The 55,709-nt window shown below is 72.4% G+C and carries 61 protein-coding genes (2 of these 61 cut by a window edge); 41 read left to right on the forward strand and 20 right to left on the reverse strand.

Annotated elements, in window-relative coordinates:
• Positions 1-620, forward strand: partial view of a helix-turn-helix domain-containing protein gene (locus tag JQN83_RS00770; RefSeq protein WP_307798942.1) — the 3' portion only. 580 nt of this gene lie to the left of the window's left edge; 620 of the gene's 1,200 nt are visible here — the last part of the coding sequence; its start codon lies off the left edge, out of view; it ends in the stop codon at positions 618-620.
• Positions 621-622: 2 nt separating this feature from the next.
• Positions 623-829 carry a hypothetical protein gene (locus tag JQN83_RS00775; protein ID WP_208565076.1) on the forward strand — a complete coding sequence of 69 codons (207 nt, stop codon included), beginning with the start codon at positions 623-625 and terminating at the stop codon, positions 827-829.
• Between the two features lie 303 nt (positions 830-1,132).
• Here JQN83_RS00775 and JQN83_RS00780 read toward each other — a convergent pair whose 3' ends face one another.
• Complete coding sequence (locus JQN83_RS00780) at positions 1,133-2,407, reverse strand: glycosyltransferase (protein ID WP_208565077.1); 1,275 nt, start codon at positions 2,405-2,407, stop codon at positions 1,133-1,135.
• A 24-nt stretch (positions 2,408-2,431) separates the two neighbouring features.
• On the opposite strand from JQN83_RS00780, the gene JQN83_RS00785 reads away from it, so the two are divergent.
• The 4 genes from JQN83_RS00785 (at position 2,432) to JQN83_RS00800 (ending at position 7,175) form a co-directional block, all read left to right on the forward strand.
• A complete protein-coding gene (locus JQN83_RS00785) occupies positions 2,432-3,292 on the forward strand; it encodes an Fpg/Nei family DNA glycosylase (protein ID WP_208565078.1) in 861 nt (286 codons plus the stop codon).
• 328 nt (positions 3,293-3,620) lie between these two features.
• Positions 3,621-5,132 carry a sugar transferase gene (locus JQN83_RS00790; protein WP_208565079.1) on the forward strand — a complete coding sequence of 504 codons (1,512 nt, stop codon included), beginning with the start codon at positions 3,621-3,623 and terminating at the stop codon, positions 5,130-5,132.
• A 40-nt stretch (positions 5,133-5,172) separates the two neighbouring features.
• Positions 5,173-6,396, forward strand: coding sequence for a sensor histidine kinase (locus tag JQN83_RS00795; protein ID WP_208565080.1), 1,224 nt, complete (start codon positions 5,173-5,175; stop codon positions 6,394-6,396).
• Positions 6,397-6,413: 17 nt separating this feature from the next.
• Entirely contained in the window at positions 6,414-7,175 is a 762-nt protein-coding gene (locus tag JQN83_RS00800) for a LytR/AlgR family response regulator transcription factor (protein WP_208565787.1), read from the forward strand.
• 172 nt (positions 7,176-7,347) lie between these two features.
• On the opposite strand, the gene JQN83_RS00805 is transcribed toward JQN83_RS00800, so the two are convergent.
• The 3 genes from JQN83_RS00805 to JQN83_RS00815 all read right to left on the reverse strand — a co-directional run bounded on the left by JQN83_RS00805 (position 7,348) and on the right by JQN83_RS00815 (position 12,500).
• A complete protein-coding gene (locus JQN83_RS00805; protein WP_208565081.1) occupies positions 7,348-8,724 on the reverse strand; it encodes a hypothetical protein in 1,377 nt (458 codons plus the stop codon).
• A gap of 76 nt (positions 8,725-8,800) precedes the next feature.
• Positions 8,801-10,885, reverse strand: coding sequence for a choice-of-anchor D domain-containing protein (locus JQN83_RS00810; RefSeq protein WP_208565082.1), 2,085 nt, complete (start codon positions 10,883-10,885; stop codon positions 8,801-8,803).
• Positions 10,886-11,174: 289 nt separating this feature from the next.
• Positions 11,175-12,500: a hypothetical protein gene (locus JQN83_RS00815; protein ID WP_208565083.1), complete on the reverse strand. Its 1,326-nt coding sequence runs from the start codon at positions 12,498-12,500 to the stop codon at positions 11,175-11,177.
• Positions 12,501-12,802: 302 nt separating this feature from the next.
• Here JQN83_RS00815 and JQN83_RS00820 point away from each other — a divergent pair, with 302 nt between their 5' ends.
• The 5 genes from JQN83_RS00820 (at position 12,803) to JQN83_RS00840 (ending at position 18,058) form a co-directional block, all read left to right on the forward strand.
• Positions 12,803-13,231, forward strand: coding sequence for a hypothetical protein (locus JQN83_RS00820; RefSeq protein ID WP_372443945.1), 429 nt, complete (start codon positions 12,803-12,805; stop codon positions 13,229-13,231).
• A gap of 1 nt (position 13,232) precedes the next feature.
• A complete protein-coding gene (locus JQN83_RS00825) occupies positions 13,233-14,873 on the forward strand; it encodes a sodium/solute symporter (protein WP_208565084.1) in 1,641 nt (546 codons plus the stop codon).
• A gap of 157 nt (positions 14,874-15,030) precedes the next feature.
• Positions 15,031-15,795, forward strand: a complete 765-nt coding sequence (locus tag JQN83_RS00830) for an ABC transporter ATP-binding protein (RefSeq protein WP_208565085.1) — start codon at positions 15,031-15,033, stop codon at positions 15,793-15,795.
• Positions 15,780-17,468 carry an ABC transporter permease gene (locus JQN83_RS00835; RefSeq protein WP_208565086.1) on the forward strand — a complete coding sequence of 563 codons (1,689 nt, stop codon included), beginning with the start codon at positions 15,780-15,782 and terminating at the stop codon, positions 17,466-17,468. The genes JQN83_RS00830 and JQN83_RS00835 overlap by 16 nt, the downstream gene beginning before the upstream one ends.
• A complete protein-coding gene (locus JQN83_RS00840) occupies positions 17,468-18,058 on the forward strand; it encodes an SRPBCC family protein (protein WP_208565087.1) in 591 nt (196 codons plus the stop codon). The genes JQN83_RS00835 and JQN83_RS00840 overlap by 1 nt, the downstream gene beginning before the upstream one ends.
• On the opposite strand, the gene JQN83_RS00845 is transcribed toward JQN83_RS00840, so the two are convergent.
• Genes JQN83_RS00845 through JQN83_RS00855 form a run of 3 tightly spaced genes read right to left on the reverse strand, consistent with a single transcriptional unit; the run spans position 17,985 to position 18,861 of the window.
• Positions 17,985-18,455, reverse strand: a complete 471-nt coding sequence (locus JQN83_RS00845; RefSeq protein WP_208565088.1) for a nuclear transport factor 2 family protein — start codon at positions 18,453-18,455, stop codon at positions 17,985-17,987. The two genes, JQN83_RS00840 and JQN83_RS00845, sit on opposite strands and share 74 nt — an antisense overlap.
• The gene (locus JQN83_RS00850; RefSeq protein ID WP_208565089.1) at positions 18,446-18,661 is read right to left on the reverse strand and encodes a DUF397 domain-containing protein; all 216 of its coding nucleotides are present in this window, start codon (positions 18,659-18,661) and stop codon (positions 18,446-18,448) included. The genes JQN83_RS00845 and JQN83_RS00850 overlap by 10 nt, the downstream gene beginning before the upstream one ends.
• A 17-nt stretch (positions 18,662-18,678) precedes the next feature.
• Entirely contained in the window at positions 18,679-18,861 is a 183-nt protein-coding gene (locus JQN83_RS00855) for a hypothetical protein (RefSeq protein ID WP_244251537.1), read from the reverse strand.
• A gap of 64 nt (positions 18,862-18,925) precedes the next feature.
• Between JQN83_RS00855 and JQN83_RS00860 the strand changes: the two genes are divergently transcribed.
• The 12 genes from JQN83_RS00860 to JQN83_RS00915 all read left to right on the forward strand — a co-directional run bounded on the left by JQN83_RS00860 (position 18,926) and on the right by JQN83_RS00915 (position 31,389).
• The gene (locus tag JQN83_RS00860) at positions 18,926-19,456 is read left to right on the forward strand and encodes a flavin reductase family protein (protein ID WP_208565090.1); all 531 of its coding nucleotides are present in this window, start codon (positions 18,926-18,928) and stop codon (positions 19,454-19,456) included.
• A gap of 312 nt (positions 19,457-19,768) precedes the next feature.
• Entirely contained in the window at positions 19,769-20,140 is a 372-nt protein-coding gene (locus tag JQN83_RS00865) for a DUF485 domain-containing protein (RefSeq protein WP_208565091.1), read from the forward strand.
• A complete protein-coding gene (locus tag JQN83_RS00870; protein WP_208565092.1) occupies positions 20,118-21,791 on the forward strand; it encodes a monocarboxylic acid transporter in 1,674 nt (557 codons plus the stop codon). The genes JQN83_RS00865 and JQN83_RS00870 overlap by 23 nt, the downstream gene beginning before the upstream one ends.
• A 186-nt stretch (positions 21,792-21,977) precedes the next feature.
• Entirely contained in the window at positions 21,978-22,955 is a 978-nt protein-coding gene (locus tag JQN83_RS00875) for an NAD-dependent epimerase/dehydratase family protein (RefSeq protein WP_208565093.1), read from the forward strand.
• A gap of 77 nt (positions 22,956-23,032) precedes the next feature.
• Positions 23,033-24,265: an LCP family protein gene (locus tag JQN83_RS00880; RefSeq protein ID WP_208565094.1), complete on the forward strand. Its 1,233-nt coding sequence runs from the start codon at positions 23,033-23,035 to the stop codon at positions 24,263-24,265.
• 250 nt (positions 24,266-24,515) lie between these two features.
• A complete protein-coding gene (locus JQN83_RS00885; protein ID WP_208565095.1) occupies positions 24,516-25,724 on the forward strand; it encodes an LCP family protein in 1,209 nt (402 codons plus the stop codon).
• A 196-nt stretch (positions 25,725-25,920) separates the two neighbouring features.
• Positions 25,921-26,862 (forward strand): LCP family protein, encoded by a 942-nt coding sequence (locus JQN83_RS00890; RefSeq protein ID WP_208565096.1) that lies wholly within the window; start codon positions 25,921-25,923, stop codon positions 26,860-26,862.
• A 193-nt stretch (positions 26,863-27,055) separates the two neighbouring features.
• Positions 27,056-27,391: a rhodanese-like domain-containing protein gene (locus JQN83_RS00895; RefSeq protein ID WP_208565789.1), complete on the forward strand. Its 336-nt coding sequence runs from the start codon at positions 27,056-27,058 to the stop codon at positions 27,389-27,391.
• Positions 27,392-27,401: 10 nt separating this feature from the next.
• Complete coding sequence (locus tag JQN83_RS00900; protein ID WP_208565097.1) at positions 27,402-28,193, forward strand: glycerophosphodiester phosphodiesterase; 792 nt, start codon at positions 27,402-27,404, stop codon at positions 28,191-28,193.
• 193 nt (positions 28,194-28,386) lie between these two features.
• Positions 28,387-29,844 carry a sensor histidine kinase gene (locus JQN83_RS00905; RefSeq protein ID WP_208565098.1) on the forward strand — a complete coding sequence of 486 codons (1,458 nt, stop codon included), beginning with the start codon at positions 28,387-28,389 and terminating at the stop codon, positions 29,842-29,844.
• 94 nt (positions 29,845-29,938) lie between these two features.
• On the forward strand, positions 29,939-30,352 hold the full coding sequence (locus tag JQN83_RS00910; RefSeq protein WP_307799007.1) for an ATP-binding protein: 414 nt from the start codon (positions 29,939-29,941) through the stop codon (positions 30,350-30,352).
• A 155-nt stretch (positions 30,353-30,507) separates the two neighbouring features.
• Complete coding sequence (locus tag JQN83_RS00915) at positions 30,508-31,389, forward strand: DUF5926 family protein (RefSeq protein WP_208565100.1); 882 nt, start codon at positions 30,508-30,510, stop codon at positions 31,387-31,389.
• Between the two features lie 50 nt (positions 31,390-31,439).
• Here JQN83_RS00915 and JQN83_RS00920 read toward each other — a convergent pair whose 3' ends face one another.
• Entirely contained in the window at positions 31,440-32,657 is a 1,218-nt protein-coding gene (locus JQN83_RS00920) for an arginine deiminase (RefSeq protein WP_208565101.1), read from the reverse strand.
• A gap of 164 nt (positions 32,658-32,821) precedes the next feature.
• Between JQN83_RS00920 and JQN83_RS00925 the strand changes: the two genes are divergently transcribed.
• The 4 genes from JQN83_RS00925 (at position 32,822) to pheA (ending at position 35,787) form a co-directional block, all read left to right on the forward strand.
• Positions 32,822-33,559, forward strand: a complete 738-nt coding sequence (locus tag JQN83_RS00925; RefSeq protein WP_208565102.1) for a hypothetical protein — start codon at positions 32,822-32,824, stop codon at positions 33,557-33,559.
• A 177-nt stretch (positions 33,560-33,736) separates the two neighbouring features.
• Positions 33,737-34,198, forward strand: coding sequence for a hypothetical protein (locus JQN83_RS00930; RefSeq protein WP_208565103.1), 462 nt, complete (start codon positions 33,737-33,739; stop codon positions 34,196-34,198).
• A gap of 52 nt (positions 34,199-34,250) precedes the next feature.
• A complete protein-coding gene (locus JQN83_RS00935) occupies positions 34,251-34,820 on the forward strand; it encodes a hypothetical protein (RefSeq protein WP_208565104.1) in 570 nt (189 codons plus the stop codon).
• A gap of 10 nt (positions 34,821-34,830) precedes the next feature.
• Positions 34,831-35,787, forward strand: coding sequence for a prephenate dehydratase (gene pheA, locus JQN83_RS00940; RefSeq protein ID WP_208565105.1), 957 nt, complete (start codon positions 34,831-34,833; stop codon positions 35,785-35,787).
• A gap of 78 nt (positions 35,788-35,865) precedes the next feature.
• On the opposite strand, the gene JQN83_RS00945 is transcribed toward pheA, so the two are convergent.
• The 3 genes from JQN83_RS00945 to JQN83_RS00955 all read right to left on the reverse strand — a co-directional run bounded on the left by JQN83_RS00945 (position 35,866) and on the right by JQN83_RS00955 (position 37,722).
• Entirely contained in the window at positions 35,866-36,585 is a 720-nt protein-coding gene (locus JQN83_RS00945) for an AIM24 family protein (protein ID WP_208565106.1), read from the reverse strand.
• A gap of 150 nt (positions 36,586-36,735) precedes the next feature.
• Complete coding sequence (locus JQN83_RS00950) at positions 36,736-37,080, reverse strand: metallopeptidase family protein (protein WP_208565790.1); 345 nt, start codon at positions 37,078-37,080, stop codon at positions 36,736-36,738.
• 210 nt (positions 37,081-37,290) lie between these two features.
• The gene (locus tag JQN83_RS00955) at positions 37,291-37,722 is read right to left on the reverse strand and encodes an OsmC family protein (RefSeq protein ID WP_208565107.1); all 432 of its coding nucleotides are present in this window, start codon (positions 37,720-37,722) and stop codon (positions 37,291-37,293) included.
• Positions 37,723-37,840: 118 nt separating this feature from the next.
• Between JQN83_RS00955 and JQN83_RS00960 the strand changes: the two genes are divergently transcribed.
• The 3 genes from JQN83_RS00960 (at position 37,841) to JQN83_RS00970 (ending at position 40,476) form a co-directional block, all read left to right on the forward strand.
• Entirely contained in the window at positions 37,841-38,557 is a 717-nt protein-coding gene (locus tag JQN83_RS00960; RefSeq protein WP_208565108.1) for a hypothetical protein, read from the forward strand.
• Positions 38,558-38,842: 285 nt separating this feature from the next.
• A complete protein-coding gene (locus tag JQN83_RS00965; protein WP_208565109.1) occupies positions 38,843-39,664 on the forward strand; it encodes an HAD family hydrolase in 822 nt (273 codons plus the stop codon).
• Complete coding sequence (locus JQN83_RS00970; protein WP_208565110.1) at positions 39,664-40,476, forward strand: HAD family hydrolase; 813 nt, start codon at positions 39,664-39,666, stop codon at positions 40,474-40,476. Before JQN83_RS00965 ends, JQN83_RS00970 begins: the two co-directional genes overlap by 1 nt.
• 143 nt (positions 40,477-40,619) lie before the next feature.
• Here JQN83_RS00970 and JQN83_RS00975 read toward each other — a convergent pair whose 3' ends face one another.
• On the reverse strand, positions 40,620-41,219 hold the full coding sequence (locus JQN83_RS00975) for a bacterial proteasome activator family protein (RefSeq protein WP_208565111.1): 600 nt from the start codon (positions 41,217-41,219) through the stop codon (positions 40,620-40,622).
• A 149-nt stretch (positions 41,220-41,368) separates the two neighbouring features.
• Here JQN83_RS00975 and JQN83_RS00980 point away from each other — a divergent pair, with 149 nt between their 5' ends.
• Both JQN83_RS00980 and JQN83_RS00985 read left to right on the forward strand, forming a co-directional pair.
• A complete protein-coding gene (locus tag JQN83_RS00980) occupies positions 41,369-42,214 on the forward strand; it encodes an alpha/beta hydrolase family protein (RefSeq protein ID WP_208565112.1) in 846 nt (281 codons plus the stop codon).
• 29 nt (positions 42,215-42,243) lie between these two features.
• Complete coding sequence (locus tag JQN83_RS00985; protein ID WP_208565113.1) at positions 42,244-43,458, forward strand: ABC transporter substrate-binding protein; 1,215 nt, start codon at positions 42,244-42,246, stop codon at positions 43,456-43,458.
• A gap of 183 nt (positions 43,459-43,641) precedes the next feature.
• On the opposite strand, the gene ddaH is transcribed toward JQN83_RS00985, so the two are convergent.
• The gene (gene ddaH / locus JQN83_RS00990) at positions 43,642-44,475 is read right to left on the reverse strand and encodes a dimethylargininase (RefSeq protein WP_372443946.1); all 834 of its coding nucleotides are present in this window, start codon (positions 44,473-44,475) and stop codon (positions 43,642-43,644) included.
• A 59-nt stretch (positions 44,476-44,534) separates the two neighbouring features.
• On the opposite strand from ddaH, the gene JQN83_RS00995 reads away from it, so the two are divergent.
• Positions 44,535-44,993, forward strand: coding sequence for an Lrp/AsnC family transcriptional regulator (locus JQN83_RS00995; RefSeq protein ID WP_208565114.1), 459 nt, complete (start codon positions 44,535-44,537; stop codon positions 44,991-44,993).
• A 163-nt stretch (positions 44,994-45,156) separates the two neighbouring features.
• Here JQN83_RS00995 and JQN83_RS01000 read toward each other — a convergent pair whose 3' ends face one another.
• The 3 genes from JQN83_RS01000 to mobA form a co-directional block, all read right to left on the reverse strand.
• Positions 45,157-46,269 carry a T3SS (YopN, CesT) and YbjN peptide-binding chaperone 1 gene (locus JQN83_RS01000; protein ID WP_208565115.1) on the reverse strand — a complete coding sequence of 371 codons (1,113 nt, stop codon included), beginning with the start codon at positions 46,267-46,269 and terminating at the stop codon, positions 45,157-45,159.
• Between the two features lie 170 nt (positions 46,270-46,439).
• Entirely contained in the window at positions 46,440-46,736 is a 297-nt protein-coding gene (locus tag JQN83_RS01005; protein WP_208565116.1) for a DUF6457 domain-containing protein, read from the reverse strand.
• Entirely contained in the window at positions 46,733-47,560 is an 828-nt protein-coding gene (mobA, locus tag JQN83_RS01010; protein WP_208565117.1) for a molybdenum cofactor guanylyltransferase, read from the reverse strand. Before mobA ends, JQN83_RS01005 begins: the two co-directional genes overlap by 4 nt.
• Before the next feature lie 222 nt (positions 47,561-47,782).
• On the opposite strand from mobA, the gene fdhD reads away from it, so the two are divergent.
• Positions 47,783-48,637, forward strand: coding sequence for a formate dehydrogenase accessory sulfurtransferase FdhD (gene fdhD / locus JQN83_RS01015; protein ID WP_208565118.1), 855 nt, complete (start codon positions 47,783-47,785; stop codon positions 48,635-48,637).
• A gap of 312 nt (positions 48,638-48,949) precedes the next feature.
• On the opposite strand, the gene JQN83_RS01020 is transcribed toward fdhD, so the two are convergent.
• Genes JQN83_RS01020 through JQN83_RS01030 form a run of 3 tightly spaced genes read right to left on the reverse strand, consistent with a single transcriptional unit; the run spans position 48,950 to position 49,769 of the window.
• A complete protein-coding gene (locus JQN83_RS01020) occupies positions 48,950-49,204 on the reverse strand; it encodes a flavin reductase (protein ID WP_208565119.1) in 255 nt (84 codons plus the stop codon).
• Positions 49,201-49,569: a hypothetical protein gene (locus JQN83_RS01025; protein WP_208565120.1), complete on the reverse strand. Its 369-nt coding sequence runs from the start codon at positions 49,567-49,569 to the stop codon at positions 49,201-49,203. The genes JQN83_RS01020 and JQN83_RS01025 overlap by 4 nt, the downstream gene beginning before the upstream one ends.
• On the reverse strand, positions 49,566-49,769 hold the full coding sequence (locus tag JQN83_RS01030; RefSeq protein WP_208565121.1) for a hypothetical protein: 204 nt from the start codon (positions 49,767-49,769) through the stop codon (positions 49,566-49,568). The genes JQN83_RS01025 and JQN83_RS01030 overlap by 4 nt, the downstream gene beginning before the upstream one ends.
• Before the next feature lie 199 nt (positions 49,770-49,968).
• On the opposite strand from JQN83_RS01030, the gene JQN83_RS01035 reads away from it, so the two are divergent.
• The 3 genes from JQN83_RS01035 (at position 49,969) to JQN83_RS01045 (ending at position 51,230) form a co-directional block, all read left to right on the forward strand.
• A complete protein-coding gene (locus tag JQN83_RS01035; protein ID WP_208565122.1) occupies positions 49,969-50,715 on the forward strand; it encodes a helix-turn-helix domain-containing protein in 747 nt (248 codons plus the stop codon).
• On the forward strand, positions 50,703-50,897 hold the full coding sequence (locus tag JQN83_RS01040; RefSeq protein ID WP_208565123.1) for a DUF397 domain-containing protein: 195 nt from the start codon (positions 50,703-50,705) through the stop codon (positions 50,895-50,897). Before JQN83_RS01035 ends, JQN83_RS01040 begins: the two co-directional genes overlap by 13 nt.
• 141 nt (positions 50,898-51,038) lie before the next feature.
• On the forward strand, positions 51,039-51,230 hold the full coding sequence (locus JQN83_RS01045) for a DUF397 domain-containing protein (RefSeq protein ID WP_208565124.1): 192 nt from the start codon (positions 51,039-51,041) through the stop codon (positions 51,228-51,230).
• A 429-nt stretch (positions 51,231-51,659) separates the two neighbouring features.
• Here JQN83_RS01045 and JQN83_RS01050 read toward each other — a convergent pair whose 3' ends face one another.
• Positions 51,660-52,706, reverse strand: a complete 1,047-nt coding sequence (locus JQN83_RS01050) for a DUF4192 domain-containing protein (protein WP_208565125.1) — start codon at positions 52,704-52,706, stop codon at positions 51,660-51,662.
• Between the two features lie 153 nt (positions 52,707-52,859).
• Between JQN83_RS01050 and JQN83_RS01055 the strand changes: the two genes are divergently transcribed.
• The 4 genes in view from JQN83_RS01055 to JQN83_RS01070 are tightly spaced (at most 12 nt apart) and all read left to right on the forward strand, a layout consistent with a single transcriptional unit that may run on beyond the window.
• Positions 52,860-53,774 (forward strand): fructosamine kinase family protein, encoded by a 915-nt coding sequence (locus tag JQN83_RS01055; RefSeq protein WP_208565126.1) that lies wholly within the window; start codon positions 52,860-52,862, stop codon positions 53,772-53,774.
• The gene (gene moaA / locus JQN83_RS01060; RefSeq protein WP_208565127.1) at positions 53,771-54,784 is read left to right on the forward strand and encodes a GTP 3',8-cyclase MoaA; all 1,014 of its coding nucleotides are present in this window, start codon (positions 53,771-53,773) and stop codon (positions 54,782-54,784) included. Before JQN83_RS01055 ends, moaA begins: the two co-directional genes overlap by 4 nt.
• 1 nt (position 54,785) lies before the next feature.
• Entirely contained in the window at positions 54,786-55,031 is a 246-nt protein-coding gene (locus tag JQN83_RS01065; protein ID WP_088643614.1) for a MoaD/ThiS family protein, read from the forward strand.
• Positions 55,032-55,043: 12 nt separating this feature from the next.
• Positions 55,044-55,709, forward strand: the 5' portion of a protein-coding gene (locus JQN83_RS01070; protein ID WP_208565129.1) for a metallophosphoesterase. It continues 582 nt past the right edge of the window; the window shows 666 of its 1,248 coding nt (coding positions 1-666); it begins with the start codon at positions 55,044-55,046; its stop codon lies beyond the right edge, outside the window.

Here is a 55,709-nt window from a genome sequence, read left to right on the forward strand (position 1 = left end):
TGCTGGTCGCCGCCGCCACGGTGCAGCTCGGCCAGGTGTTCCGTGCCTCGGGGCGGGCCCGCGCGGCGGTGTCGGCGTCGCTCGCCGCCGCGTACCGGATCGCCCTGCTCGGCCCCGACGACGGTGGCCCCGGTGAGTTGTCGTTGTGCGGGGCGCTGCTGGTGCAGGCCGCGCTGGGGGCGGCCCGCCGGGGCGACGACCGCGCCACCGCCGACCTCCTCGACGAGGCCGCCGGGATGGCCGCGCGGGTCGGCGAGGGCCACGACCACCACCGGACGGCGTTCGGGCCGACGGCCGTCGACCTCGCCCGTACCGCTGCCGCCCTCGACCTGGGCCACGCCGGGGAGGCGGTGGCCTGGCACGAGCAGGCGACCCGGCGGGACGCCTGGCAGTGGCTGCCGCTGGAACACCGGGCGGCGCACCTGGTCGACGCGGCCCGCGCCTACCTCCAGGCCGACGACCCGGCCAACGCCGGCCGGGTGCTCGCCGACGCCGACCGGATGGCCCCCGCCGAGGTACGCCACCGACCCGCCGCCCGGGAGGTGCTCGCCCAGGTGGCCCGCACCCCGCACGCCCCGGCCACGATCGTCACGCTCGCCGCCGCCCTCGGGGTGACCTGACCATGACCGCGCCGCACCTGTCGCTGGCGCAGATCCGCAACCGGTTGATCCTCACCGCCCGCGCGGTCCTCCGCGCCCACCGGCCCGACCCGGACGGCTGCTGCCGGGTCTGCCGGGTCGCGGACTGCCGGGTGTCAGCCGCCGCCCGCGACGTCCTCGCCGCCGCCGCTGCCTGCCAGCCGCTCGGCGGACCCCACCACCCGGCATGAAGCGCCGCTTGACCGCAGCAGCTCACCGCCCACGACCGGCGGCAGGGCACCGTCGCCCACCACGCTCAGCCCCGGGTCATCCTCGCGGGCGGACAAGCAGGGGCACGGCCCACGGAGTTGGTTCGGCCAGAAGTGATATGCCCAGCAGGCATAAATATGACTGCTGGGCATACCACTTCACGCAGACATGTCGGCCGCCCCGCGACACGCCCGGCCACCGCAGAGATCTTGGAGGGGAACGGCCCCAGAGGGGCCACTTTCCGCCAAGATCTCGCGGAGGTCCGCCGCGAGGACGGCAGCAGCTCAGTTGGCGTGGGTGAGGGAGGCGTAGATGGCGAGGTGCCGCTTGAGGACCACGTCCGGGTGGAACGTCTGCTCGTACCGCAGCCGGGCCGGGGCGGACAGCGCGGCGGCACCGGCCCGCGCGACCGGGAGCGCGGCGGCCAGCGCGGCCGGGTCCGGCGGGACCACCCAGCCGGCGGTGCCGCCGAGCAGGCCGGCCGGGACCGCCGGCGGACCGGCAGGCGGCGGGGCGTGACCGGCGACCGCCGAGGCGACGGCGGCCGGACCGGTGCCGGCGGGCTCGTGCGGGGCGTCCGCACCCACCAGGTACGGGATGCCGCCGAGCGCGGTACCGAGGACCGGCCGCCCACTGGCCAACGCCTCGATGATCACCGTGGGCAGCACGTCGTGCCACATCGACGCGGCGATCACCACGGCACTCGCCTCGACGGCGGCGCGCACCCCGGCCCGGTCGAGCTGACCCAGATAGACGACGTCGGCGCGCTCGGCGGCGGCAGCCTCGACCAGCGGGCGCAACTCGCCGTCACCGGCCACCCGCAGCGTGCCGAGGCTGCCCACCGGGTGCCGCCGCCACGCGTCCAACAGCAGGTCGACACCCTTCTCCGGGGTCAGCCGGGCCAGGTAGAGGAAACCGTCGCCGAGCGGGGTAGGGGCACCCGGGTCGGGCACCGCGTTCGGCTTGACCACGATCCGCTCGGCCGGGATGCCGTAGTCGGTCAGGTGGTCGGCGATGGCCGAGGTGAGCGCGATGAACCGGTCCACCGAACGCCAGGTGCCCCGGTGCACGGCCAGGGTGGCCGCCATCAGCGCGCTCTGCGCCCGCGAGTCCCGGTAGCAGCGGTGCACGATCGACGGCACCGCCAGCGCCCGGCCCTTGCAGTCCTGGCAGATGACGCCGTCGCGGAAATAGATCCCCGACGAGCAGACCTGCCGGTAGTTGTGCACCGTCTGCACCACCGGCACCCCGTGTTTGTGCGCGGTCCGCACCACCCAGGGCGACAGCAGGGGGTACGGGTTGTGCAGGTGCAACACGTCCGGCCGATGCTCGGTGAGCAGCCGCGACAGGTCCTGCTGGGCGCGCGGGGCGTAGATCGGTGAGATCGGCAGCAGCGCCTTGGCCGACTTCGGCATCGACGGGATCTCGTCCGAGCTGCGGATGAACGGCAACACCTCGACCCCGGCGGCGGTGAGCTGCCCGATCTCCGAGTCCACCATCGTGTTCTCACCCGACGGCTGGGCTTCCCGGTACCGGTTGTGCGCCACCACGATTCTCACGGGAAGGAAGGCTACCGTGAGGTGATGCCCGAACTACCGGAGGTGGAAGCGCTCGCCGGCTACCTACGTGAGCGAGCCGTGGGGCGACGTGTCGACCGGGTCGAGGTCTCCGCGATCAGCGCCCTGAAGACGTACGACCCGGCGCCCACGGCGGTGTCGGGCCGGGCGGTGGTGGACGCCCGGCGACACGGCAAGTTCCTCGACGTGATCTTCGACGGTGACCTGCACCTGGTGGTGCACCTGGCCCGCGCCGGCTGGCTGCACTACCGGGAGGCGTTCCCGGCCACCACTCCGCTGCGCCCCGGCAAAGGCCCGATCGCCCTGCGGGTACGCCTCGACGACGGCTCCGGGTTCGACCTCACCGAGGCGGGCACCCAGAAGAAGCTCGCCGCCTACCTGGTGACCGACCCGGCGCAGGTCCCCGGGGTCGCCAAGCTCGGGCCGGACGCGCTCGACGCCGACCTGGTCACCTTCACCGAACGGCTACGCAGCCGACGGGGCCAGGTCAAGGGGGTGCTGACCGACCAGGCGGTGCTGGCCGGGGTCGGCAACGCGTACTCCGACGAGATCCTGCACGCGGCGAAGCTGTCCCCGTTCGCGATCACCGACCGGCTCACCGACGACCAGCTCAGCACCCTGCACGCGGCCACCCGGGCGGTGCTCGGCGAGGCGGTACGCCGCTCGGCCGGGCACCGGGCGGCGGAGCTGAAGGGCGAGAAACGCTCCGGGCTGAAGGTGCACGCCCGCACCGGACTGCCCTGCCCGGTCTGTGGCGACACGGTACGGGAAGTGTCGTTCGCCGACTCCAGCCTCCAGTACTGCCCGACGTGCCAGACCGGGGGCAAACCACTCGCTGACCGTCGGTTGTCCCGCCTCGTACGCTGAGTCACAACCCGCCATTGTTACGGAGAGGTATCGCCCACGGCGCGTGGAACCTCCCCGTCCGCGCTCTACCCCGGTGGCCGTCCATCGGTATAGTGGCTCGGTCCCCGGCTTCGAAAACTGACGTGAAGTCGGCCGGTTCCTCGTTGGCGACCCCAGACGCAAAGCCCCCCGGCTCCGCGTTTGACCCGCCGCCAGCGTGGGAGACTGGAACGGTGGGCGACCCGGGCCCCTCACGGCGAGTGAGCGGCGCGTGTCATGCGGGAGGACATGGGTTGAGGTGACGACAAGCCTCCAGCGCCCGGTAACCAACACAGGCCGGAGCAGACTCGTGCGGCACGTGGACAGCTTCGAGATCCAGCCGCCGACACCGCCGTCACACAACGGGGTGCCCCGGTCGGCCTGGGCTCGCGCCCGACGCCGGGTGTCCCGCTGGCACCGCCCGTACATCGTCGCGCTGCTGCTGCTCGACTTCGCCGCAGCGGCGCTGGCGAGTTTCCTCGCCATCCAGATCTTCGACCAGGCGGCCTCCGGCTTCTACGGCGTCAAGGAGAACCCGACCTGGTTCCACACGGTCGCGTTCGGTCTGCTGCCGCTCGGCTGGGTGGTCATCCTCTGGGGAAACCGGGCATACGACCGGCGTTACCTGGGACTGGGCCCGGACGAGTACAAGCGGGTCATCCGGGCCGGGGTCGCGGTCGCCGCGACAGTCTCCTTCCTCGCCTTCGCCACCGTCACGCAGCTCTCCCGGTGGACGGTGGGCTTCGCGCTCCTCGGTGCGCTGGTGCTGGTGCTGGTCGGGCGCATCACCGCCCGGTTCGTGCTGCACCGCATCCGGGGGCGGGCCGGGCACGCCGGGCACCGGATGGTGCTGGTGGGCACCCTGCCGGAGTGCCTGGAGGTCTACGTCGCGGTCACCCGCAACCCGAGCGCCGGCCTGGTGCCGGTGGCCATCCACATCACCGACGGGTACGCCGCCGCCCGGGGCATCCAGACCCCCGTCCCGGTGTACGCCGGCCGGGACGTGCTGGCCCTGGTCCGGGAGGTCGGCGGGGACACCATCGCGGTCTGCGGCTCGGCCAGCGCCGAGCCGGGTGAGCTGCGCCGGCTGGCCTGGCAGCTGGAAGGATCCGGTGTCGACCTGGTGGTCGCCCCGCAGCTCACCGACATCGCCGGCCCCCGGGTGCACATCCGCCCCATCGAGGGCCTGCCGCTGCTGCACGTGGAGGAACCGACCCTGTCCGGGCCGGCCCTGCTGGCCAAGAACCTGATGGACCGGGTCGCCGCCGGGCTGGGCCTGCTGCTGCTGGTGCCGGTCTTCCTCGCCATCGGGCTGGCCATCCGGCTCTCCGACCCCGGGCCGGTCTTCTTCCGCCAGCCCCGGGTCGGCCACGAGGGGCGGACCTTCCGGGTCTGGAAGTTCCGCACCATGTACGTCAACGCCGAGGAACGGCTGGCCGGCCTGGTCGACCAGAACGAGACCGACGGCATGTTGTTCAAGATGAAGCAGGACCCCCGGGTGTTCCCGGTGGGCCGATTCCTGCGAGCCTCCTCGCTGGACGAGCTGCCCCAGCTGATCAACGTGCTGTGGGGGGAGATGTCGCTGGTGGGGCCGCGTCCGCTGCCCGCCGACGACGGCGACTTCCTCGGCGACGTACGGCGTCGGCTGCTGGTCCGCCCCGGGATGACCGGGCTGTGGCAGGTGTCCGGCCGCTCCGACCTGTCCTGGGACGAGGCGGTCCGGCTCGACCTCTACTACGTCGACAACTGGTCGTTGGCGTACGACCTGAGCATCCTGTGGCGCACGGTCGGTGTGGTGCTGGCCCGCAAGGGCGCGTACTGAACCCCTTGGCGTGGCGGCCCGGACAGGTCAGGATCGCGGGGTGGGTGGCAACCTCTCCGCCGTGGTCGGCGTCGTCTCGCTGGTGACCGCGCTCGCCGCCGCGCTCTGGGCGGCGCTGCGGCTACGCGGTCGACGGGGCATCGCCACCGCCACCCAACGGGCCACCTACGAGGTGCTGCACACCGCCGGGCTGGCCGCCGAACCACTGCGTACCGGGCTGCACCCGGCGGGCGCGGCGAAGGCCGTACGCCATCTGCGGGCCCTGGTGGGGGCGGCCGGGCTGGCGTTGACGGACGCCGACACGCTGCTCGCCCTCGACGGGCGCGGCGGGCACCACGGCGACCAACTGCTCGCGGCGGCCCGGCGGGTGGCCGAGACCGGGCGGTCGACGGTGCTGGGCGAGTCGGAGCTGCACTGCGACCGGGTGGACTGCCTGGTCCGGGGGGCGGTGGTGGCTCCACTGTCAGCCGACGGCCGGGTGGTCGGGGCACTCGTCGCCGTGGCCGACGGGCCACCCGAGCCGGGCCTGGTGCAGGCCACCCTGGAGACCGCGCACTGGGCCGGTAACCAGCTCTCGCTGGCCGAGCTGGACTCGTCGCGGGAGCGGCTGGCCCGCGCCGAGATCCGGGCGTTGCGGGCACAGATCAGCCCGCACTTCATCTACAACGCGCTGACCGCGATCGGGTCGTTCGTGCGCACCGACCCGGAGCGGGCCCGGGAGTTGATCCTGGAGTTCGCCGAGTTCACCAGGTACTCCTTCCGGGCGCACGGGGAGTTCACCACCCTTGCCGAGGAGTTGCGCTCCATCGACCGCTATCTGACCATCGAACGGGCCCGGTTCGGTGACCGGTTGCAGGTGCGGTTGCAGATCGCCCCGGAGGTGCTGCCGGTGACCCTGCCGTTCCTCTGCCTGCAACCGCTTGTGGAGAACGCGGTGCGGCACGGGTTGTCGCGCAAGCCCGGTACCGGCATGGTGAGCATCGAGGCCCGGGACGCGGGTGCCGAGTGTCACATCACGGTGGAGGACGACGGAGTGGGGATGGACCCGGCCACGCTGACCGCGGGGATCGCCGAGCTGACCCGGGCCGGCAGCGACCCGACCGACGACCCCGGACAGCACGTCGGCCTGTCCAACGTCGACGAGCGGCTCCGCTCCGTCTTCGGCGACGGGTTCGGCCTGGTCGTCGAGACGGGCCCCGGCTCGGGTACGAAGGTGAGCCTGCGGATTCCGAAGTTCCACCCGGGCGTACGGGCCGGCGCGTGAACGAGCGGGCCGGCACGGTGAACGCGTCCGGGTTCCTGCGGGTGCTGGCCGTCGACGACGAGCCACCGGCGCTCGACGAGTTGGTGTACCACCTGCGGGCCGATCCCCGGGTGGCCCGGCTGCACACGGCCGGGGACGCCACCGAGGCGCTGCGGGTGCTGCGGGACACCGACGTGGACGTGGTCTTCCTCGACATCCGGATGCCCGGACTCGACGGGATGGAGCTGGCCCGGGTGCTGCGCCGGTTCGCCCGGCCCCCCGCGATCGTCTTCGTCACCGCGTACGACGACGGGGCGGTCGACGCGTTCGACCTGGGCGCCACCGACTACGTCCGCAAGCCGGTACGCGCCGAACGGCTCGCCGAGTCGTTGCGCCGGGTGATGGGCTCCCGGGTGGTGCCGTCGCACCCGGCGGCGCTGGCCCGCGCCGAGGAGGACCCGACGATCCCGGTGGAGTTGGCCGGGACGACCCGGATGCTGCCCCGCTCGGCGGTGCGGTGGGTGGAGGCGCAGGGCGACTACGCCCGGCTGCACACCGCCGACGGGTCGCACCTGGTCCGGGTGTCGCTGGCCACCCTCGCCGAACGTTGGGCGGACGCTGGTTTCGTGCGCATCCACCGGTCGTACCTGGTGCAGTTGCGGCTGATCGCGGAGCTGCGCCTGGTCAACTCGGGGTACGTGGTACTGATCGACGCCGCCGAGTTGCCGGTGAGCCGCCGGCACACCCGGGAGCTGAAGGACAAGCTGGTCCGCGCCGCCAAACAGGACTGGAACCGCTGAGCAGGCTGCGGCCATGATCGTCGCGGTCCCGGCGCGATCACGGCCGTGATCGTCGCAGTATCGGCGACAGAACGGTGACTGGGCGCCCGGATGCCGCAACATCGGCCCCTGGCGCAGGAACGGCGAAGGGCGCCCCGGCCGAGGCCGGGGCGCCCTTCGCGCGGTGGCGTGACTAGGAGGTGCTCGGCGTCCAGCCGCTGCCGGCCACCGTCGGCTTCACGGTGGCCCGGCGCGTCCCGGCCGCCGTGCCCGGGTACACCTGGAAGGTGCCGACCACGTCGGCCACCAGGTTGGTGCTGCCCGACAGGTTGCTCACGTGGAACGCGTCCTGGGGGCCGAGCACCCCCAGCACCCCGTTGGAGACGACCTGACCCGGTGCGGGGTTCAGGTTGCTCGCCGTCGGCTTCGGCCTACCGGTGTCGGCGGGCCAGACCGTGACGACGGTGTTGGCGGTGGGGGCGACCGCGGTGACGTTCATCGCCAGCACCTGGGTCGCGTCGGTCAGCATCGCGGCCGGCGCGGTGACCCGCCCCGTCGCGTTCGGCCCCAGCGCCGCCGGCAGGCCCTGCCCGATCCGGCTGTCCACGATCCGGGTCGGGCTCATCGGGGTGAACCGCATGCCGTCGACCTCGGTGCCGTCGTCGACCACCCCGACGAGATCCACCACGATGTGGGTGGTCGCCGAGGTGTAGAGCCGGTACCGCGCCGCACCGGTGGCCCCGTTGCAACTGCCCGAGGGGCACGGCATCGTCTTCACGTACGCCAGGTTCGGCACCACCTTGCCCGCCGCGTAGTTGACGGTGGACGCGTTGGGCCTGGCCCCCTCGCCCGACCAGGTGGTCAGGAAGCCCGCCCGCTGCGGGCTCACCGCCGTGATGTTGAGGATCAACCCCTGCACCTTGGGGTTGTAGTCGTGGAAGTCGATCCAGGCGCTGAACTCGCCCCCGGCGGGGATCACCCCCCAGGTGCGGGTGTCCATGATCCGGTACGGCTCGTACCACTGCACCTGGCCGCCCATGCCGCGCTCGGTCATGACACTTTCGTCCCCGGCGTAGAAGCCGATCACGTCGATCACCACGTCGGTCTCACCGTTGCGGTTGTAGACCGACACGCTGCCGCCAGTGCCGAGCTTGACCGTGGCGTTGTTGGAACCCAGCCACCCCTTGGCGAAGTTGATCGTGGAGGCGGTCGGCAGCGCCTCCCCGCCCGGAAAGACGGTGACGAAGCCGTTCGCCGTGGGACCGCTGACGGTCACGTTCAGCACCGCCGCGCCGATGCCGGTCGCCGGCAGCCCGCTGCGGCCGGCGACCTGAAGGTCGATCTTCCGACCCGCGCCGATCTTCCCCTTCGGCGTGCCGTTGCCGGTACGCGTGTCCAGGATCCGGGTCGGCGTCGCCATCGGGTAGTAGGTGCCGACCACGCTGGGGAGCGTCGACACCTCGACCGGGGTGCGGACCGTTGACGGCGCGGCGAGCGCCGACGCCGGTATCGCAGTGGCCGCGCAGACCCCGGCGACGAACACGCCGAGTAGACCGCGAATTCTGTTCATGATCACCCCGTGGTGAGAGAAGGAGACGGCCGGGGACGGGCACGGTCCGAGGACCGGTGCCCGTCCCCGGATCGGATCAGCGTCGGGTGGGCGGAAGCGAGCCCGCGCCCACCACCGTCGGCCGCGCGGAGGTGCGGGCGGCACCAGACCCGACGTGGCTGTCGGTGCCGGAGTACCGGTAGAACGTGCCCACCACGTCGGCCACCAGGTGGACGTTGCCCGAGAGGTTGTGCACGTTGAACGCCTGGTTCGGCCCCAACTGACCGAACACGGCGTTGGAGACGGTCTGCCCCGCCCCCGGGTTGAGGTTGCTCGCGTTCGGCCTGGGCCGGGTCGTGTCGGCAGGCCAGACGGTGACCACCGTGCTCTTGGTGGGCGTCACCGCGGTCACGTTCATCGCCACCACCTCGGTGGTGTCGGTGAGCATGGCCGACGGCGGGGTCACCTTCCGGACCGAGCCCGGACCGAGCACCCCGGGGATGCCCAGCCCGCTGCGGCTGTCGACGATCCGGGTGGGGCTGCGCGGGGTGAACCGGAGGCCGTCCACCACCGTCGCGTCGTCGATCACACCCACCAGGTCGACCACGACGTGCGAGGTCGCCGAGGTGTAGATCTCGTACGACGGCGCCCCGTAGGAGTCACCGGTGCAGAAGTCGGCGTAGCAGGGGCTGGCTTCCACGATCGCCAGGTTCGGCACCACCTTGCCGGCCGCGTAGTTGACGGTCGACGTCGACGGCACGTCCCAGCCGCCCTTCCAGGCGGTCAGGTAGCCGTTCTTCTTCGGCGAGACGGCGGTGATGTTGAGAACGTAGGCCCGGACGTGGGAGCGGAACTCCGGGACGAAGTTGACCCAGCCGGTGATGGACCAGCCACCCGGCAGGGCGCCACCGCCCGAGCGGGTGTCGAGGATCCGGACCGGGTTGAACCACTGGTACTGGCCGCCCATGCCCTGGCTGGCCAGTGCCGCGTCGCTGCCCGCGTACCAGCCGACCACGTCGACCACGGCGTCGGTGGCACCGGCGTGGTTGTAGATCGACACCTTGCCACCCGAGCCGAGCTTGACGGTGACGTTGTTGGAACCCAGCCAGGACTTCGGGAAGTTGATCGAGGAGGCGGTCGGGCGTCCTTCGCCGGCCGGGTAGACGGTCAGGAAGCTGCCCGCCGTCGGGTTGGCCACGGTCACGTTCAACACCACCGAACCGACACCGCTGGACGGCACCCCGCCACGGCCGGTGATCTGGAGGTCGACCTTCTGCCCGGCACCCAGCTTGCCCTTGCGGACGCCCAGCCCGCTGCGGGTGTCCATCACCCGCGACGGGCCGACGGCATAGTAGGTGCCCACGGCGGTGTCGACCGCGGTGAACTTCAGCCGCACCAGCCGCTTGCCGTAGGGGCTGTCGTCGGCCAGCACCAGGTTGGCGGCGAAGGAACCCGCCCGCCGGGCGGTGGCAGCGACCGTCATCGTGCAGCTCGCCCCCGGGTCGAGGGTCCGACCGGTGCAGTCGTTGCCGGTGATCTGGAACGACGCGGGATCGGTACCGGCCAGCGTCGCGCCGCCCAGGGTCACCGGCAGGCTGCCCGCCGAGCGGTAGGTGACCTTACGCGTCTGGGTCGGGCTCTCGACCTTGAGTTCACCGAAGTCCACCGGCGCGGGAGAGGACAGCAGGGCCGCGTACTCGACGTCGGAGTTCCACCGGATCTCACCGGTGGCGTCGCCCCGGTTGTCGCAGTTGTAGGAGTATGAGGCGGCCAGGCCGGTCAATTCCTGGGTTTCCGGGTCGAAGGCGGCCGACCGCACGGTGAGGCTGCCGGTCGGACTTCCGCAGCCCCAGTCGGACGAGATGTCCAACCTCGCGTTGTCCGCGTCTCCGAACCTCGTCGTGGGGTACGTCCGGCCAGCGACGAACTGCTCGCCCGTCGGGGCCTTGAACAGGAGAGAGAGCCGGGGGTCCTGCGGACCGTCCCGGAAGTACATCCACGTGCTGCCGTCGGTCTGCGGTTGCACCGACACGGTGAACCCGTCAGCGGAGAAGACCCTCGACTCGACCGCAGGGGACGAGGTCTCCCCGATGTCGATCGTGACGAGCGTGTACGGCGCGGCGGGCGCGGCCAGCGCCATCCCCGGCAGTACGGCCAGCGCACAGGCCCCGGCAATGCTCATGCCGAGTAGAGCGCGAAAAATGCGCATGAATACCCCGTGAAGAAGGAAGAGTGATTGTGGACCACACACTATGGGCGGTGATCACGAGCGGCAAGGCCGTATCGACGGAATGCCAAGAAAGGGCATTGCGCCCTTACCGGATCGACGACCGGCACCGTGTCCGAAGCCCGTTCGCCCTGCATGGCAGGCGTCCGCCATTCATCGTCGGAAAACGCGAGAGCGCCCCGACCGGGTGGTCGGGGCGCTCTGCGGGTGACGACTGACGGTCAGCCGTCGGGGTGGCTGTCGGTCAGCTCCGGTTCGCGGCCGGAACCGCGCTCGGCTTGGCCTTGCCGCCCTTCAGCGACGTGGCCGACTTGGCCGTGGACGCCGGCGGGTAGTAGAACGTGCCCACCACGTCGGCGACCAGGTGCGTGCTGCCGGACAGGTTGTTGACGTTGAACGCGTACTCCGGGCCGATGATGCCGAGCACGCCGTTGGAGACGACCTGGCCCGCGTACGGGTTCAGGTTGCTGGTGGCGGGCTTTTCGACGCTGTCGAGGTCGGCCGGCCAGGTGGTGATGACCGTGTTCTTGGTCGGGGTGACGGCGGTGACGTTCATCGCCAGCACCTCGGTGTCGGGCGTGACCAGCGCGCCCGGGGCGGTGACCTTACGGGTGCCGTTGGCCGGGATGGCCCCGGAGATACCCAGGTTGGAACGGCTGTCCACGATCCGGGTCGGGCTCAGCGGCGCGAACCGCATGCCGTACGGGGACTCACCGTCGTCGACCACACCGACCAGGTCGACCAGGACGTGCGCCGCCTGCGAGGTGTAGATGTGGAACTTCGGCGCACCCACGGTGCACCAACCGTTCAGCTCGCTGCCGGTGCAGGGGGTGGTCTGCACGAAGGTCAGGTTGGGCACGTTCGTGCCGGCGAGGTAGTTCACCGTCGAGGCGGTCGGCCGGGCGCCCTTGCCGGACCACGCGGTGAGGAAGCCGGACTTGGCCGGCGACACCGCGGTGACGTTGAAGACGAACGACTTGACGTGCGGGTTGTAGTCGTCGCCGAAGTTGAGCGAGTATTCCAGCACCTGACCCGCCGGGGGCTTGCCCTCCGGATCCTCACGGCTGTCCCACATGCGCTCCGGCAGGTACCACTCGTACTGGCCGCCGGCGCGGTTGGTGAGGCTGTTGTCGCCCGCGTAGAAGCCGACCACGTCGACGATCACGTCGGTGGAGCCGCTGTTGTTGTAGACCGAGACCTTGCCACCGGAGCCGAGCTTCACGGTGACGTTGTTGGAGCCCAGCCAGCCCTTGGCGAAGTTCACCGAGGAGGCGGTGGGCCGGTTCTCACCCGTCGGGTAGGCGGTGAGGAAGCTGGCGGCGCTGGGACCGGTGACGGTCACGTTCAGCACGACCGCGCCGACGCCGCTGGCCGGTACGCCACCACGGCCGGCGACCTGGAGGTCGACCTTCTTGCCGGCACCGATCTTGCCGATCGGGGCACCCGTGCCGTTACGGGTGTCCAGCAGGCGGGCCGGGGCGACCGGGTAGTAGGCACCGGTCACGTCGTCGAGGGCCGCCGCCTTCTGCAGCGGTGCGGAGACGGGAGCCGCGGAGGCCGTACCCGGCACCACGGCCAGTGCACATGCTCCGGCGAGAGTGACGCCGAGGATAGTGCGAATTTTGCGCATAGAGACCCCGTGTTCGAAGAGGAAAGGATTGGCCGCCCCAGCGTAGGGGCCCGGGTCAATGCCGGCAAGGCCGATACAGATGACCGCCCGGTGACGTTCCGGTGAGGACGAATCACACGAAATGCCACCGGCATCCTCGACCCGCCGCTGTCGTCCACAGGGTGGCCGCCTTGTCCACAGGTTGTCCACACCCCCCGGTGGACGACACTTGACATTCGGGCCGGGCCCGCGAGACTGCCCGGGTGACCGCCCACCACGATCCCGAACCGACACCCCGGGACCCCGGGCCACCGGCCGCCCGGCCGACCGGGCGGGTACGGATCGTGCTGGCCGGCGTCTCCCGCCGGGACACCCGGGCCGACCACACCCGCACCGAACTGGCCCAACAGACCCGGGTCGGTGAGGCGCTGGTGCGGGGCCTGGTCCGGGCGCAACTCACCCTCGCCCTGCGACTGAGCCTGCTGGTGCTGGTCGGGCTGGGCGGGCTGCCCTGGCTGTTCGCCATCGCACCCCCGGTCGGCCGGGTCACCGTGCTCGGGGTCAACCTGCCCTGGCTGCTGCTCGGGGTGGTCTCCTTCCCGTTCCTCATCGCCGTCGGCTGGGCGTACGTGTGGCTCGCCGAACGCAACGAACAGGACTTCGTCGACCTCGTCCAGCGGCCGGAACGCTGAGATGGGCAACGGGTACGTCGTCCCGGCGATCGTCGCGGTCACCCTGGTCACCGTCGGGATCGGCTTCTACGGCCTGCGCCTGGCCCGGACCACCTCCGACTTCCTGGTGGCGTCCCGCACGGTCAGTCCGACCTGGAACGCCGCCGCGATCGGCGGGGAGTACCTGTCGGCGGCGAGCTTCCTCGGCATCGCCGGGCTGATCCTCAAGTACGGCGTCGACGTGCTCTGGTACCCGGTCGGTTTCGCCGCCGGCTACCTGGCGCTGCTGCTCTTCGTCGCCGCGCCGCTGCGCCGCTCCGGGGCGTTCACCCTGCCCGACTTCTGCGAGCTGCGGCTCGGCTCCCGCCGGCTGCGCACCCTGGCCACCGTGTTCGTCATCTTCATCGGCTGGCTCTATTTGGTGCCGCAGTTGCAGGGCGCCGGGCTCACCCTGGCCACGGTGGCCGGCTCGCCCTACCCGGTGGGGGCGCTGCTGGTCGCAGTGGTGGTCACCACCAACGTGGCGTTCGGCGGGATGCGGGCGATCACCTTCGTGCAGGCCTTCCAGTACTGGCTGAAGCTGACCGCGCTCGCCGTACCCGCGATCTTCCTGGCCCTGCAGTGGCAGGCCGACGCCCGCCCGGCGGTGACCCCGCCCGACGGGCCGGCGTTCCGCACCGCGACCACCGTCGTGGTCGAGCACCGCGCGGCCCTCACCTTCCCCGACGGCACCATCCGTGAGGTACGCCCCGGCGACGAGCTCAGCTTCGCCGCCGGTGACCCGGTGCCCGAGGTGTCCGGGGCGGCCACCGGTGCCGCCGACTGGCTGCTGCCCAGCGCCGCCGGGGACGACGACCGGGGCCTGTTCGCCACCTACTCGCTGATCCTGGCGACCTTCCTCGGCACCATGGGACTGCCGCACGTGCTGGTGCGCTTCTACACCAACCCCGACGGCGCGTCGGCCCGGCGGACCACCCTGGTGGTGCTGGCCATGGTCGGCGTCTTCTATCTGCTACCCACCCTCTACGGCGTGCTCGGCCGGATCTACACCCCGCAACTGCTGGTCAGCGGGCAGACCGACGCGGTGGTGGTGCTGCTTCCCGAGGCGGCGCTCGGCAGCGGCGTCACCGGGCGGCTGCTTGCCGCCCTGGTCGCCGCCGGGGCGTTCGCCGCCTTCCTGTCCACCTCGTCCGGGCTGCTCACCAGCGTCGCCGGGGTGATCTCCACCGACGTGCTGGGACGCGGCTCGGTACGCGGTTTCCGGCTGGCCACGGTGATCGCCGGCGGGGTGCCGGCGGTGCTCGCGCTGAACGTCTCCGGGCTGGACGTCTCCCAGGTGGTCGGGCTGGCCTTCGCCGTCGCCGCGTCCAGCTTCTGCCCGCTGCTGGTGCTCGGCATCTGGTGGCGCGGCCTGACCGACCTCGGCGCGGCGGCCGGGGTGCTGGTCGGCGGCGGGGCGGCGATCGGCGCGGTGCTGGTCACCGTCCTCGGGCCGCCCCTGACCGGCTGGCCGGCCACCCTCACCACCCAACCGGCCGCCTGGACGGTGCCGCTCGCCTTCACCGTGATGATCGCCGTGTCGATGGCGACCCGCCGCCGCACCCCGGTCGACGTCGGGGCCACCATGCTCCGCCTGCACACGCCCGAGTCACTGCGCTCCTGACCGGTTCGTCCCGGTCGTCCGGGGCCACGCCAGGATCGACAGGGCGGTCACGGCAAGTCTCGGATCCTTCACCGTGCGCGACCGTCCGTCTCGGGGATGAGCCGGGATCGTCCCCCGGCGGGAGCAGCCACTCGCCCGGCCCGGATACGGTCGACACATGACTGGTGAACACCCTGCGCTGGCACTCCGTGGCCTGGCCAAGCAGTTCGACGGCAAGGTGGCGGTCGCCGGGGTGGACCTGGCCGTCCCCGCCGGCTCGTTCTACGGCCTCCTCGGCCCCAACGGCGCCGGCAAGACCACCACCCTGTCGATGGCTGTCGGACTGCTCCGACCCGACCACGGCAACGCGTGGGTGCTCGGGCACGACGTCTGGGGTGACCCGGTCGAGGCGAAACGGCTGCTCGGCGTCATGCCCGACGGCGTCCGGCTGTTCGACCGGCTCACCGGCGCGGAGCTGCTGGCGTACCACGGGCTGCTGCGCGGCATGGACCCGGCGGTGGTCGACCAGCGGGCGGCGGAGCTGCTCGACGTGCTGGCCCTCACCGACGCCGGCCGGACCCTGGTCGTCGACTACTCCGCCGGCATGAAGAAGAAGATCGGCCTGGCCTGCGCGCTGCTGCACGGCCCCCGGCTGCTGGTGCTCGACGAGCCGTTCGAGGCGGTCGACCCGGTGTCGGCGGCGCTGATCCGCGACATCCTGCACCGGTACGTGGTCGGTGGCGGGACCGTCGTCTTCTCCAGCCACGTCATGGAGGTCGTCGAGCGGCTCTGCTCGCACGTGGCGATCCTCGCCGACGGCACCATCAAGCGGGTCGGCACCCTGGCCGAGGTGCGTGGCGAACGTTCCCTGGAGGACGTTTTCGTCGAGGTCGTCGGCGGCCGGACCGCGACCGGTGAGGAGCTGGCGTGGCTGTCCCGGTGAGCACACCCGCCGAGCGGGTCCGCCCGGTCTCCCCGCGCCACTTCGTCCGGCTCAAGCTGCGGGTGATGGGCAACAACTTCCGGGGCCAGGGCTGGCGGATCGCGCTCTTCGTGGTCGGGGTGCTGGTCGGGCTCTGGTTCGCGGCCGGCGGTTTCCTGATGTTCGCCGCGCCCGGCTTCGCCGACGAACCCCGCTACGCGGTGATGGCGGCGGCGTTCGGTGGCGGGGTGCTCGTCCTCGGCTGGCTGCTGCTGCCGCTGGTCTTCTTCGGCGTCGACGAGACCCTCGACCCGGCCCGGTTCGCCCTGCTGCCGCTGTCCCGCCGCACCCTGGTCACCGGCCTGTTCGCGGCGGCGCTGATCAGCGTGCCGGTGTTCGCGGTGCTGGTCGCGGTCGCCGGGCTGGTGGTCAGCGCCGCGCTGCTCGGCGGCGCCGTGGCCGGCGTCGTCGCCGCCGTCGGCGTGGTCGCCGGGGTGCTGCTGTGCGTCGCCGCCAGCCGCGCGGTGACCAGCGCGTTCGCCACCATGCTGCGGTCCCGCCGGGTCCGTGACCTGGCCGCCGTGCTGCTCGCCGTGGTCGCCGCGCTGCTCGGCCCGTTGCAGCTCGTGGTGCTGGCCGCCGTACGCACCGCCGACTGGGACCGGCTCGTCGGGGTGGCCCGGATCGTCGGCTGGACCCCGTTCGGCGCACCCTGGACGATCGGCCTGGACGTGGCCGAGGGCCGGGCCTGGGCGGTGCCCGTCAAGCTGCTCATCACCGCGGTCACCATCGGGGCGCTGCTGCTCTGGTGGTCCCGGTCGCTGGAGTCGGCGATGGTCGGCGCGGCGAGCGCCGCCCCGACCAAGACCCGCCAGGCACCGACCGGCGGCGCGATCGCCCAACTCTTCCCCCGCGCGGTCGGCTGGGCCCGCCGGGACCGGTTCGGCGCGCTGGTGGCCCGCGAGTGCCGCTACTGGTGGCGCGACGCCCGACGACGGGCCAACCTGATCACCATCGCCGTGGTCGGGATCTTCGTCCCGGTGATGGTCAACCTCGGTGGCGCGGGCTTCGCCGTCGGCCAGGAGGGCTTCGAATCCACCGGGGACCCGTCGCCGGTGCTGCTCAGCATCTCGATGATCTTCGTCGGCGTGCTCGCCTCGGTGACCCTGGCCAACCAGTTCGGCTTCGACGGCAGCGCCTACGCGGCGAACGTCGTGGCCGGGGTCCCGGGTCGGCTGGAGCTACGCGCCCGGATGACCGCCTTCTCCGTGTACGTGCTGCCGATGCTCGGTCTCGTCTCCCTGATCATCAGCGGGGTGCTCGGCCGGCCGGAATGGTTCGGGGTGGCGGCGGGCGCACTGCTCGCCTCGTACGGGGTGGGATTGGCGATCAACGGGTTCATCTCGGTGCTCGGGGCGTACTCGCTGCCGGAGACGAGCAACCCGTTCGCGATGAACGGCGGTTCCGGGGTCGCCAAAAGCATGCTCACCCTGCTGTCCATGGTCGGCTCGGCGGCTGCCGCCGTACCGATGGTGGTGGCCGCCGGGCTGCTCGGCGACGTCTGGCTCTGGCTGGCCCTGCCGGTCGGCGCGGCGTACGGGGTGGGGGCGGCGCTGCTCGGGGCGTACCTGGCCGGGGACGTGCTGGACCGCCGGATGCCGGAGCTGCTGTCGACCGTCACCCCCCGCCGCTGATGCCGGTCGTCGAGGCGGTCATCACCGTCGCGGTCCCGCCGGAGGTGGCGTTCGCGGTGTCGCAGACCGTCGCGCCGGTGCGCTACCGGTGGGACCCGTTCGTCCGCGAACAGCACTTCGTCGACGGTGCCACCCGCCCCGGCAAAGGCGTGCGCACCTTCACCCGGTCCCGACACGGCCTCGTGATGATCAGCGAGTACGTCTCCTTCGCCCCGCCGACGAACGTGGGGATGAAGATGGTGCGCGGCCCGTGGTTCTTCGAGATGTTCGCCGGTGGCTGGCGGTTCGCCCCGGCACCCGAGCCGGGCCACACGGTCGCCACCTGGCGGTACAGCTTCCGCTGCCGGCCGGCGTTCCTGCGCCCGGTCGCCGACCGGGTCGGCGTCTGGCTGCTCACCCGGGACATCCGCCGCCGGATCGCCGGTTACGCGGCCGGGTGCGCCGACCCGCAGGTGCTGGCCGCCGCCCGTGCCGCCCTGCCCGACGGGCCGGGCGGCACACCCCGGGAGGCGGACCTCACTCCTCGGGGTGCTGACTCCGCCCCTCGGGATGCAACGGTCGACGACGCGGGACCACCCGCCGGTAGCTGATCCGCCAGCCGGTCGCCGGCCGCCGCGCACCGGCCGTCCCTGCCGGGGGCCGCGTCTCGACCCGACGGACCACGTCCTCGTAGACCACGGTGCCCACCGGGCCGTCGACCGGCACGCCGAGCCCCTTCGAGCGGACCCGGACCGTGCCGTCGGCGTCCTCGCTGACCACGACGTTGGTCACGTGGTGGCCGAGCGGGTTGCCGTCGCCCAGGGTCCGCGCCGCCTCGGCGAACGCCGCGTACCCCCGCAGTACGCCGAACCCGTAGGCGGTCACGTCGTAGGCGAAGTCGTCGGTGAACAGCTCGGACAACCGGTCGAACGCCCCGTCGTCCATCAGGTGGCCGTGCAGCGCGACGAGTTCGTGGATCGCCAGCCGGTCATCGGCGCTCAGCGGCACGCCCGTCGTCCCTCCAGCCGGGCGGCGGTTCCCGTCGAGGTGACGAAGGAACGCCAGGTGTCGGGGGTGAAGTGGAGGGTCGGGCCACAGCGGTCCTTGCTGTCCCGGACCAGCACCACCCCGGGCAGATTGTCCGCCACCTCGACACAGTTGCCGGAGTCGTCGGAACGCGACGAGGTCCGCCAGCGTGGCTCGTCAGGGGTCATGCGTGGCTGGTCGGAAATCATGGCGTCACCTTCAGCTTGTTGACCAGATCGAGTGAGGCGCGTTCGGCGAGTGCCTCACCCAACAGGCTCTCCCACTTGCGCAGTATCAGTCGAATCCATTCCGGATGGTCCGCGAGCTGCCCTCGGGCGGTGTTGTCCAGACACAGGACCTGCTCGCTCCCGGGCAGTTCCGCCAGCACGAACCATGAAAACGTGGCCGTCTCTCGCCCCGACCTGGCAACGCGGGACGGGGCGGGGGCCACAATGTTTCACGTGAATCCAGAACCGGGTGCCGAGATCCACCACACCGACCCGTTCGCGGTGCCGACCGGGCAACGCTCGCCGGCCCGTCGGCTACGGGGACGGCTCGCCGCCCCGGTGACGCTCTGGACCGCACCCGGCCCGGCCGGGCTGACCGTGTCGTCCACCCTGGTCGCCGAGGGGGAACCGGACCGGCTGCTCGGCCTGATCGACCCCGAGGCCGACCTCTGGCCGGCGATCGAGGAGGCCGGCCGGTTCGCGGTGGCCCCACTCGGGCCGTCCCACCGGCAGCTCGCCGACCGGTTCGCCGGGCTCTTCCCCTCCCCGGGCGGCCTGTTCGCCACCGACACGTGGACCGACACGCCCTACGGGCCGGTGCCCGCCGACGCCGGGAGCTGGGCCGGCTGCCGCCTGGACACCGCCCGGGAGTACGGCTGGGCGCTGCTCGTCGAGGCCACCGTCGAAACGGTCGAGATCCTGACCGACACCCCGCCCCTCCTGCACCACCGGGGCCGCTACCACCACCTTCCCTGACCCGACCCCGACCCGAGCTGGCCCGAGCCGAGCCGCCCGGGCGGGCGGGGGTGGCGTCGCCATGTGTCCTGGGCGGTCGGATACCGCTGTATCGGCCCACGGGAGTGGATCACGGTTGGGCCGGGCCGGGCCGGGACGGGCCGCGACGGGGACGGCGCGGGCCGGTGAGCGGGGTGACGTGGGTCACTGGGCGCAGGTGGGGGACCGTTCGGCGCAGGGGACTGCCGGGATCGATCTGCGCCTTTTCTCGCAGGCAGGCCGGTCTCTACGGTGCGCGAAACTCCCGATGCCTGTGAAGGTGGTGATCCACAGATGTCCACGGACACACCCACGCCCGCCCCGGCCGAGTCGGCGGCGGAGCGTTATCTGGCCGTACAACGGTCGGACGAGTTCGTCGGGTTGCGCCGCGCGCTGCGCAGCTTCGTCTTCCCGATGACCGTCGCGTTCTTCCTGTGGTACGCGCTCTACGTGATCCTCTCCGCCTACGCGCGGGACTTCATGGGCACGAAGCTCTTCGGCAGCAACATCAACGTGGCGCTGATCTTCGGGCTGCTCCAGTTCGTCTCGACGTTCCTCATCGCCTGGCTCTACTCGCGGTACGCCGACCGCAAGCTCGACCCGACCGCCGACCGCATCCGCGCCGAGATCGGGGAGGTGACCCATGAACACGGTCCTCGCGGTTGAGGCGGGTGGCGGCACCGCCCGCAACCTGACCATCACGCTGTTCCTGGTCTTCGTGGCGGTGACCCTGGCCATCACGATCTGGGCCAGCCGGCAGACCAAGACGGCCACCGACTTCTACGCCGGCGGCCGGTCGTTCTCCGGCTTCCAGAACGGCATGGCGATCGGCGGCGACTACATGTCGGCCGCGTCGTTCCTCGGCATCGCCGGCATCATCGCGCTGTACGGCTACGACGGCTTCCTCTACTCGATCGGCTTCCTGGTCGCCTGGCTGGTGGCGTTGCTGCTGGTGGCGGAGCTGCTGCGCAACTCGGGTCGTTACACGATGGCCGACGTGCTGGCGTTCCGGATGCGGCAGCGGCCGGTGCGTACGGCGGCGGCGGTCTCCACCATCACGGTGTCGATCTTCTATCTGCTGGCCCAGATGGTCGGGGCGGGCGCCCTGGTCGCGCTGCTGCTGGGGATCAAGCCGGGCACCACGTTCCTCGGCATGGACGCCGACACCGCCAAGATCGCCACCATCATCATGGTCGGCGCCCTGATGATCATCTACGTGACCGTGGGTGGCATGAAGGGCACCACCTACGTCCAGATCGTCAAGGCGTTCCTGCTGATGACCGGCGCGCTGGTGATGACCGTGCTGGTGCTGGCCAAGTACAACTTCAACCTGTCGGCGCTGCTCGGTGACGCCGCCGCCACGTCGGGCAAGGGCAGCGCGTTCCTCGAACCCGGGCTCCGCTACGGCGTCGAGGTGGCCGGCAACTCGACCCAGACCTTCTACAACAAGATGGACCTGCTGTCGCTGGGCATCGCCCTGGTGCTCGGCACCGCCGGCCTGCCGCACATCCTGATCCGCTTCTACACGGTGCCGACCGCCAAGGCGGCCCGCAAGAGCGTGCTCTGGGCGATCGGCATCATCGGCACCTTCTATCTGTTGACGCTGGCGCTGGGCTTCGGCGCGGCGGCACTGGTCGGCGGCAAGGCGATCGTCGCGCAGGACAAGGCCGGCAACACGGCCGCGCCGCAGCTCGCCGAGGAGTTGGGCAAGACCTTCCTCGGCGGCAACCTGGGCGGGGCGACCCTGCTGGCGATCATCGCGGCGGTCGCGTTCGCCACCATCCTGGCGGTGGTCGCCGGCCTGACCCTGGCCTCGTCGTCCAGCCTGGCGCACGACTTCTACGCCAACGTGATCAAGAAGGGGCAGACCTCCGAACGCCAGGAGGTCCGGGTGGCCCGGATCTCGGCCCTGGTCATCGGCGCGGTCTCGATCGCCCTGTCGATCTACGCGCAGAGCCTCAACGTGGCCTTCCTGGTGGCGTTGGCGTTCGCGGTGGCCGCCTCGGGCAACCTGCCGGCGATCCTCTACAGCCTGTTCTGGAAGCGGTTCAACACCTCGGGCGCGGTCTGGGCGATCTACGGCGGCCTGATCTCGGCCGTGTTCCTGGTGTTCTTCTCGCCGGTCGTCTCCGGTGCACCGACCTCGATGTTCCCGGAGCACGACTGGCAGTGGTTCCCGCTGTCCAACCCGGGCCTGCTGTCCATCCCGTTCGGGTTCCTCTGCGGCTGGATCGGCACGGTCATCTCCAAGGAGCACGACGAGGACAAGTACGCCGAGTTGGAGGTGCGTGCCCTCACCGGCGCGGGTGCGCACTGAGCAACCGGCACCACGAGGCCCCCGCCGCGATCGCTCGCGGCGGGGGCCTCCGCCGTCGCCCGGGGCCCGCCGACCCCGACGGCCGCGTCGTGGCAGGCCCCGGGGCAGAGACGGGCAGGGTACGGGGCACGGGCGTCACCCAGGTCGAAATGACCTGCGGCGGTCGCGCTGAGTAGGCTGACCGCCATGAAGGTTGCCCAGCGGTTCGGTAGCGGTCACCGCGTCCTCGTCACCGGCGGTGCCGGGTTCGTCCCGTCGCACCTGGTGGACGCCCTGATCGAGCGCGGGTGCACGGTCGTCGCGCTGGACAACTTCGTCACCGGCTCCAAGGACAACGTCGCGCACCTCGCGGAGCACCCACGGTTCACCCTGGTCGAGGCGGACATCTCCGAGGGCCTGCCCAGCCACCACCCGGCCCTGGCCCAGCGGTTCGACGCGATCCTGCACATGGCCTCCCCGGCCAGCCCGACGGACTTCGCGAAGCTGCCGGTGGAGATCCTCCGGGTCGGCTCGGTGGGCACCCTGCACCTGCTCGACCGCGCGGTCGCCGACGACGCCCGGTTCCTGATGGCCTCCACCTCCGAGGCGTACGGGGACCCGAAGGAGCACCCGCAGCGGGAGACCTACTGGGGCAACGTCAACCCGATCGGGGTGCGCAGCGTCTACGACGAGGCGAAGCGGTTCTCCGAGGCGGCCACGATGGCGTACCACCGCAGTCGGGGGCTGGACGCGGCGATCGTGCGGATCTTCAACACGTACGGCCCCCGGATGCGGCCGGACGACGGCCGGGCCATCCCGACGTTCATCTCCCAGGCGTTGCGTGGCGAGCCGATCACCGTGCACGGCACGGGTGAGCAGACCCGGTCGATCTGTTACGTCGACGATCTGGTGCGCGGCATCCTGCTGCTGCTCGACTCGACGCAGACCGGCCCGATCAACTGCGGCACCGAACACGAGCTGACCATGCGGCAACTCGCCGAGACGATCGCGTCACTCTCCGGCAGTACGTCACAGGTGACCTACGTCACTCGCAGCTCGGACGATCCGGAGATGCGCCGCCCCGACCTGACCCTCGCCCGGGACCTGCTGGGATACCAGCCGCAGGTGTCGCCCGACGAGGGCCTGCGACGCACGATCGACCATTTCCGCAGCCGGCTAGGGTAGCTCCCCCACGCCACGCGGGGCGCTCGGGAGGCTTCACATTCAGCGAACGCTCGACCCGCCTACGTACGCTGAAACGCATGTCAGCGACCTCGTCAGCCGGCGCCTCGCTCCCGTACCTGCACCGCAGCGCGGGCCGTGCCTCGGTGCCCGGCTCCGACCGGGGCGCCACCGGGCGCACCCGCCAGTCCGACGCGCAGTGGTACCCCTCGCACCAGGAGAGTCAGCCCCGGTCGGGCGGGCCGGGTGGCCCCGGCACACCCTCGGGGCCGGGCGGGCCGGGGAACTACGGCCGGCGTGGGCCGCGCCCGCGCTGGGGGCGGATGGCCCTGGTGGCCGGCGTGACGGTGCTGGTGGTGGCGCTGCTCGGCGGGATCGGGGCCTGGTTCTACACCCGCAACCTCAACGAGGACCTGGCCCGCACCGATCCGTTCTCGGAGATCACCGGTGGCCGGCCGGCGAAGGCGGTCGACGGGGCGCTCAACATCCTGCTGGTCGGCACCGACTCGCGGGACCCGGACGCGGCGGTCGACAAGCCGGGCGAGTGGCGGGCGGACACGCTGATCGTCATGCACATCCCGGCCGACCACAAGTCGGCCTACCTGGTCTCCGTCCCGCGTGACCTGTACGTGCCGATCCCCGAGAGCGCGGGCGCGGCCTGCGACTCCGGTCAGCGTGCCAAGATCAACGCTGCCTTCGCCTTCGGTGGCCTGCCGCTGGCGGTACGCACCGTGGAGTGCTTCACCGACGTCCGGATCGACAACGTGATGGCGATCGACTTCGGCGGCTTCAAGGAGGTCACCGACGCGCTCGGCGGGGTCGACCTGAAGGTGGAGCGGAGCATCACCTCGATCCACAAGCCGTACCGGAAGTTCACCAAGGGCACCATGCACATGGACGGCGCGACGGCCCTGGACTGGATCCGCCAGCGCAAGCAGTTCCCCCAGGGCGACTTCGCCCGGATGCGCCACCAGCAGGAGTTCCTGCGGGCGCTGATGGACAAGGCGGCCAGCACGGGCACGCTGACCAACCCCAAGAAGCTGAACGCGTTCCTCCAGTCGGTGACCGCCGCGGTGACCGTCGACAACGACTTCTCCCTCGGCGACATGGCGATCCAGTTCCGCAACCTGCGCGGGGAGAACCTGACCTTCCTCACCAGCCCGAACACCGGCAGCGACACCATCAACGGCGAGTCGGTGGTGGTGTCGGACCGGGAGAAGGCGCTGGCGATGTACAAGGCGATGTCCGCCGACACGATGGCGGACTGGGTGGCCGCCGACAAGAAGGCGGACACGCCGGGCAACGGGAACTGAGCCGGCCCGGCATCTGGGGTCGACCCGGCCCCGGATGTCGGGCAGATTTCGACGAGCGTCATCAGAGGTCTTTACCGAAGGCTTGATCATCAAAAGCCAACAGCCGTCCGGTCTCATCGATTCATCCGTTCGGACAAATCGCGGAGGAAAAGGTCGGGTTGTCTGGGATTTGTGCGTGTGACGACCTCGCCTTGACGGGAAGCGGTACGTAAAGTGGTCCCGCCCCCCGATCACGCGAGCTGGAGCATGCATGCCGGTTCAGACCAGCCCCCGCCCTTCGTCGCTGAACGCCGACCCCTACCGGGCGTCGGCCGCCGTCCCGTCACCGGGCGGTCGCGGCGGTAGGCCGTCCGGCACGGCCCGCAAGCGCACCCGGCGCAAGGACCCGCTCTGGGCGCGGCTGACCGTCATCTTCGGCGCGGTGCTGATGGTGACCAGCGGCATCGCGATCGTCGGCAGCAAGGCGCTGATCAGCCAGGCCACCGGCAACATCGCCCAGCGCAACCTGCTCGGCGGGGCGGGGAAGACCGAGGCGGAGGGCGGCGCCAACCTGGACGGCCCGATCGACATGCTGCTGCTCGGCGTGGACGCCCGGGAGCGCTGGGCCGCCGACGACGTCCGGTCGGACAGCATCATCGTGCTGCACATCCCGGCCAGCCACGACCAGGCGTACCTGATCTCGATCCCCCGCGACACCGAGGCACAGATCCCCGCGTTCAAGAAGAGCGGGTTCAAGGGCGGCACCGACAAGATCAACGCGGCGTTCCAGGCCGGTGCGCGCAACGGCGGCGGCTGGGAGGGCGGCGCGCAGCTGATGGCCCAGACCATCAAGAACATGACCGGGGTCAGCTTCGACGGGGCCGCGATCATCAACTTCGGTGGCTTCAAGAACGTCATCGACACCCTCGGCACGGTGCGCATCTGCGTCAGCCACGAGGTGAAGTCGCACCACATGATGATGGTCGACGGCAAGCAGATGTGGAACGCCGACGCCAAGAAGACCGGCCGGCCGATGACCCCGGTGGTCTACAAGAAGGGCTGCCGGGAGATGAACGGCCTCCAGGCGCTCGACTACTCGCGGCAGCGCTACGGCCTGCCCAACAGCGACTACGACCGCCAGCAGAACCAGCAGCAGCTGATCAAGGCGATGGCCCGTAAGGCCACCGACAAGGGCATGATGACCAACCCGGTCAAGGTCAACCAGCTGATCAAGGCGGCTGGCAAGGCGTTCATCCTGGACACCGGCGGGGTGCCGGTCGCCGACCTGGTCTTCACCATGCGCGGGGTCACCGCCAACGAGTTGACCATGCTGCGCACCAACGGTGGCACGTTCAACGGCAACGCCAACAACCGTGAGGCGCTCAGCCAGCAGACGCTGGACATGTTCCAGGCGATCAAGGAAGACAAGCTGGCCGAGTTCGTCTACGCCAACCCGAGCGTGCTGTCCACCCGGAAGTGACCCGCCGGTAGTCCCGGCGAACCGGCCCGGGGACCCGTGGTCCCACCGTAGCCTGACGTGAGAAACACTCACGTTTCGGCCACGGGAGGGCGTCACGGCCAGGTCAGCGCGATCCGTTCGGGGGCGGGGCACACCGTCTCCCGCCCGGCGCGGGACACGCTGGTCACGGATCCTGCTCGGTGTCGGCCTGACCCTGGTGCTGCTCGCCGGGCTCGCCGTCGTCGGGGTACGGCTGCTCGCCCACCGCTACGACCGGACGGTCAGCCGGGAACAACTACTCTCCCCCGACGCCCGGCAGGCCCGCACCGAGCTGGACACCGGGCTGAACTACCTGATCGTCGGCACCGACCGACGCCCCGGTGCAGCCGGGGCGGACCAGCGGTCGGACACCATCCTGATCGTGCACGTTCCGCCCGGCCTACGGCAGGCGTACCTGATTTCCGTCCCCCGCGACCTGCTGGTCGCGATCCCACCCGACGCCGCCGGCTACGGCGGGGGCCAGGACAAGATCAACGCGGCGTACGAGCACGGCGGTGGCGGCGAGGGCGGCACCCGACTGCTCTCGGCCACCCTGACCCGACTCACCGGCATCCGCTTCGACGGCGCGGCGCTCGTCGACTTCGCCGGCTTCCGCCAGGTCATCGACCTGCTCGGGGGCATCCGGATGTGCGTCGACACCGAGGTCCGGTCGATCCACACCGGGACGAACTTCCCGGTCGGCTGCCAGCAGATGGACGGCGCCAGGGCACTCGACTACGCCCGGCAACGCTACGACCTCCCGAACGGCGACTACGACCGGCAACGACACCAGCAGCAGATGCTGCGGGCGATGCTGGACCGGGCCGCCCAGTCCCACCTGCGCAGCGACCCCGTGCAACTGGACCGGGTGCTGCGGGCGGTCGGCAGCTCACTCACCGTCGACACCAACGGGGTGCCCCTGGACGACCTGGTGTTCGCGCTGCGGTCCCTGCCCGCCGACGCGCTGCACGGGGTGCAGTTGCCGTCCTACCCGCAGACCATCGACGGCATCTCCTACGTGGTGCTGGACCAGGGCGGCGGCGGGCTCTTCGACGCCGTCCGCACCGACCGGCTGCCCGACTGGTCGCGGGCCAACCCGCGCTGGGTCAACCGGCTGTGACCACCACCCCGACCACCGGATCCCGCGCCACCGAGGCCCCGGGGGCCACCGGCATCCCTGGAGCCACCGAGGTCCCGGAAGCCACCGGCATCCCGAGAACCGCCGGGGTCCCGGGAGCCACCGAGGTGCCGGGAGCCGCCACGCCGGCTGCCGACGTGCCGTCGGCGGCACCGAGGATCTAGGCTTGGTGACCGTGTTCGGATCCCAGGTTCCCAGCGTCCCCGTGACCGCGATCGACGACGACACCTACCTGCTCGACGTCCGGGAGGACGACGAGTGGGCGGCGGGCCACGCGCCCGGCGCCCACCATGTGCCGATGATGGAGCTGCCGGCCCGGCTCGCCGAGGTCCCCACCGACCGCGAGGTGGCGGTGATCTGCCGCTCCGGCGGGCGCTCCGCACAGGTGGTCGGCTACCTGCTCGGCAACGGGTGGGAGCAGGTGCGCAACGCCGACGGCGGGATGCGGCAGTGGGTGGCCGTCGGCAAACCGGTGGTCACCGGGGACGGGCAACCCGGCCAGGTCATCTGAGCGACCGAGCATGGGTGATCCACTGGTCTTCGCGCACCGTGGCGCGTCGGCCGACCTCCCCGAACACACCCTGGCGGCCTACCTACGGGCCCTCGACGAGGGTGCCGACGGGTTGGAGTGCGACGTCCGACTGACCCGCGACGGGCACCTGGTCTGCGTACACGACCGGCGGTTGAACCGGACCAGCAACGGTCACGGTCTGGTCAGCGCCCGCACCCTGGCCGAGCTGGAGGCGTTGGACTTCGGCTCCTGGCATCCCGGGTGCACACCGGCCGACGGCGACGAGGCGGGCGACGACGCGCACACCCGGCTACTCACCCTGGACCGGCTGCTGACCGCCGTACGCGACGCGGGCCGCCCGGTCCGGCTGCTGGTGGAGACCAAACACCCGTCCCGCTACCGGGGGGACGTCGAGCGCCGGTTGGTGACCATGCTGCGGCGGCACGGGCTGGCCGAACCGGGCCCCGACGACCCGGTCCAGGTCACCGTGATGTCGTTCTCCCCCCTGGCCGTCCGCCGGGTCCGTGAGCTGGCCCCGGCGCTGCCGACGGTGCTGCTGCTGGAGGTGCTGCCCCGCTGGCTGCCGCTCGGCCGGCTGCCGTTCGGGGCCAGGATCGCCGGGCCGGGCATCGGCCTGGTCCGGGCCCGCCCGACGCTGGTGCCCGCGCTGCGGGCCGCCGGCCACCCGGTGTACGTCTGGACGGTCAACGAACCGGCCGACCTGGACCTGGTCCTCGACGCGGGGGTGGACGGGGTGATCACCGACCGCCCCGCCCTCACCCTGGCCCGGCTCGGCCGGTGAGGCCAGTCGCCGCCCGACCGGTGAGGCCCGTCGCCGACCGACCCGACCGACCGGTGAGGCCCTTCGCCGCCGCACCGGCCCGGCCGGTGCGGCCCGTCGTCCGACCGGCCCGCTCGCGCCCGGGGCGTCCCAGCGGCGGGTCGGCCCCCGCCCGGGGATGTCCGACGGGCGGTGCACCGGGCACACTCGGGGCATGCCGGAACGAACCGATCTCGCCGACCTCATCACCGACCACGGCGCGGTGATCGAGATGATCAACTCGGGAGAGGCCGGGTTGCCGGTGCTCACCGCGCTGCTGCGGGCGGCCCGACCCGCGCTCGGCGCGGCCTGCGTGGCCTTCGTCGAGTTCGCCCCGACCGGGGGACGGGTGATCGCCGCCAGCGGCTGCGCCGAGTGGACCATCGGCCGGCCGTTGCCCGCCTCCGACCCGGCCACCGTCTGTCTGCTCACCGGTCCCCGGGTCCGGCAGACCCGGCTGGACCACCTCGACGGTCCGCTCGCCGGCGAGCTGGCCGAGCGGGGCCTGCGCCGCATGATCGTCGCCCGCGCCGAACTCAACGGTCTGACCGTCGGCAGCCTGCACGCCCTCTACGCCGACGGCGAGGACTCCGAGGACCGGGTCCAGCACGCCACCCTCGGCTACCTCGCCTCCTGCATCGCCCACATGTACGGCGACCAGAGCGGCCTGCCGGTGCACGGCGACGGCCCGGTCGTGGCGGCGCTCGCCGACGGTCTGGCCGTGGTCGACCGGGACGGCCGGGTCCGGCTCTGGAACCCCGCCGCCGCCCAGGTCACCGGCCGCAGCGCCGGTGAGGCGCTGAACCGCCCACTGCCGTTCCCGCTCCCCCCGACCGGCCAGGTGCTCGACCACCAACTACCCGACGGGCGGTGGCTGCGGATCACCTCCGGCGAACTGGTCGACCCGGGCACGCTGCGGGTGGTCACCTTCCGCGACATCACCGACCAGCAGCGCCGGGACTCCGACCGGGACCTCTTCGTCGCGGTCACCAGCCACGAGCTGCGTACCCCGGTCACCGTCATCAAGGGGTACGCGGACACCCTCACCGACCACTGGGAGTCGCTGACCGACCACGACCGGCGGCAGGCGGCCCGGGTGATCGGTCAACGGGCCAACGAACTGGCCCGGCTGGTCGACCGGCTGCTCGCCTCCGCCACCGACGTACGCCCCGGCGACGAGCCGGCCGTGCCGTTCGACCTCGGCGGGGCGTTGCGCGCGGCGGTGCTGGACCTCCCCGGTGACCTGCGCCGCCGCCTGCTCCTGCACGTCCCCGTCGACCTGCCCAAGGCGCTCGGGGACCGGCACAGCCTCACCACCGTGCTGACCGAGCTGTGCACCAACGCGGGCAAGTGGTCACCTCCGGACGCCGTGATCGAGGTGTTCGCGGCCGCCGACGGGCAGACCGTGTCGTTCCGGGTGACCGACCGGGGGGTGGGCATCCGGCCGGAGCACGTGGAACGCGCCTTCGACCGGTTCTGGCAGGGCGAGTCCGGCGACCGGCGGGGTTATCCCGGGGCCGGGTTGGGTCTCTATCTCGTCCGCCGGATCGTTGAACAGCAGAATGGATGGGTATCCCTACGTCCACGAGATGGTGGCGGTACCGTCGCAGAGGTGCGGCTGCCGCGCGGGTGAGTCGTCGGTGGACCCGGGGTGGTCCACCCCGCCAGCAGGCACGGGTCGAGAAGGAGCCGGGGTGTCGACGGGACGGGTCGAGCGTTCGTGGTGTGTGGTGGTTCCCCACCATGCCACCGGCGCGCGGCTGGCCCGGCACCGGCTCGCCGACGAGTTGGCCGGCCTGGTGCCCCCGCCGCTCCTCGCCGACCTGGTGGCCGTCCTGGCCGAACTGGTCGGCAACGCGGTCCGGCACGCCGACCCGCTGCCCGGCGGGGTGGTCCGGGTCGCCTGGCGGCTGCGGCCCACGTCGACCGGTCCGGGTCTGTCCGTCCGGGTGACCGACGGCGGCGCCGGCGTGGGGCCCCGGATGCGGGCCGCCGGCACGGACGCGGTCGACGGCCGGGGCCTGCACATCGTCGCCGGCCTGGCCAGTCGGTGGGGGGTCGACCGGGACGGTCTGGGGCAGAGCGTCTGGGCCGAGTTCGACCCGGCCGACTGCCGCCCGGATCTGATCGCCGCCGGCTGACCCGTCACCGCCCGTCCGCCGCCGGCCGAGCCGCGGTCCGCCTGTCCCTCCACCAGCCGGGTCGGGATCTGCGACGTCGGCGGCACCGGCGACCCGGCAGGCGCGGGGCGGGTCCTGCCCCCACCGCCGCCGATCGGGCTCTAGGCTGTCTCGCCGTGAGCAAGCGTCGAAAGAACCAGCGTGCCGAGGCCGCCCCCCGCCGGGAGAAGATCCGGGACGTGTTCGTCCCCCGTCCGTTCGAGGGGCTGGTGGACGAACCGGAGTGGATCGCCCTGCGCGAACTCGTACCGGCCGCCTCGGCACCGCTGCGACTCACCCCGGAACTCGTCGAGGAGCACGGCGACCGCCCGGTCACCCTGGCGACCGTGCTGCCGATGGCCGCCCCGGCGATGACCAAGCCGGACGGTCGGGTGTTCATCGGTCTCCAGCGCCACCAGCAGTCCGGTGACGTCTCCCGGGACCTGGCCGACGCGCTGCTCTGCGCGTTGCGTACCGAGCCGGGTGGGGCGGTGACGGTGCCGCCGCTGCCGGGCCCCGGCCCCCGGCTCCAGGACATCCTGGTCGACGGCCCGCTGGACATCACGATGCACGAGGGTTTCGAGTTCTGGCTCGATCCCGGCGCCGCCGACGACCCGACCGTGCAGGCGTCCCTGGAGCGGGCGAACGCCGCGATCTATCCGACCGTGAAGCTGGCCGCCGCCCGGGCCGCCTACTGGTGTCAGGTGCCGGAGAAGGCCCACGTGCGCTGGGTGCTCGGCGACGACGAGGACGCCGCGTTGGACGCGCTCTCCCGGCTCTCCGCCGCCGGTGCCCTCCCCCTGGGCGAGGGCACGAAGTTCGCCGGCATGTTCCGGGCGCACGGCCGGCTCGCGCCGGTCTGGGACCTGCCGGAGGACGTTCCGGCCGCCGAGTGGGAGGAGCCGGTCGCCGCGTTCGCCAAGCGGTACGCCGACGCGCTGGCCGAGAAGGAGCCGTTGGACGCCGCCGGTCGCCGGGCCCGCCAGGGCCTGCTCGGCCGCCAGCTCACCCTCCGCTGAGCCACCCCCACCGGTCCGGGGCGACGACGCCGGGGTAGGCGGACAGCGGGTCAGCCGGCGGGCGGTCGCAGTGGCTCGCGCACCAGCGGGCAGGACATGCAGCGCGGGCCGCCCCGGCCGGAGCCCAGCTCCGAACCGGCGATCGGGATGACCTCGATGCCGGCGCGCTCCAACTGGGCGTTGGTCTCCACGTTGCGTTCGTAGCCGACACAGAGCCGGGGGGCCAGCGCGAGGGTGTTGTTGCCGTCGTCCCACTGCTCGCGTTCGGCGGTCACCGGGTCCAGGCCGGTGTCGATCACCCGGAGCTGGTCGAGGTCCATCGCGTCGGCCGCCGCGCGCAGGAACGGCGCGGGGCCGTCGACCCGGGGCTCGCCGTCCGGGCCGGCGATCACCGTGTACGCCGACAGCGTGCTGGCCACGTTGGGGTACATCAGCACCGTGTCGACGTCGACCATGGTGCAGACGGTGTCGAGGTGCATGGTGGCCCGTTCCTGGGCGATCGGCACCACCAGCATGGTGTGCGCCAGGCCGGCGGCGAAGACCTGGCGGGCCAGCCGCTCGGCACCGGCGGGGGTGGTTCGCTCGCCCACCCCCACGGCGAGCACCCCGGGGGCGAGCAGCAGCACGTCGCCGCCTTCGAGGTGTTCCAGGCCCGGGTGGTAGACGGCCCGGGTGCCGACGAAGCGGGGGTGGTAACGGTAGATCGCGTCGGTCAGGGTGGTCTCCCGGCGGCGGGCCGGCATGGCGAGGCTGGTGACCCCGACCCGGTCGCCGATCCACAGTGACGAGTCGCGGGTGAAGAGCAGGTTGGGCAGCGGGTCGATGACGAATTCGTGCCGGTCCATCATCGTCCAGACCAGACCGCCGGGGCGCTCGGCGCTGATCCGTACCTCCTCGTGGGCGAGCCCGGCGGTGAGCACGTCGGCGAGCGCGGCCGGGTCGAGGTAGGCGAGGTGGTCGGCGACCCGGCGGCGCAGGGTGTCGCCCAGCCGGGGCGAACCGAGCACCTGCTCGGTCAGCTCGGCGCGGGCCTCGGGGACGGCGAGCGTCTCGGCGAGCAGGGTGGCGAGGTAGAGCACCTCCACGCCGCGCCCGCGCAGCTCGGCGGCGAAGGCGTCGTGCTCCTCCTGGGCCCGGCCGACCCATGGGATAGCGTCGAAGAGCAACGAGTCGTTGTTGCGGGGGGTGAGGCGGGCAAGTTCCGGACCCGGCCGGTGCAACAGCACCGTGCCGAGTCGACCGACCTCGCTGTCCACGTAGTGGGTCACCCCCGCAGCGTAGGGCAGTGATGAACGATCTTCAGCGGAAGAACAGCGGATGAATATGGCATTCATCCGCACTCATTCCGGCGTTCCAACTTGCCGTACCCCCACAGTGGCGACGTAGGGTAGTGAGACCATAACTTTCGAGGGACCTTTTGCCGGAGGTCGCGATGACTGTCTTTCCCGCTCGTCGAGCCGTACCCACCCGGGCACTGCCGCCCGTGGCGGTGCCGCACCCCCGTCCCGACGGGTCCGCGGCACTCGATCCGGCCCGTCCCACCCCACTGGAGTGGGCGCGTCGACGCCGGGCCGAGCGGGGCGCCCGCCGGCTGGAGGCCGCCGGGGCGCGGGCGCTCGGTCAGCTCGACCACCTGGGCCCCGCCTGGCACGTCATCGAGTGGCCGCGCACCGACGTCTCCGACGTCCTGCGCGACCACGGCCAGGACGAACGCGCCGGGTTCCTCGCCATCGGCCCCAGCGGGCTGTTCGCGGTGAGCATCGCCGACCACGGCCGGGCCCGGGTGCTGGTCGCCGGGGACGTGGTGCAGATCAACGGCAAGCGCCCGCCGTACGTGGCCGAGGCCCGCAGGGACGCCAAGCGGGCGAGCAAGGCCCTCACCGCAGCGGTCGGCCTGCCGATCCCGGTGACGCCGGTGCTGACCTTCGTCGGCTCCGGCGTCATCAGCGTCTACGGCCTGCCCAAGGACTGCATGATGGCGACCCACCGGGAGCTCGACCGGCTCCTCGTCGCCGGAGGCAACCGGATCAGCCCGGCCACCGCCGAGAAGCTGTCCCGGGTCGCCCAGGCACCGCAGACCTGGCACAACGGCACCTACCGTCCCACCGGCGACTACCGGTGGTACGACGAGGGCCGAACGGCCGCTGACAAGCCGGCAGGTCGCCGGTAACGTCACCGGCGACGCCCCGCGGCACCGGTCCCCCCGACACCTCCGGTCCGCGCCGTCGCCGGCCGCCCACCAAGGCACCCCGATCCACCCACCGGCGGCCGGTGGCTCCCGCGCGGTCGGCGACCGTCATCAAGACCGGCTAGCGTGGACAGTCCGTCGGTGTACCTAGGAGGCGCGGTGGCCCACGTCGAACTCTCGCTCTCGGACGTGTTCGTGCCGGCCGCACGGACGACGCCGACAGGGCCGGGGGGCGACAACGTCGGGCAGTGGTCAGCCACCGTCTCCCACGCCGAGGAGCCCTGCCTCCTGATCGCCGCCGACACCCGGGTGGTGGCCATCTCCGCCGCCGGCTGCGAGCTGCTCTGTCTCGGCGCCCCCGAGGAGGTGGTCGGCCTGCCGCTGCTCGAAGGGGGCCTGCGGCTGCTCGACTTCACCGCCGCCCGCCACGAGCTGCCCGAGCAGGAGACCGACAAGATCCCGCCGTTGCTGGCCCTGCACTCCGGCCGACTCGCCCGGGGGCTGCTGAGGGTGCAGCCGGCCGGCGACGACACCACCTACGCCACCGTCGACGCGATCTCCACGCCGATGCTCACCGACGGGTCGGTCGCCGGCTCACTCACCTTCTTCTCCGCGATCTGACCGGCTCCCCCGTCCCGACGCCCCCGCGCGCGACTCCCCCGAGGATCGGCCCGTGCCGCCCTACCCCGCACACCGTCCCCCGTACCGCCGGCCGTTCACCGGACGGATCGTCGTGGCCCTGCTCGCCGTGCTGCCGGCCACCGGCTGCGCCGCACCGCCGCCAGACCCGCCGCCGGTCCCCCTCGCCCCACCGACACCCGCCGTCAGCGCGCCACCGGCCACGTCGCCCGGCATGCCGCCGGTGACCCCCACGCTGCCGGTGCTCCCGACACGGCCGTCGACCCCGCCGCCGCCGACCCCCACCGCCGCGACGGTCGCCACGGCCTGCGCCGGCCGGCCCTCCGCCAACTCGGTGATCGGGCTGCTGCGCAGCGACGTGCTGCCGGGCGACGTGTCGGTGCGGGCAGTCGAGGGGCCGCTCTGCGCCGACGGCTGGCACTACACCGTGCTGGCGGTCAGCGGGCACGAGGAGCTCCAGGCGGTCAGCCGGGGGGAGCCTGGGGCGCTGCGGCTGGTCACCGCCGGCACGGACGTCTGCTCGATCGAGGTCAAGGCCACCGCGCCGTCCGCCATCCGGACGTTGGCCTGCGACGCCGGGACCGGGCTGCCACCGGGTGCGTAGGCTGGGCGACATGCCCGGAACACCGCCGACCCGATACGTCTACCTGGGCCCGGAGGGCACCTTCGCCGAACAGGCGTTGCGTACCGTCCCGGCCGCCGAGCACGGCAGTCGTACGCCCGCCCGCAGTGTCGGCGAGGCACTGGAGAGCGTCCGGGCCGGCGAGGCGGACGCGGCGCTGGTGCCGATGGAGAATTCGATCGGCGGCGCGGTCGGGGTGACGCTGGACGAGCTGGCCGAGGGGGGCCCGCTGGTGATCACCCGGGAGGTGATCCTGTCGGTGGAGTTCGTGCTCGGCGCGCGCCCCGGCACCGACCTCGCCGGGGTGCGCAGCGTGGCCGCCCATCCGCAGGCGTCCACCCAGTGCCGCAACTGGCTACGCGCCCACCTGCCCGACGCCACGGTGATCGACGTGCTCTCCAACGGCGCGGCGGCGGCCGGCGCGGCCAACGGCGAGTTCGACGCGGCGATCTGCGCCCCGATCGGGGCGGCCCGGCACCGCTTGACGCTGCTCGCCTACAAGATCGCCGACCACCCGGACGCGGTGACCCGCTTCGCCCTGCTGTCCCGCCCCGGCCCGCCCCCGCCGCCCACCGGCGACGACCTCACCTCGCTGGCCGTCTACATCGCCCACGACCGGGTGGGCGCCCTACTGTCGGTGCTGATGGAGCTGGCCGTCCGGGGGGTCAACCTGACCCGGATCGAGTCCCGCCCCACCGGTGAGGCGCTCGGCCGGTACGTCTTCTTCCTCGACTGCACCGGTCACGTGGCGGACGCCCGGCTCGGTGAGGCGTTGCAGGGGCTGCGTCGGGTCTGCGCCGAAGTGCGCTTCCTCGGGTCGTACCCCCGGCACCGCTGGACCGACGCGGTGGGTGACCGGCCGGTCCCGGCGCCGGCCGGCCTGTCGGACGCCGACTACACCGACGCGGCGGCCTGGCTGGCGCGGCTGCGCTCCGGCGAACTGAGCTGACCCCGCCTGCCGCAGCGCCCGACGGCACGCAGCCGGATGGGGGCGGCCCCGGCCGGGACCGCCCCATCTCGGCGAAGGTCAGCTGAGCAGGCCGCCGAGCAGGCCCTGTTGCTGCTGCTGGCCGCCGCTGCCCTGGACCGGCGGCTCCTCCGACGGCTGGACCACGACGAAGCCCTGGCCGGCGAAGCTCATGGTGAACGCCTCACCGGTGCTGCGGCCGAGCAGGGTGCCCAGGCCGAGCTGCTCGGCGCGGTGGTAGCCGGTCTGGAGGTTGGCCGACCAGCAGACGGCGGCCTGCGGGTCGACGTAGGTGGGGGCGTCGACGTTGAGCACGACCGGGGTGCCCTTGGTGGTGATGGCGATCCGGCCGTGGCCGCTGAACACGCAGTTGAACAGGCCCGACGAGGCCATCCCCGCGCCGCCGACCATCTTGATGTCGTACGACAGGCTGGAGTCGAAGGCCAGCACGCTGGACCCGTTGATCGACAGGGCGTCGCCCGGCTCCAGGTCGATGATGTGCACGTCCTTGGCCAGCTCGGCGAGGAAGACGTCGCCGTGGCCGCTGAGCTTCATCAGCGGCACTCCCTCGCCGGTGAGCCGCTGCTTGATGAACTTGCCGATGCCGCCCGAGCCGAGCGCCTGGAACTGCACCTGCCCCTGGTAGGCGACCATGGACCCGACCCGGGCCATCGCCTCACCGTTGAGTTCGATCTTGAGCATCTTGGAGTTCTGCAGCCGCATGCCGGGCTGGGCGGACTCCTTCTCCAGGTTCTCCGCGGAGAACAGCGCGCTGCGCATTGGGTTTTCCTCCTGATTGGGGGTGTGCTCGCCCCACGGTAGGCAGCCCCCGCAACAGCCGCATCGGCCGGGTGGAGCACAAGCCCGGCTCCACGCACGGAACCGGTCACCTGTGCGGAGGTGACCCGCCGGAGCAGGCGGGTGGCGGGCTCAGCCCCAACCCAACGCGTGCAACCGCTCGTCGTCGATGCCGAAGTGGTGGGCGATCTCGTGCACCACCGTCACCGCCACCTCGTCGACCACGTCGTCCTCGGTGGCGCAGATGTGCAGGATCGGCCGACGGTAGATGAAGATCCGGTCGGGTAGCACACCCGAGTAGCTCCAGCCGCGCTCGGTCAGCGCGTGCCCCTCGTAGAGGCCGAGCAGGTTCTCACCGGCGGGCGGGTCGTCCTCGACCAGGATGACCACGTTGCTCATCAACCGGAGCAGCTCCTCGGGCACCTCGTCGAGGGCCTCGCCGACCAGCTCCTCGAAGCGTTCACGGCTCATCTCCACGGGCACCTCACCCATTGTGCCCGACCCGCCGCCCACCCACCGGCCCGATCATCCACGCTCGGACCGCCCACCGGGAGCACCTCGAACCACCGCACCGTGATCGCGCCCGATCCGGGTCACCGGGGCGACGAATCGCCCGGATACCACTAAGACCAGGATCGAGGGCGAGCCCCGGCCCACCCCGGGGCGGGGTGGGGCCGGGGCTCGGGGTCAGGAGGCGAGGCGGGCGGTGAGGCTGATCTGCGCGCCGGGGGAGAGCAGCCGGGAGATCGGGCAGCCCTCCTTGGCGGCCTGGGCCAGCTTGGTGAACTGGGCCTCGTCCAGGCCCGGGGCCTGACCGACGGTCTCCAGGTCGATCCGGGTGACGGTCATCCCCGCGTCGGTCTTGTCGAAGTGCACCTTGGCGGTGGTCTCCACCGAGGTGTCGGACAGGCCGGCGTCGGCGAGCTGCTTGGAGAGCGCCATCGAGAAGCAGCCCGCGTGGGCGGCCCCGATCAGCTCCTCGGGATTGGTCCCCTCGCCCTCCTCGAAGCGCGACTTGAAGGAGTAGTTCCCCTCCAGGCCACCCTTGCCGGTGCGGACGGTCCCGGCGCCCTCGGTGAGGTTGCCCTGCCAACGTGCGGATGCGGTACGGATAGGCATACCCGAACGCTAGTCGAACCCGCACCGCGCTGCCGACCTTCCGGGGGCGGGCGCTCCCGGCCGCTGGCCCTCCGACGTGGGATGATGCGGGTCAGGCCCGCGACGCGGAAGGTAGCCGATGTCCCAGGATCTCCCCATCCCGAGACAGGACGACCGCTCGGACGACAGCCCCGTGCCGCAGTGGGACGCCCCCGAAGGACCCGCCGGCCGGCGATTCGGGCCCTGGCCCACCGCGCTGCGCCGCGACCACCGGCTGCCCCCGGTGCTGACCCTGCTCGGCGCGGTCGCCGCCACGGCGTCGGCGGCCGGGGAATGGCTGGTGATGACCCTCCCGAACGGTGGTCCGGAGGGCAGCGGCACCATCCGGGTGCCCGGTGGGGTCGCCGAGGTGGGCGGCTTCGGCATCGCGTACCTGGTGGGACTACTACTGCTCAGCGCGGCGGTGGCACTGACCCTGCGGGGGAGCGCGGCGGTCCGGCACGACGCCCGGGTGGCCGGGCTGGCCGTGACGGGTGCCCTGCTGGTCCTGCTCACCGTCACCGCCTTCTCGTTGGACGACTCCGGGCAGCGGGCGGTGTTCTACTCCGCCGAGGACGGGTTCCGGGTGGACTACGGCCGGGGCCTGGTGATGGCCTTCGTGGCCGTCACGCTGGTCGGGGCGGCACTGCTCACGGTCGTCCCGCAGCAGCCGGCCGAACGGCCGGACGGCGACGGCGACGGCGACGTGGCGGAGCGGACGGGCTTCGGCCCCGGCGGGGACGACCGGCCGGCCCTACCCGCCGACCTGACCGTCACCCCGACGGTCCCGTTCGCCCGTCGCGAACCCGACGCCTGAGCGCCCCACCCACCGCGACCCACCCCGCCGGTCGCCGGGAGCGGCGGTCGACCAGGGCCCCCGTCGGCCCTGCCACCGGCCACGACCCGCTCCCACCACCAGCCACGACCCGCTCCCGCCCGGTGCCGGAACCGGCACGCCGGGTGGCGGTCCGGCGGCCATCGGACGTTGCCGCCCGGTTCGCCGGGAAGCCGTGGTGACGACCTTTCCGGCGAGGTACGGTTGCTGCCCGCCGTCACACCGGGTCGGACGACCGGTACGGACGGCGGCGGGCAAGGAGGAACGATGACCCGCCCGGGACTACCGAAACTCATCGCCACCGACCTCGACGGCACGCTGGTGCGCAGCGACGACACCGTCTCGGCGTACACCCACGGGGTGCTCGACCGGGTGCGGGCCGCCGGCATCCCGGTGGTCGGCGCCACCGGCCGCGGCCCCCGGTTGAAGGAACTCACCCGTAACGACATCCGGGCCGCCGACTACCTGGTGATGGCCGGCGGCGGCTGCGTGGTCGACCAGAGCGACCCGGCCGGCCCGGTGGTGCTGCGCGACGAACGGCTCTCCGCCGAGGTGCTGGCCGGTTTGCTGACCGACCTGGAGGCCGCCGTCGGCCCGCTGACCGTCATGGTCGAGGGCTCCGACGAGCACGACGCGCCGCTCTGGGGCGACTACCACCCGGCCTGGCCCTACCCTGAGCGGTTCGAGGCGCGCACCCGGGCGGAATGTCTCGCCCTCGACGTGATCAAGGCGTTCGTCCGGACCGCCGACCACGACGTGGACGAGCTGCTGGCCACCGCCCGCCGGATCGTCCCGCCGCAGGTCGCCACCCTCACCCAGGCCGGTCTCGGCTTCGTCGAGATCACCCCGGCCGGGGTGGACAAGGCCAGCGGGCTGACCGTGGTCGCCGAACGGCTCGGCGTCGACCCGGCCGACGTGCTGGTCTTCGGGGACATGCCCAACGACCTGCCGATGTTCGCCTGGGCCGGCTGGTCCCGGGTGGCCGTGTCGAACGCCCACCCGTTGGTGCGGGCCGCCGCCGACGAGGTGACCCTGCGCAACGACGACGACGGGGTGGCGGTCTACCTGGACCGACTACTCTCCCGGTGATGGGAGAGACACCACGGCTGGTCGCCAGCGACATCGACGGCACCCTGCTCGGCGACGACCGCCGGCTCAGCGCCCGCACCACGGCGGTGCTGGAGCGGATCGCCGCGGCGGGCACGCCGGTCGTGCTGGTCACCGGCCGCCCGATCCGCTGGCTCCAGACGGTGTACGACCAGCTCGCAGCCCCACTCCCGGCGATCTGCGCCAACGGCGCGGTGGTCTACGACCCGGACACCGACCAGGTGCTGCGGGCCGACCCGCTGGCCCCGGAACTGCTCGCCGAGGTGGCCCGGCGGTTGCGGGCGGCGGTGCCGGAGGTCAGCTTCGCGGTGGAGATCGTCGACAGCCGGGAGATGCGGCACGAGGCGCACTACCCGCTGCGCTGGGACGCCGACCACGATGCCATCCGGGCCGTCGAGTCGCCCGAGGAGCTGGCCTCGGTCCCGGCGGTGAAGCTGCTGGCCCGCGCCGGCGCCCAGGACCCGGACGCCTTCGTGCAGGTGGTGGCGGGCGCGCTGGAGGGGCTGGCCGAGGCGACCCACTCGTCGTACAGCGGGCTGGTGGAGATCTCCGCCGCCGGGGTGACCAAGGCCGCCGGGCTGGCCTGGTACGCGGCCCGGCTCGGGGTGGCGCAGGCCGACGTGCTCGCCTTCGGTGACATGCCCAACGACGTGCCGATGCTGACCTGGGCGGGGCGGGCGGTGGCGGTGGCCAACGCGCACCCCGCCGTGCTGGAGATCGCCGACGAGGTGACCGGGGCGAACTCCGCCGACGGCGTGGCGGCGTACCTGGAGAAGGTCTTCGGGGTGGGCTGAGCGGACCGGGGCGTCACCGCGCGGCGACGCCCCGACGCCCGCCCCCGGGCCGGCGGCCCCGACCCGGGGCAGGGCCGAGGGTCAGAGGCCGGCCCGGGGGCCGGGCCGAGGGTCAGAGGCCGGCCCGGGGGCCGGGCCGAGGGTCAGAGGTACTGGCCGGTGTTGTGGCCCTCGCCACCGGGCTGCTGCCCCATGCCGGGCATGCCGGGGATCATCGCGCCGGGGCCGCTGGGCAGGGCGGGACGGCCACCGGAACGCATCTGCTCCAACTGCACCCGGGCGGCCATCTGCTGCGCCACCAGGGCGGCCTGGATCCCGTGGAAGAGCCCCTCCAGCCAGCCGACCAGCTGGGCGTGGGCGATCCGCAGCTCACCCTCGCTGGGGGCCTGGTCCTCGGCGAACGGCAGCGAGAGCCGTTCCAGCTCCTCACGCAGCTCGGGGGCGAGGCCGTCCTTCAGCTCGACGATCGACCGGGCGTGGATCTCCCGCATCCGGTGCCGGCTGGCGTCGTCGAGCGGGGCGGCCTTGACCTCCTCCAGCAGCTGTTTGATCATGCTGCCGATCCGCATCACCTTGGCCGGCTGCTCGACCAGGCGGGTCGGGTCCTCGCCGGTCTCGTCGGTCTGCACGGTGCCGACCGGGCGGCCGTCCGGGCCGACCACCACCACGGTGCCCGACTGCCCGTCCGCGCGGCCCGGCTCGTCATCTTGTCCAGTGGAATGCGCTTCGGTCATGGCACCCATCTTTACCCACCCGGTCCCGCCGCACGCGCCCGGACCGCCACCGGCCCCGACATCGCCCATGGGCAGCGGGAACACCCTCGGTGAGGCCGCTCACGGGGCACGGCCGGCGGGGACCCCGTCGCGGCGGTGGCCGCGCTACCGTCGCCGGCATGCCCACCGACCCGCGTGCCGTGCTCACCCGGCCCGCCCCACCGCCGGACCTGACCGTCCGCTACGGCGACCGGCCGGAGCAGCTCGTCGACCTGCGCCGGCCGGCCGGGGGTGGTCCGGTCCGCCCGCTGGTGGCGGTGCTGCACGGCGGTTTCTGGCGGGCCGGGTACGACCGCACCCACACCGGCCCGCTCGCCGCCGCGCTGGCCGACCTGGGGTGGCCGGTGGCCCAGCTGGAGTACCGGCGCACCGGTCAGCCCGACGGGGGGTGGCCGAACACCCTCGCCGACGTCCGGGCGGGGGTGGCGGCGCTGCCCGGGTTGGCGGCGCGCGCCCTGCCGGGGCAGGTCGCCGAGGGGCCGCCGCTGCTGCTGGGGCACTCGGCGGGTGGGCAGCTCGCGCTGCACGTGGCGGCGCACGTCCCGCAGGCCGTGGGCGGGGTGCTGGCGCTGGCACCGGTCGCCGACCTCGTCGAGGCGTACCGGCTGGATCTGGATTCGGGGGCGGTGGCCGCGCTGCTCGGCGGCGGCCCGGCCGAACACCCGCAGCGGTACGCGGTGGCCGACCCCCGCAGCTCGGTGCCGGCACGGACGCGGACGGTGATCGTGCACGGGATGCGGGACCGGCAGGTGCCGATCGCTCTGAGCAGGTCATATGCTGCCACCGCACAAGCCGCTGGAGCCCCGGTCACCCTCGTTGAGCTGCCGGAATGCGAGCACTTCGGGTTGATCGACCCGCTCTCGGCGGCCTGGCCCGAGGTAAGGGCTGCGTTGCAGTCGCTGCTTGAAGATCAAGATCCATTGACGCAAGGCCGCTCACCAGGTAGAACGCCGGAGGGGCGGTGACGCCCGGCAATGCTCCCGGAAGGATTTCGGTGTCGCAGATGAACCGCAGGCGGGCCCTCCAACTGTTGGCCGCGCTCGGTACGACCGGACTGGCCGCCGCCTGCGGCACGGACGACACCGAGACGCCGGTCGTGGGCAAACCGATCAAGATCGGGCTGATCCGGCCGGAGAGCGGCGTCGGCAAAGCCATCGGCGAGGACATCGAGAACGGCTTCCAGCTCTTCCTGGCCATGAACGGGCAGCAGCTCGGCGGGCACCCGGTGACCGTGGCGACCGTCGACGAGGGGGACAACGCCAAGAGCGGCCAGGCCGCCGTCGACTCCCTGCTCGCCCAGAACGTGCTCGCCATGACCGGCGTCGTCAACTCCACCGTGATGTCCGGCATCCGCGACGCGGTGGAGAAGGCCCGGGTGCCGCTGATCGGGTCCAACGCCTCCCCACCCAGCCTCCAGAGCGTCGTCTACATCTGGCGGACGTCGTACGTGCTCGACGAGCCGGGCCGCGCGCTCGGGTCGTACCTGCGGCGAACACTTCCCGCCGGCAGCCGGCTCGCCATCGTCACCCCGGAGGGCACCGCCAGCCAGGACGTGATCAACGGGTTCCGGGACGGCTTCGGCACCGACGACCCCCGGATCATCGGCGACCCCATCCTCACCACCGCCAACCCCACCCCGGGCGAGAACGAGTTCAGCGCGCAGATCAACGAGGCGCTCAGCCGCCAGCCCGACGGGATCTTCTGCTTCTATTCCGGCACCGCGGGTGAGCAGTTCATCAGGCAACTGCGCCGCAGCCGCTGGTTCGGCGACATCTACGCGCCCGGCTTCCTGACCGAGGGCAACATCCTCACCGACCTGCGCTCGACCCTGGTCAACGCGGACGACAGCCTCAAGGCCGGCACCATCCAGACCTCGCTGAACTACTCGGCCGACCTCAACAACAACGCCAACCGGATCTTCGCCTCGGCCTACCGCAAGACCTACAACGTCTCGCCCACCACCTACGCGATGGCCTCGTACGACGCCGCGCAGGTGCTCGACAAGGCGATCCGGCTGGCCGGCGCGGAACCCACCGCGCAGCAGGTCAACCTGGCGCTGGGCAAGATCGGCCAGATCGACAGCCCGCGCGGGCCGTGGCAGTTCAACCAGCCGCGTACGCCGCAGCAGAAGTGGTACCTGCGCAAGGTGCAGTTCGACGGCCGGCTGCTCTCCAACGTCCTGATCAACGAGATCGCCACCCTCGGCTGAGCCGCCCCACAGCCGGCCGGCATGCAGGCGGTGGCGGGCAGGCCAGGCGGTGGCGGCCGTGGCGGGGCAGGCCGTGGCGGCCCTTCGCGGCATGGCACCGGTCAGGGCAGGCCGTGGCGTGGTGGTGGGCGCGGCGGTCAGGGGCGCAGCCCGTCAGGGGCGCAGCGGTCAGGGGCGCAGCGGTCAGGGGCGCAGCTCGGCGATGCAGCACTTGACGCTGCCGCCGCCCTTCTTCAGCTCGGCCAACTCCACCGGCACCGGGGTGTACCCGGCCGCCTTGAGCTTCCCGGCCAGCCGGGTCGCCTCGCTGTTGAGCACCACGTTCGCCCCATCGCTGACCAGGTTCAGCCCGAAGGCCAACGCGTCCTCGTCGTCGGCGAGCACCGCGTCCGGGAAGAGCTGGGTGAGCACCCGCTGGCTGGCCGCCGAGAAGGCCCCCGGAAAGTACGCGACGTTGCCGTCGTCGATCGAGGCGAGCGCCACGTCCAGGTGGTAGAAACGCGGGTCGACCAGGCGCAGCGACACCACCGGGCGGCCCAGCGCCTCCTGCGCCTCGGCGTGCGCCAGCAACTCGGTGCGGAACCCGTGCCCGGCGAGGACCAGCCCGCCGTGCGCCTCCGGCAGGTAGGCGAAGTCGCCCTCCCCCTCGTTGGTCTCGCTCGGCGCGATGAAGTGCCAGCCGTGCTCCTGGTAGAACGCCCGGTGCGCGGCGGCCTCGGCGGCCCGCTGCTCGTGCTTGAACTGCGCGCCGTAGACCGTCCCGTCCACCACGAAGGCACCGTTGGCCGCGAAGACCATGTCCGGCAGCCCCGCCTGCGGGGTCAGCACGTGCACCTCGTGCCCGAGCCCGACCAGCGTGTCCCGCAGCCGGTCCCACTGTTTGACCGCCAGCACCACGTCGACACCGGTGGTGACGTCCATCCACGGATTGATGGCGTACTCGACCGCGAAGTACTCCGGGGCACACATCAGATATGTCCGCTTTCGCGGGACGCGCTGCTGGTTCACGGTCACCAAGGGTAGGTAGCGTAGAACGTTGGTAACAGCCACAACCATTGCTTCCACGAGGCGGAACGTTGCAGATAGACGCGGTCGACCAGCGAATCATTGCGTTGCTCGTAGCGGACGCCCGAACCTCGTACGCGGACATCGGCAACCGGGTGTCACTCTCCGCTCCTGCGGTCAAGCGACGGGTGGACCGGCTGCGGGCCACCGGGGTGATCCGGGGCTTCACCGCCGTGGTGGACCCGGCCGCCGTCGGCTGGACCACGGAGGCGTTCGTCGAGTTGTTCTGCGCCGGCCGGACCACACCCACCCAACTGGGGGTGGCCGCCCGCCGGCACCCCGAGGTGGTCGGCGCCTACACCGTCTCCGGTGAGGCCGACGCGCTCGTGCACCTGCGGGCCGCCGACATCTCCCACCTGGAGGAGGCACTGGAACGGCTCCGGGCGGAGCCGTTCGTCACCTCCACCCGGAGCACCATCGTGCTGTCCCGACTGGTCGAGTCGCCCGGCGTCGGCCCGTCCACCCCCTGACCGCCCGCGCCGCCCATGCCGGTCGGGCCGGTCGAGCCGCCCATGCCGGTCGGGCCGGTCGAGCCGGTCGGGCCCGTCGGGCCGCACCCGGCGGCGCAGCCAGCAGCCGGGCAGCAGCGCGGCGGCAGGCCGGCGGCGGCGTGGTTGTCTGGTGGGCGGAGGATCAGAGGTACATGCCGGTGCGGTGTTCGCTGTCGCCCCGGCCCGGCTTGTCACCCTCGCCGAAGAACCGCTTCCCGCCGAACTCACCGTGCAGCCGGTCGTCCAACTCGTCGGCGAGCCCCGTCATCACCTGCACCGCCAGCATCAGGTGGGTGGCCTGGAAGTTGCGCCCGAAGACCGGGATGGACGCCCACACCGTGTCGTCGGCGCAGTACAACCGGCCGATCGGCATCCGGTTGGTCAGCTCGGAGAGTTTCACGTACAGCCGCTCGGTCGGCTCGACCTCGGTCAGCACCGGCGAGAAGACGTCGACCAGCGGCGGGTTGTCCCGCACCCGGACGAAGACCATCGCCGACCCGGCCCGGATGTTGATGTCGCCGTCGGAGTCGATCTGAAGGTGGTCGGAGGTCGACTTCAGCATGGTCGACACCACCGTGCGGACCCGTTCGGGCAGGTCCAGGACCTCCTGCTCACCGTTCTGCGCGCTCGCCGCAGCGGCCAGTGCCTCGTCGAGGTCGGCCTCGACGTCCTGGTCGGGGCCGAACTCGCTGCGCGCGGTGCCGAGCGCCTCGATCGGCAACGACTCTCCCTCGGCGTCCTGACTGAGATAGACCAGAAAGGCCGGGTGCGGTGCGCCGTACACGTCCCGCAGGGTGCGGGAGAGCAGCCCGGCCAGCTTGCTGGCGTCGTCGGCCACCCCGTCCAGGCCGAAGTGTTCGCCGGAGCCCGCCACCACGCCGGGCGGCGACCAGCCGAGCGCGATCATGTCGGCCACCGCCGCACGGTCCAGCCGGAAGCCCTGCGGCAGGGTGGCGTTGCCCACCGCCCGGGCGGAGATCCGACCCCCCTCACCGACGCTCACGCTGATCGAATAGACCGCGTCACCCGTGCCGGAGGCGGTCGGGTCCAGAGTGAGTTCGAGCTGCGCCCCGGCGGGCAGCTCACGCAGCCGCGCGGCCAGCGCCCGGGCGAACTCCCGCCACGCCTCGGTGACCTTGGCCCGCAGATCGGCCGTGCTCGGCTCGTCCAGCAGGACCGAATCGTGGTGGTCGTGGTGCGCCGGCGAGGTGCCGGGCTGATCACCGGTCGGCTTCGAGGGGTGGTCCGCCGTCATGATCGCCTCCGTCCGTCAAGGTCACCCTACCCAGGCGGGCCGGAGAACGAATCCACCGCGACCGGCATCGGACACCGTCGCCGACGATCGTGGCGGCGAGAGATCACGACGTGACGGGATCACCGGTGGGGCGGCCGGTCAGCCGGCCACGACGGTCATTGCCGGGCCGCTCAGGGTGCCGGCGGTGCCGACCGGCCGACCTCGGACGCCAGCCGGTCGGGGCGCTCACCGCCCAGCTCCACCGGCCACTGGGCGGCCAGTCCGCTGAGCCGGGCCGCCGCCGCTGCCGGGTCCGCACCGCGCCCGACCGCCACCCCCAGCAGGTACGCGGTGACCGGCGCACCCGGCCGCAGCACCTGGTGGGCGACGTCCCGGGCCAGGTCCAGCACGGTCGGCACCGACACCTCGGCCGGGTCGAGACCCAGCTCGGCGCAGGCCGCCGTCACCCAGTCGTCCAGCACGGTCATCGCGTCCACTCCTCCGCCCGGCGAATGTCGGAGTCAGTGTCGCAGTCGAACCACGGTGGCGGGCCGGCAGCGGACCAGACCAACTCGCGTACGGTCAGCTCACCCAGGAGTTCCCGCATCGACGCCCCGGCGAGGGCTTCGGCCCCCCCGCCGCCGCCGGCCCGCCCGGTGCCCCGGACGCCCCCGGCCCCGCCGGCCGTTCCGGGCAGGTCCGCGTTGCCGGGCAGGTCCGCGTTCCCGGGCAGCTCCGCGTTGCCGGGCAGCTCCGCGTTCCCGGACAGGTCCGCGTTGCCGGCAGCACCGGCGGTGCCGAGCAGCTCCGCGATCCCGGCGGCCCCGACACTCCCGGCGGCCCCGGATCGGCGGGTGGCTACCCGGGCCAGCGCGGCGCGTAGCGACGGCACCCGCCACACCCCGCACAACGGTTGCCGCCGGCCCCGGTCGTCGAGGAGACAGACGCCGTCCGGTGCCTCCGGGCCGGACCCGGCGGCGAGCGCGTCGAGTAGCACGCCGACGGCCGGGCGGGTGAGCAGCGGCAGGTCGGCGGCGAACAGGGCGACCACCGTCGTACCCGGGTGGAGCAGGGCCAGTCCGGCGGCCGTCGCGGCCACCGGGCCACCGCCCGCCGGCTCCTCCCGGGTCACCAGCACGTCGACCGGCAGCGACCCGCCCGGCCCGACCAGCACCCGGGGCGTGGCGTCAGCAACGGCGGCGAGCACCCGGTCGCGCATCGACAGCCCGTGCACCGGCACCGCCGGCTTGTCCCGCCCACCCATCCGGCGGGCCGCACCACCGGCCAGCACCACCGCCGCGTACGCCGTCATCCGGTCACGGTAGCGGTCCGGTTCCCACCCGGCCCGGCCATCGTGATCCGGTCCCTGCCCTCCCCGGTCGATCCTGTCGCGTTCCACGGTCGCCGGGGCCGGCACCGGGTGCCCCGCCGGACGGGCACCCGGCAGGCCGACGGGGTCACCGGCCGAACAGGCGACCGCGCAGCCAGGGTGGTCACCGTGCGGGAGGCCGGGTGGGCGGGGCAGGATGGCGGGATGGGACGGGCCACTGACCGGCGGAGCGTGCTCCGGATCGACCTCGACGCGGCGGACGACGCCCGGGTGGCGCTGCGCCGGCCCGACACGCTCGCCGTGGAGGAACCGCTGGAGATCCGGGTCGGTCCGGGTGGCCCGGGTCGACGCCGCCCGCTGGCGGTGACCATGCGTACCCCCGGTGACGACCTCGACCTGGCCATCGGTTTCCTGCTGACCGAAGGGCTGATCCGCAGCGACGCCGACGTGCACACCGCCCAGCTCTGCTCCGGGGTGGAGACACCGAACACGTACAACGTGGTCGACGTGGTGCTCTCCCCCGGCGTGCCGGCACCGGAGACGGACCCGACGCGCAACTTCTACACCACCAGTTCCTGCGGGGTGTGCGGCAAGGCCAGCATCGACGCGGTGCGTACCCGGTCCCGTTTTCCCGTCGCGGACGACCCGCTCACCGTGCCGGCGAAGCTGCTGGCGGAGCTGCCGGACCGGCTGCGCGCCGCGCAGCGTGCCTTCGACCGCACCGGCGGCCTGCACGCGGCGGGCCTGTTCACCCCCGACGGTGAGCTGGTGGTGCTGCGCGAGGACGTCGGCCGGCACAACGCCGTCGACAAGGTGATCGGCTGGGCGGTGCGGCAACGACGGCTGCCGCTCGCCGGGCACCTGCTGATGGTGTCCGGCCGGGCGAGTTTCGAGCTGACCCAGAAGGCGTGGATGGCCGGGGTACCGCTGCTGGCGGCGGTCTCCGCCCCGAGCACCCTCGCCGCCGACCTGGCCGACGAGGCGGGCCTGACCCTGGTCGGTTTCCTCCGTGGTCGCACCATGAACGTCTACACCGGCGCGCACCGCGTCACCCCCTGAACCCCGCAACTCCTGCCCCGGGCGGCGGCTCAGACCCGCGCGGCGGCTCAGACCCGGACGGCGGCTCAGACGCGGACGGCGGACCGGTCGATGCGGTTCGGCCGGTGGCGGGTGCGGCGTGTGGCGGGCGGCGCGGGTCGGTGGCCGGTGCGGCGGGTTGGCGGGCGGCGCGGGTCGGTGGATGTCCGGCGGTGGATTGTGGAGTGTTCTTGTCGCCAGGGCCGCAACAATTCTCCACAATCCGCCGGCAGCCGCTGCCGGTTCCAGCGGCGGCACGGCGATCCGGCAGCGGCACGGCGACCGGGAGAGGGATCAGCGGTCCGGCGGGCGGACCCAGGTGAGGAAGCGGTCGGTCACGTCGATCCGGCGACCGTTGTCGAGTTGCGTCAGGTGTTCGGTCGCCTCCGCCGACAGGCTGGCCAGCAGGGCGAGCAGTCCGGGCCGGTCGCCGTCGTACCTCGCGAGGAGGGCGAGTTTCGCCTCCCCGCACGGCCACGGCCTCGCATCGATCCGGCACAGCCAGATCGGCCGCAGCGGCGTGTGCCGGCCGGGCAGCGGCCCGGTCACGGTGTCCCCGCCGACCGCGACGCCCGCCCCCGGCCGGGCCGCGCGTCCCGGGGGACCGCCGTCCCCCGCCGCGAGACCGTCGACCCACCCCGCCGGGCCGGGGGAGCCGGGAAGGTCCGGGTGGGGGCGCGGTCCGGCTGCGGGGTGGGCCGGCGCACACCCGCCGGCATCAGGAACAGGGTCCGCCACCGCACCGCGTCGCCGGCAGCATCCAGCTGGTACGCGTCGATCCACACCCACCCGTCGTACGTGTGCCAGTCGGTCAGCACCCGGATGACCCGGACCGTGATCGGCTGGATGAACTGCACGCTGGCGGTACGTGACAGGTGCAGCACGTCTCCCGACCTGATCTCCGGCGGAGTCACCGGGGCCCCTGGTTCGGGCTGAACGCCCAGCGGTGCGTCGGCACGACGCCGGTCATCCGCCCCGGCCCCCGGTACGGCGGGACGAACGGCCCGATCGGTCCGGGCACGATCGGGCGCGCGGGCGGTCCGGGGTCGGGCGCGGGCTTCGGGTCGGGTACGGGCTTCGGGCTCTGCTCGGGTTTCGGCTTCTCCCTGGGCACGGGGTCTCCTCTGCGTCGACGTGGAGGAGGGGCCGTCCCGCCCTCCCACGGGACGGCCCCTCCGGCAGACGCCGTCGCCAGCTCTCGACCACTACCGACAGCGCCGCCCCGAATAGACCTTGCCCAGGGTTGCGGATCGATGACACCGCGTAGCAGTCTGTACCGCAGACATTCGGGACGTTCGCTCGGAGGAGCGTGGATGAATCGGGCAGTTCAGAGAGCGATGGCTGCGGTTGGCGAGACCGCCGAGAGCCTCGCCTCTCAGATCGGAGTTGATCCGAAGACGGCAGCCCGGTGGGTGAACCAGGGACGGATTCCCCAAACGCGCCACCGCGCCAAGGTTGCCGAGATCCTGCGTAAGGACATTGAGGAACTTTGGCCGGACATTCTGAAGAAGCTCGAGCCGGCTTGGTTCAGACCGTGGGCCGAGATCGAGCGGGAGGCGTCCGGCCTGCGGTGGTTCGAGAATGCCGTTCTGCCGGGCGTACTCCAGACTCCTGATTACGCCCGCGCCATCATCGCCAGCGGACCGCTCGCCGCCGATGCCGAAGATCACGTGGAATCTCGCCTACAACGGCAGGCGGCCGTGCTCGACCGAGCACGACCCCCTTTGCTCGTATTCGTGATCGACGAGGCAGCTCTACGCCGGGGAACCCCAGACGTCATGACTGCCCAGTTGGACCACCTGGTAGAGCTTGCCCAGCGACCGAATCTGATGGTCCACGTCCTGCCGCTACGCGCCGGGCTGCATCCAGGCCAGGCAGGACCCTTCATCATCGCGAACACACCGGAGGGTGAAGAGGTCGGCTATCTGGACGATCAGGCCGCAGGACGCATCACCAAGGACGTTGCTTCCCTTTGGGAGGTCTGGGATACAGTCAGGTCGGTAGCGTTGCCGCGCGACCAGACCATCGAATTTCTGAGGGCACGATCATGGATGAGCTGACCGGCGCGCGCTGGCGTAAGAGCAGCCGCAGCAGCTCCAATGGTGGAGCTTGTGTCGAGGTCGCCGACAACCTTCCGGGAACGGTCGCGGTCCGTGACTCCAAAGACCCACATGGGCCGGCTCTGACGTTCACACCGACGTCATGGCACACGTTCGTCGCCGGGCTGACTGGCCGGGCTTGATCTTTTGGTCCACCGTGGACCGAGACCCCTCGGCCTCGCAGGAGCATTCTTCCGTCTTGAGTCGGGCGATATGACGCGGAACAGAGCCATCAGCCGGGATATCAGCAGCCCGGCCGATTACCTGCGAGAGGCGGCGGGGCAATGGACCTGACTGATGCGCGGTGGCGGAAGTCCACCCGAAGTGGCACCAGCGGCGGAAACTGTGTCGAGGTTGCCGACAACCTTCCCGGCGCGGTCGCCGTGCGGGACTCCAAGGACCCGGACGGGCCGGCCCTGACGTTCGCCCCGACCTCGTGGCGCACGTTCGTCGCCGGGTTGGCCGATCGCGCCTGACCACGTCTGCCCGGCGAAACGCCTGCCCCGAGGTTTGGGGCAGGCATTTCGCGTCAGGGGACGACCCGGTCTCCCAGCCCTGACCTACCCGACCCGGTCGATGGAGAGCCTGGCGTCCGTCGCCATGGTCGGGGCCAGATTCACCGTCTCGCCGCCGTCGTCACCGATCGACCGTGGCTGCCCGCCAACATGTCACCGACAGCCTTATGACTCAGAGGCATAAATATGACTGCTGGGCATAGCCATCTCGGCGAACACATACCCCCGACCGACAGGACGCCGTAGTCCCGGGTAGCGAGAGCGGAAGGCCGCAGCGCCGCGCCGCTCGCAGCGCAGCCAAGTCAGCACGGCCGAGACAGCACAGCCGAGACAGCACAGCCGAGTTTCAGCACGGCTGAGTTTCAGCACGGCTGAGACAACGCAGCCGAGTCAGCGGGGCCGGCGGGGTCGACGACGGCGGCGGCGCAGCACTCCCGGCTCGGTCACGGCCGGCCAGCCGTCCAGGTCGGACGGTGGCACACCACGCCGCAGCAGGTCGTCGAGGATCTGGGCGAGGGTGTAGTCGGGGCGGAGGGTCAGCGCCCGTTCCAGCGCCACGGCGGCGAGCGCGCCCTGGCCGGCCCGCCAGGCGGCGAAGGCGAGCAGGCAGGCGGGGGCGGGGACCAACTCCTCCTCCGTGCGGCGCAGCACCTCGCTCCAGAAGGCGATGTCCTCCTCGCGCCCGTCGGTGCGTTCCCACGCGTGGTCGCGTACCGGCAGGTGGGTCAGGAGCAGGGTCAGCCAGGCCACCTCGTCGTCGGTGAGCCGGTCGCCGCGCCGGTGCCGGCGTTGGGCCTGCCGTACCGCTGCCACGCCGGCCCTGCGGATGGCCCGTTCGCCGAACTCGTCGGTGGCGGGGGCCGCCTCCAGCAGGCCCAGCAGGCGTTGCTCGGCGCGGTCTCCGGCTTGGCGCAGGGCGACCCGGTCGACGCCCTCGGCGGGGGCCACCTGGGCGGTGAGCGCCGCCCGGTCGGGGAGGGCCACCTGACCGGCGTAGACCGCAGCGGCGGCGACCTGGCTGGCCTCCGGGTCGTACGGGGTGCCGTCGGGTGGGCAGCAGTCCGGCGCTTCGCAGAGGTACGACCAGTAGCGGCGGTCGGTCACCCGCAGCGCGTCGAGCACGGGCAGCCCGATGTCGTCCAGCGCCGACCGGACGGCGTCCACCGCCGGGGTGACCCGTTCGGGCGGGCCGAAACCGATGACCGTGGTGGATTCGGCGTCCTGCCGGCCGATCACGTCGCCGAGATGTCGCGCCGGCAGGGCCGGGTCGGTGCCCGACTCGGGCAGGTCGGCGCGGGCTGCGAAGACGATCCGTCGGCCCCGCATCGCCACCACCACGATGCTGTCGACGGGGTGGAAACCGATCAGGTAGGGCACGGCGGTGATCAGGTCGGCGGGCGAGCGGACGGTGAGCCGGGGGCGGTCGGTCGCGTTCATGTCCGGCAGCCTGCGGCGGGCAGGGTCAGCACCGACAGGCCCTGTGGACGACACGCGGGTTATCCACAGATACGGACGGTAGTCGTGCAGGTCACCGCGATCCGGGAGGCGACGCGGCCCACCGGGGTCGGTCCGAGCGGCTACCTTGCGCTCATGGACCTGGCGTACCTGCGGGCGCACCCGGAGCACCTGCCCACCTTCCTGACCCACCAGCGCATCCGGGAGACCCCGGTGGCCGGCGGGGACAGCTGCGCGGCCTCCCGGTTGACCCTGGACGACGGCCACTCGGTCTTCGCCAAGACCTGGCCGGAGCGGGCCGGTCGACCGGTGCCGGAGGGCTTCTTCGACACCGAGGCCGCCGGGTTGCGCTGGCTGCGCGAGGCCGGCGCGGTGGCCGTACCGGAGGTGGTGGTGGCGCTGCCGGAGCTGCTGGCGCTCGACTGGGTCGACCCCGGCGAGCCGACGCCCGACGCGGCCGAGCGGTTCGGTCGGGAGCTGGCCGGCACCCACCGGGCCGGCGCCGACCGGTTCGGGGCGGCGTGGCCCGGGTTCATCGGCACCCTCGGGCAGGACAACACCCCTGACGACGGGCCGTGGCCGGACTGGTTCGCCCGGCGGCGACTCCTGCCGTACCTGCGGATGTCGGTCGACGGCGGTGCGCTCGACGGCCCGGACGCCACGCTGGTGGAGCAGGTGGTGGCGCGGGTCGGCGAGTTCGGCGGCGACGAGCCGCCGGCCCGGCTGCACGGCGACCTGTGGCCGGGCAACCTGCTCTGGGGCGCGGACGACCGGGTGTGGCTGGTCGACCCGGCGGCGCACGGCGGTAACCGGGAGACGGACCTGGCCCAGCTGGCGCTCTTCGGTGGTCCGCCGCACCTCGACCGGATCATGGCCGGCTACCGGGAGGCGTGGCCGCTCGCCGACGGTTGGCCTGAACGGGTGCCGCTGCACCAGCTACACCTGTTGCTCGTGCACACCGCGCTGTTCGGCGGGGCGTACCGCGATGCGGTCGTCGGTGCCGCCCGAGCGGCGCTGCGGGGCGTCGGTCGCGCTACGGTCGACGGGTGACCGCCGCCCCGACGACCGCCGGCGTCCTCGTCGACCGGTACGGCCGGATCGCCCGGGACCTGCGCGTGTCGCTGACCGACAAGTGCAACCTGCGCTGCACCTACTGCATGCCGGCCGAGGGGCTGCCCTGGTTGGCCGGGCCGCAGCTGCTCACCGACGCGGAGATCGTGCGGCTGGTCGGGGTCGCGGTGCAGCGGCTCGGGGTGACCGAGGTGCGGTTCACCGGGGGCGAGCCGCTGATCCGGCCGGGGCTGGTCGGCATCGTCGCCGCCGTGGCCGCGCTCACCCCCCGCCCCCGGATCTCGTTGACCACCAACGGCCTCGGCCTGGACCGGCTCGCCCCGGCGCTGCGCGACGCCGGGCTGGACCGGGTGAACGTGTCGCTGGACACCCTGGACGCGGCCCGGTTCGCCGCGTTGACCCGGCGGGACCGGCTGGCCGACGTGCTCGCCGGGCTGGCCGGGGCCGCCGCCGCCGGGCTCGCCCCGGTGAAGATCAACGCGGTGCTGATGCGCGGGGTCAACGACGACGAGGCACCGGCGCTGCTGCGGTTCGCCCTCGACCACGGCTACGAGCTGCGGTTCATCGAGCAGATGCCGCTGGACGCCCAGCACGGCTGGGACCGGGCCACGATGGTCACCGCCGACGAGATCCTCACGTCGCTGGCCGCCGAGTTCCCGCTCACCCCCGACCCGGCGCACCGGGGTGCCGCCCCGGCCGAGACCTGGCTGGTCGGCGGCGGCCCGGCCCGGGTCGGGGTGATCGGCACGGTGACCCGGCCGTTCTGCGGCGACTGCGACCGCACCCGGCTCACCGCCGACGGCCAGCTCCGCAACTGCCTGTTCGCCACCGAGGAGTCCGACCTGCGGGGCGCGCTGCGGGCCGGCGCGGACGATGCCGACCTCGCCCGCCGCTGGCAGGCCGCCACGGTGGTCAAACGGGCCGGGCACGGCATCGACGACCCGACCTTCCTGCAACCCGTCCGGCCCATGTCGGCGATCGGAGGCTGAGGTGGACCTCACCGTCCGGTACTTCGCCGGGGCGCGGGCCGCCGCCGGCCGCAGCGAGGAGACCGCATCCGCCGGCCGGCCGCTGGACGAACTCCTCGGTGAACTCGCCCACCGGCACGGCCCCCGGCTGGCCGCGGTGCTCCAGGTGGCGAGTTTCCTGGTCGACGGCGTCGCCTGCCATGATCGGCAGACGCCGTTGCCGGCCGGGGCCACGATCGACGTGCTGCCTCCCTTCGCGGGCGGCTGAGGAAGGGCTGCCGTGTTGGCGATTCTGGGGTTCGTGGGCACGCTCGCCCTGATCACCGGCCTGATCCACTTCTACCTGTGGAAACGGCTGGTCAAGGACACCACCGGGCCGGGCCGGTGGCGCCGGGTCGGCACGGTCGTCGCCCTGCTGCTGGCGGTGCTCGTCCCGGCGACCATGGCCGGCACCCAGATCGCCGGGGCGTTCTGGCTGGCCTGGCCCGGTTACCTCTGGCTCGCGGTGATGTTCTACCTGCTGATCGTGCTGGTGGTGCTGGAAGTGCCGATGGCGGTGACCCGGCTGGTGCTGCGACGGCGCAGCACCGCCGCCGAGGCCACCACCGCCGCCCCGGAACCGGCGCTGGTCGGTGCGGCCGGCAGCGCCGACCCGCCGGCCGCCGAGGCCGTGGACCGGCCCGACCATGACGAGTCCCGCCGGTTGCTGCTCGCCCGGGGTGCCGCCATCTTCGCCGGGCTCACCGCCGCCGGCATCACCGGGTACGGGGTCCGCTCCGCGCTGGGACCGCCACAGCTCGACCGGGTACGCATCCCGCTGGCGAAGCTCCCCCGCAGCATGGACGGCCTGCGCATCGCCACCGTGTCGGACATCCACCTCGGTCCGCTACGCGGTCGGGTGCACACCGAGCGGATCGTCGAGATGATCAACCGGTTGGACGCCGAC

Origin of the sequence: Micromonospora antibiotica (assembly GCF_017599305.1) — a bacterium.
Taxonomy (GTDB): domain Bacteria; phylum Actinomycetota; class Actinomycetes; order Mycobacteriales; family Micromonosporaceae; genus Micromonospora; species Micromonospora antibiotica.

Coding starts and splice junctions, on each gene's coding strand:
- JQN83_RS01005 (WP_208565116.1), bottom strand. CDS start 46,736: ATGACCGTGCTGGACGACTGGGTGACGGCGGCCTGCGCCGAGCTGGGT.
- JQN83_RS00810 (WP_208565082.1), bottom strand. CDS start 10,885: ATGAGCATTGCCGGGGCCTGTGCGCTGGCCGTACTGCCGGGGATGGCG.
- JQN83_RS01055 (WP_208565126.1), top strand. CDS start 52,860: ATGGACCTGGCGTACCTGCGGGCGCACCCGGAGCACCTGCCCACCTTC.
- JQN83_RS00945 (WP_208565106.1), bottom strand. CDS start 36,585: ATGCGCAGCGCGCTGTTCTCCGCGGAGAACCTGGAGAAGGAGTCCGCC.
- JQN83_RS00805 (WP_208565081.1), bottom strand. CDS start 8,724: ATGAACAGAATTCGCGGTCTACTCGGCGTGTTCGTCGCCGGGGTCTGC.
- JQN83_RS01045 (WP_208565124.1), top strand. CDS start 51,039: ATGGACCTGACTGATGCGCGGTGGCGGAAGTCCACCCGAAGTGGCACC.
- JQN83_RS01040 (WP_208565123.1), top strand. CDS start 50,703: ATGGATGAGCTGACCGGCGCGCGCTGGCGTAAGAGCAGCCGCAGCAGC.
- JQN83_RS00925 (WP_208565102.1), top strand. CDS start 32,822: ATGACTGTCTTTCCCGCTCGTCGAGCCGTACCCACCCGGGCACTGCCG.
- JQN83_RS00875 (WP_208565093.1), top strand. CDS start 21,978: ATGAAGGTTGCCCAGCGGTTCGGTAGCGGTCACCGCGTCCTCGTCACC.
- JQN83_RS00960 (WP_208565108.1), top strand. CDS start 37,841: ATGTCCCAGGATCTCCCCATCCCGAGACAGGACGACCGCTCGGACGAC.
- JQN83_RS01035 (WP_208565122.1), top strand. CDS start 49,969: ATGAATCGGGCAGTTCAGAGAGCGATGGCTGCGGTTGGCGAGACCGCC.
- JQN83_RS00830 (WP_208565085.1), top strand. CDS start 15,031: ATGACTGGTGAACACCCTGCGCTGGCACTCCGTGGCCTGGCCAAGCAG.
- JQN83_RS00955 (WP_208565107.1), bottom strand. CDS start 37,722: ATGCCTATCCGTACCGCATCCGCACGTTGGCAGGGCAACCTCACCGAG.
- JQN83_RS00880 (WP_208565094.1), top strand. CDS start 23,033: ATGTCAGCGACCTCGTCAGCCGGCGCCTCGCTCCCGTACCTGCACCGC.
- fdhD (WP_208565118.1), top strand. CDS start 47,783: ATGGGACGGGCCACTGACCGGCGGAGCGTGCTCCGGATCGACCTCGAC.
- JQN83_RS00975 (WP_208565111.1), bottom strand. CDS start 41,219: ATGGGTGCCATGACCGAAGCGCATTCCACTGGACAAGATGACGAGCCG.
- JQN83_RS00980 (WP_208565112.1), top strand. CDS start 41,369: ATGCCCACCGACCCGCGTGCCGTGCTCACCCGGCCCGCCCCACCGCCG.
- JQN83_RS01050 (WP_208565125.1), bottom strand. CDS start 52,706: ATGAACGCGACCGACCGCCCCCGGCTCACCGTCCGCTCGCCCGCCGAC.
- JQN83_RS00885 (WP_208565095.1), top strand. CDS start 24,516: ATGCCGGTTCAGACCAGCCCCCGCCCTTCGTCGCTGAACGCCGACCCC.
- JQN83_RS00860 (WP_208565090.1), top strand. CDS start 18,926: ATGTTTCACGTGAATCCAGAACCGGGTGCCGAGATCCACCACACCGAC.
- JQN83_RS00900 (WP_208565097.1), top strand. CDS start 27,402: ATGGGTGATCCACTGGTCTTCGCGCACCGTGGCGCGTCGGCCGACCTC.
- JQN83_RS00870 (WP_208565092.1), top strand. CDS start 20,118: ATGAACACGGTCCTCGCGGTTGAGGCGGGTGGCGGCACCGCCCGCAAC.
- JQN83_RS01000 (WP_208565115.1), bottom strand. CDS start 46,269: ATGACGGCGGACCACCCCTCGAAGCCGACCGGTGATCAGCCCGGCACC.
- pheA (WP_208565105.1), top strand. CDS start 34,831: ATGCCCGGAACACCGCCGACCCGATACGTCTACCTGGGCCCGGAGGGC.
- JQN83_RS00785 (WP_208565078.1), top strand. CDS start 2,432: ATGCCCGAACTACCGGAGGTGGAAGCGCTCGCCGGCTACCTACGTGAG.
- JQN83_RS00825 (WP_208565084.1), top strand. CDS start 13,233: ATGGGCAACGGGTACGTCGTCCCGGCGATCGTCGCGGTCACCCTGGTC.
- JQN83_RS00970 (WP_208565110.1), top strand. CDS start 39,664: ATGGGAGAGACACCACGGCTGGTCGCCAGCGACATCGACGGCACCCTG.
- JQN83_RS00850 (WP_208565089.1), bottom strand. CDS start 18,661: ATGACCCCTGACGAGCCACGCTGGCGGACCTCGTCGCGTTCCGACGAC.
- JQN83_RS00905 (WP_208565098.1), top strand. CDS start 28,387: ATGCCGGAACGAACCGATCTCGCCGACCTCATCACCGACCACGGCGCG.
- JQN83_RS00865 (WP_208565091.1), top strand. CDS start 19,769: ATGTCCACGGACACACCCACGCCCGCCCCGGCCGAGTCGGCGGCGGAG.
- JQN83_RS00840 (WP_208565087.1), top strand. CDS start 17,468: ATGCCGGTCGTCGAGGCGGTCATCACCGTCGCGGTCCCGCCGGAGGTG.
- mobA (WP_208565117.1), bottom strand. CDS start 47,560: ATGACGGCGTACGCGGCGGTGGTGCTGGCCGGTGGTGCGGCCCGCCGG.
- JQN83_RS00775 (WP_208565076.1), top strand. CDS start 623: ATGACCGCGCCGCACCTGTCGCTGGCGCAGATCCGCAACCGGTTGATC.
- JQN83_RS00965 (WP_208565109.1), top strand. CDS start 38,843: ATGACCCGCCCGGGACTACCGAAACTCATCGCCACCGACCTCGACGGC.